Raw genomic sequence first — 57,671 nt, forward strand, 5'->3', positions numbered from 1 at the left:
AACCGCCAAGCAATATAACGAATAGAAAAATCTTCACGTAATAAGGCAAATATCTGATATCTTTCGTCTTGAGTAAGATGAGTATAGTTCATGATGCAACTTTGACTTTGGTCGGTCGGAAGCAAAATGCTAACTCATCTTACTTCCTTCCAAGAATTTAATCTCTGTTGCACTTCATTTAAGAATCTAAGAGCATAAAAAAACCCTGCTTGCGCAGGGTTTTTTTGAATCAATCGGGAGGATTAGCCACCGAATTGGTTCATAGTGTTTTTAGCATCGTCATGCGCTTTAAGAGCGTTGTCACCAGAGAAGATTTCTTTGTGATCATCACCGATGTCAGAACCCGCCATTGCTTGGTGTTTAACACAAGCGATTGTACCGCGGATTTCTTTACGTTGAACGCCAGCAACATAAGCCAACATACCTTCAGAACCGAAGTAACCTTGAGCAAGTTCGTGAGTAGAAAGCGCAGCTGTGTGGTAAGTCGGAAGTGTGATCAAGTGATGGAACACGCCCGCTTCACGAGAAGCATCTGCTTGGAATGTACGTACTTTCTCATCAGCATCAGCAGCTAATTCAGTGTTGTCGTACTCAGCGCTCATTAATTTAGCGCGGTCGTATGCAGATACGTCTTTACCTTCAGCAACCCAACGGTCGTAAGCTTGTTGACGGAAGTTTAAAGTCCAGTTGAACGATGGCGAGTTGTTATAAACAAGTTTCGCATTTGGAACTGTTTCTTTAACACGGTTAACCATGTGAGCGATTTCGTCAACGTTTGGAGTCGCTGTTTCGATCCAAAGAAGGTCAGCACCGTTTTGTAAGCTAGTTACACAGTCAAGTACAACGCGGTCAATTTGAGTGCCTTCACGGAACTGATACAAACCAGAAGCTAAACGTTTAGGACGGTGAAGTTTACCATCACGCTTGATCAGGATTTCGTCTTCTTGCGCTTCTGAAATGTCAATTTCAGTTGTGTCTAAGTAGCTGATGTATTGAGAAGCGATGTCGCCTGGCTCTTTAACCACTGGGATTTTTTGAGTCAAGTCAGCGCCTTCAGAGTCAGTACGTGCAACGATAATACCGTCGTCAAGACCCATTTCTAAGAATGCATAACGAAGAGCGTGGATTTTCGCGATGAAGTCTTCGTGTGGAACTGTTACTTTACCAGCTTGGTGACCACATTGTTTCGCGTCAGATACTTGGTTTTCGATTTGTAGCGCACAAGCACCAGCTTCGATCATTTTCTTAGCAAGTAAGTAAGTCGCTTCTTCGTTACCGAAACCAGCGTCGATGTCCGCAATAATTGGCACAACGTGAGTTTGGAAACCGTCGATTTGAGCAGTGATTTCAGCAGCTTTAGCAGTATCACCAGCGTCTTGAGCTTTTTTAAGCGCACGGAACAAGTCGTTAAGTTCTTTCGCGTCAGCTTGACGTAAGAAAGTGTAGATTTCTTCGATCAATGCAGGAACAGAAGTTTTTTCGTGCATAGATTGGTCAGGAAGAGGACCAAATTCTGAACGAAGAGCAGCAACCATCCAACCAGAAAGGTAGATGTAGCGACGTTCAGTCGTACCGAAGTATTTTTTGTTCGCAATCATTTTTTGTTGCGCGATAAAACCGTGCCAGCAACCTAATGATTGAGTGTATTTGCTAGAGTCAGCATCATAAGCAGCCATATCACGACGCATAATCGCAGCTGTGTATTTCGCAATGTCTAAACCAGTTTTGAAACGGTTTTGCATTTGCATACGTGCAGCATCTTCAGCACTGATGTCTGCCCAAGTGTTGCCGAATTTCGCTTTTAATTCGCGGATTGCATCAATCGCTGTTTGGTATGTAGTCATGATATTCTACCCTGTATATAATTTTAGGATTTCATCAATCAAAGGACTAAATCTGCAAGATATTGATTTGTTCAGATTTAGAGCGCTTCGTTGCTATGGACACAGCTTAGATTGACTGAAAAAATTAATCCAATATCCTCCAGTAATTCTCAGTATTTATTTAAAAAATATGTAGATCAAAGTCGTATTATATTTATGTGTCAAAATTTTAAATTATTGTTTTAATTTAATTTATTTAAAATTAACAAAATAGCATTTCGCTTACAAAACATTCATTTTGCTGTTATTTTTTTCATTAGACTTAAGTCTTGCCTCGCAACAAAAATGCTTGACCCGTTATTTTTAAGCTTATTTTTGTACATTTTTATCCCGTATTTTCAAAATACATTTGTATTTTATTTCGGCTATTTTTGCTTTTGACAGATTCTTACAACTGTACTTTTGCAGCATATTGAAAAACCTGACCAATTTTCTCAGATTTATTGGACTTAACTGCAATCATCCCTACCCAAAGCCGTTCATTGAGTGGTTTTTCTATAATAATCTCGGCATTATCCCGTTTCTTTTTTCATCAATATTCCTACACAAGCCTTGTCGCTTATGGCATAATCGAAATAATTTCATGAGTTTATTTTCGGTATTTCTTTTATGAATCTGGAGCGGGTCGATCTCAATCTATTAATATATCTTGATGTACTCCTTCGTGAAAAAAATGTAACGCGTGCGGCAGAACAATTGGGTGTGACTCAACCTGCCATGAGTAACATTCTGCGTCGTTTACGTAATTTATTTAATGATCCGCTATTAATCCGTTCTTCTGAAGGGATGACACCCACAGAACGTGCTTTGGAATTACAACCGCGTATTCGCGATGCTCTTTCTGACCTGTCGATGATTCTGGAACCGCGTACCGAATTCCGTCCTTATACCTCGAATCGCGTATTCCGAATTATGACTTCGGATTATGCGGAAGCGACTTTAGTACCGCGTTTGGTCAAAGCGTTACGCTCAGAAGCACCGAATGTGGTTCTCGACTTCCTAACTCCAAGTGATGTGTCCTACCGCGACATGGAACAGGGTAAAGTTGATCTGGCTATTAACCGCTTCAATGAAATTCCGCAAAGTTTCCACCAGGTTTTGGTATGGCGTGACAGCTTTTCCTGCTTACTCAACAATAAGCATCCTGCCAGCGCCAATCTCAACTTGAAAAGTTACCTCGATGCACAGCATATTTGGGTTTCTAAAACAGGTATGGGGGTCGGTTTTGGGGTCAATCCTGAAAAACAAGCCGGTCTGGGCTGGATTGATCAGGCTTTGGAACGTATCGGACAAAAACGCAAGATTTCGGTCTTTACCCGTCATTATCAAATGCCAGGGCTATTGGCTGCCAATGTTGATCTGGTTGCGACTTTACCCACACGTATTGCACGTTTGCAGGCTAAAAACCAGAACTTGCTGATTAAAGACCCACCGTTCTATATTCCCGAGTTTGAATTGAAAATGGCCTGGTGTCCTTTATTACACCACCATCCTGCACATCGCTGGTTACGTCAGCTGATTCTGTATGTGGCGCGTCAGATGATTGAAGAAGAAAATCGTGAGTTTTTAATGAATAATTCTCAATTTTCACACTATTAAGAATAAATTTTCTTAAATTCTTCTTTTTTAAGCTTATACTGTAACTTGAGGCAATAATTGACTTATTCCCTCAAGTTTTTTTGTGTTAAAAATATTCATAATAATGATGATCCACAGGTGGATTTGTGAGCCTCTTTCAAAATATCGTCATCATCGTCATCCTTATTGTCGGGGCAGGTTTTTTATCTTTAACTGAAATTGCCCTCGCAGGTGCACGCAAAGTTAAACTTAAAATACTTGCTGAATCGGGCGAAGAACGCGCTCAGAAAGTGTTAGATTTACAGGAAAATTCAGCAGACTTTTTCGCAGCATCGCAAATCGGCTTAAATGCCGTTGCCATTCTGGGCGGTATTCTGGGTGAAGGTGCCTTTCGTCCTTATTTCCTTGAACTTGTATCCGGCTTCTATCAAGGTCCTTGGTCTGAAACAATTAGCTTTACCCTTTCCTTCACCTTAGTCACTTCACTGTTTATTTTATTTGCCGATTTAATGCCAAAACGTTTGGCCATGATTGCACCTGAAAAAATTGCAGTATCGGTGATTAACCCGATTCAGATCTTTATTACCGTCTGCAAGCCTTTAGCCTGGTTTATCAATACGATTGCCAACCTGTTATTTCGCTTATTCAAGGTCAATACCACACGTGAAGACAATATCACCTTTGCTGATATCTCTGCCGTGATGGATGCTGGTGCACAAGCCGGCGTATTACAAAAACAGGAACATCACTTCATTGAAAACGTGTTTGAGCTTGAAGAACGTAATGTTCCTTCGAGTATGACCACACGTGAAAATGTGGTGTTCTTTACTTTAAAAGAATCTGAAGCCAGTATTCGCCAAAAACTGGCTGAATATCCTTATTCCAAGTTCCTGGTGTGTAGCGAAAACATTGATGATGTGATTGGCTATGTGGATGCTAAAGATATTCTGGTGCGTATTCTGAATAACCAGTCTTTACTGCAACTCAATGAAAACACCATTCGTAATGTACTCACTATCCCCGATACTTTAACTTTATCCGAATTGCTGGATCGCTTTCGTTCTACCAAAGAAAAGTTTGCAGTAGTGATCAATGAATATGCCTTGGTGGTGGGTGTTATTACTTTATCTGACATCATGATTACCGTGATGGGCGACTGGGTCACCCCGATTGAGGCGGATCAGCAAATTATTAAACGTGATAACAACTCTTGGCTGATTGATGGCAGCACTCCGATTGAGGACCTGAAACACGCCCTTGAAATCGATGAAATGCCGGATGAAGAAAATTATGAAACACTGGCAGGTTTTATGATGTATCGTCTACGCAAGATTCCACGTCCAGCCGATACCGTCATTTATGGCAACTATAAATTTGAAGTGGTCGATGTCGATCATTTTAAAATTGACCAGCTCTTGGTCACACGACTCCTAAAGGAAGTTGAAAACAATCATCCTGAAGAATCAGAGTAATCTGATTCTTTTCACCTTAACTTAAAATAAAAATTAAAATAGATAAAACCATGAACTTTTCAGTGACTGCCCTGCTTGCCTGCCTGAGTTTCTATTCAGGCCTTTACATGATCTATTATTTTTTTGCCCGGCAAACCCAGCCTTTAATTTTGATTCTTGCAATCGTATTGCTCATTTTGGCGTACTGGATTACGCCCTATAGTTATGAACGAAAAAGAAAAAATTATGACTCAACCATGCGAATCGGTGAGTTATTCTGGTATCCATTGATCAGTTGGTGGCGACTTTTTATTTGGCCCATCTCTGTATTATTGGCATGGCTGTATCCATAAAGAATCGAATTAAGCGCCAAAAAAAGCACCCAAAGGTGCTTTTTAATTGTCTTTTTAAGACTAAGCGATTAAAGCATCTAAGACAGCTTGATAGTGAATGCTAATGTCTTCTTCCAGAATTTTGTAAGCATTATCAAACTGCACCATAGGCCAGCCTTCTTTCCAGAAAGGAAAAATATTATGCAGGTCATGGGTGACTACAGCATCTTCACGTACAATGGCTTGTGCAACTTGCGATAAAACCTGTGCCGTTTCTGCACCATCTATAGCCAAATAATCAATACCACGTGCTTTTAAAATACGGATACGGTCTTTTTTATAACGAATTTTTTTGCTTTGCGCTTCGTTTAAATTCAGTGCCAAAGTCACAGCTTCAACAAACTTGTCTTCAAAGCTGTTATTTAAAGCCACCAATGCCTGTTTATGTGCCTCTTGACGACCAGCCTTACCGCCATTACGGATAATCTCTTTCGCTTCAGTATCCAGCTCATCGTCTTTCATGGACTGTAAAATGTCTAAAATTTCGATATCGCTTAAAGATTCAGGAGATTGATCAGTCATGAACTGTCCTTGGACAAAAATAAGAAAGGGCTATTTTCGCATAATTCCAGATTGAATACAGGAATAAAATTAAGCTCCCGATACTGTTACTTACTTGATGACTTAAAATATTGCTGAAAGTCTGATTATTGAGTGTAATGCCTCCCTCTCATTCTAGAGACATCAAATACCCCTTGTCTTCATGTGAAATAAGTAAAGACAAAATTTAAATCTATGTAGCGAACTAAAAATTTAGTTCAATTCAAACAACCAAATAAAGATTTATTTTAAGATGAAGCAATCAGTGAGTTGCAGATATTTCTCTGTTAAATGCTGTCAAATCCTTTATATTAGCCTTACTTTTTATGTTTCTTTAATTCTTATGATCAGCAATAAACAAACCGCACTTTTTTTAAAACAACTTCGGGAACAATATCCGATAGCGTTTAAAAGAAATTATTTGTTTTATAGCATGATCAAAACCAAGGGAATTTTAGACGAACTGAAAGAACTGATTCCCTGGGTTCTAGCCGCAATGATTTTTATCTCTCTTTCAATGAGTTTAAGCCCTTATATTGCTAGCCAATTTCCCCAATTTAATGCTTTTCGCGCACAAGGAATTGCCGTTCTAGCCATTATGTTGCTGTTTATGCTCTACACCCCAATAGTCATTAAACAAATTAAACATAGCTCGACTTCTTTATATCAGCAACTTCGCCATACTCCGGTTAAACTGGCGCTACTGATTGTGCTACAAACACTGAATATCGCCTATATTGAAAGTACCGTTTTACAAATCATTCTATTTTTCTTTGCCTTAAGTTTTGGCTTTGTTCGTTTTTACAAAGAAAATATGTTTCGTGAAGGGACTCAAAACGAGCAATATTTTTATTTGCAAGAAACCCGCCGCATCTGCTTTTGGGCCTATAAACAAGTTTTAAAAATTCAGTTTAAAAGCCTATTTACCAGCAAGAACTCAACTGCGCGTCATACACTGCGACAACAAGAAAAAAAGTTTATCGATCTGCATATACAGCTGATTCGTTATGAAAATGAACTGTGTAAAATACATAAACATGTCGATGTCGAAACCTATCTGGATAGTTTGATGTAGATTTTAAAAATAGCCTTGCTCATCTTTCAAATAAGATTCTAACCACAAAAATTCGGTCAAAGCCCTATTTTACTGCGATAAGCACATGAATTGATTGAAAAGAAAGCAAATGCACGGAAAGACACTTGCCAAGTTTTATTTCGTCCACTATTATTGCGCACATGCCCGAGTGGTGAAATCGGTAGACACAGGGGATTTAAAATCCCCCGCCCACAAAGCGTGCCAGTTCGAGTCTGGCCTCGGGCACCATTTTAATACTGATTAAAATGGTGCAATAAAAGACCCAGCGATAAGCTGGTTTTTTTATGCCTGAATGATTAAGATAAATAGATTAAAAATATTCAAAAATAAAAAAAGAATAAAAATGAAACGAATTAAAATATATACCCTGCTCCTGTTTATATTGATCAGTACAAACTTGACTCATGCACTAGATGCTATTGAAAAACCACAAACCCAAAAGGTTTATGATTTATTTTCTGGCACCATCAGCGAAAAACAAGGGCAACTCATTTTAAAGCACTGCACTATAGCGAAATATCCTTACCCACTGCATTTTAATCACCCTGAAGATGAAAAGAGAATTAGAAATTTGCTGCAACAAGACCCGCACTTTTGGCTTAATCTAAGAGCAAGTGCTTATTCTGAAAATAAGGAATATCACTTAATCGTAGATGGGATAGCAGAAATTCATCCTCAGGCAAGTTGCCATCTCACCGAACTATTGTCTAATCTGGATAAGCTTTAAATATATATACTAACCAATACAGAGTGACTTACCACTCTCTATTTGATACCAATTCTTCCATTTCAATATCCATATAGCCCTGATCTTGCACCACCATCATCATGGCTTCAGCAATATAATCTGCAGCAGTATCATCCAGAGAAGAATCCAAATCCTCAAACTGAGGTTTCATCTTATTCATAAAACCGAGCGTTTCAGCAGCAAATTGATAAATCTCAGTTTCAGATAAATCAGTTTTAGCTACTTTCTTCGCGAACTGTTGAATAAGCTGCTTAACTTCAGCCACCAGAATATCGGGATAATATTCATCATCAAACATAGGGAGAAGTAAATCTTCAAACATACAACACTCAAAAAAGACACGCATTAAAGCGAGCCTATATAACACAAAGCAACAAAATTACCAAACTCAACTATAAATACCAGAGATACTCTCCTTCATTTAATGCATTTGAACTTTGATATTCAGCATGATTCCTGGCCCCGCAAAGTAATGACATTACTCATCTTGTCAACATCATGTGCCTACACAATTCAAGCATAACCTAAATCCTAAATGGATTATTTTCATACTAGCTTTTACTTTCTGTATTTATGGCGCACTACACGATCATTAGAATCATTAAATCTGTAATTCCTATCACTTTATAAAATAAATTACTAATTTAATTGAAAATTTATTTCATGTAGCGGTTTAGTTGAGTTTTCGATACATACGATAGAATGGCTAGGATTTAAATAAAATCTACCTTATAAAATAAAAACCTAATTTCTATAGAGAAATGTTATGAAAGCCATTTTAGTTACATTTCTTGGAATAACCTTAGCAGCATGCTCTACAACCCCAACACACGATACTCAAAAAAATATTATTTCTGAACCTGAAGTCATAGCTGCACAGCAAGCTTGGTGTAAAGCATTACTTGATATCAGTTCAACCTATGATAAAAGCGGAAAACAGGCAGCAACTGATCTCGCAAGCAAGGTAATTGATAGTGCATATTTTTATCAAGATGGTCCAGTTTTGTTTAAACCCACATTAACCACAAATCCACAAACATTCAGAACGACAAAAGAAGGTGCTTTGTCTTATTTCGTCGGAGGAAATTCAAATTATCCTAATGACAAAGGCTTTGCCCTTGCTGGATGGCAAAAATGCGAAGTTGATAATGCAGCTATAAAGATATGGGGTAACAGTGCAACCACTTTAGGTAAAGTCTACTTCACCAATAAGAAGGGTGAAGTAACGACTGTAGATAAAACCTGGCAATTTGTAAAAGATAACGCAGGAAAATTACGAATAGTTACTCACCATTCCTCACTTGAGTATAAAGGCAAATAATTACCTCTTAAAGCAAAAAAGCTCGATACCTTATCGAGCTTTTTCTTGTTTATACTGCTAGATGATTCATTGCATTCCAAACTTTAATTGCATCACTCATTTCTTTAACATCATGCGCGCGTACCATACAAGCACCTTGCTGAATACTGACCAAATGCGCCGCTACTGAACCAACCGCTCGATGCTGTGCATCTGCCCCACCCAATGCTTCACCGATAAAACGTTTCCGAGAAAGTGCAGATAAAATGGGATAACCCAAGTCATTTAATTTATGAAACTCTTGTAACAGTTTTAAATTTTGTTGTGCATTTTTGGCAAAACCAAAACCCGGATCAATCATGATATTTTCAGGCTTGACCCCTATCTCCAGAGCATCCCGAACCCGTTGCGACAGTTCACGGATAACATCCAGCGTTACATCCGCATATTGATCCAAATTATTCATGGTCGTCGGTTCACCACGCATATGCATAATAATCACAGGGATATTCAGCTGAGCTGCTGTTGCCAAGGCATGCGGACGTGTCAATGCACGGACATCATTCCAGATATGGGCACCTGCTTGCACAGCAGCTTGAATAACTTCGGGTTCCGAAGTATCAACTGAAATAATCACCTCATGTTTTGCCAATTCCTGCACCACTGGCACGACCCGACGAATTTCTTCCTCAACTGACACTGCTGAAGCTCCCGGCCGTGTGGATTCACCGCCCACATCAATCACCGTTGCACCATCTGCAATCATCTGCAAGGCATGAGCCACAGCAGTATCTTTAGCATTATGCTTGCCACCATCACTAAAAGAGTCTGGAGTCACATTTAGAATTCCCATCACATGCGGCGTAGACAAATCCAGCTGCATTTCCCCACATTTCAGCACTCGATTGGGTAATGGTATTAGTCGCATCATGTTTCTCCTTCAAACAGTTGGACTATTCTAGCAAGTCTGAATTTATACAGACTGAAATCTTTTCATTCCGATCATAATCCCCCATAAAAAAAGAGCCTCAGTTGAGACTCTTTTTTTAAACATTCAGCTTAGCTGGCCGGTAATGGTGGAGGTGTTGCAGGACCATCGGTCGGAGTTACATCAATCACAGGATTTTCAGCAACATAAACTTTAGGTGGTTGTGGTTCACGACCTTCCATGATGTCACGGATTTGGTCACGATCAATGGTTTCCCATTCCATCAACGCTTTCACCATTGCATGCGCGATATCTTTGTTATTTTCCAAGATATGCCGAGCAACCTTATATTGTTCATCCAAAATACGACGAACTTCAGCATCCACTTGTTGTTGGGTCGCTTCAGAAATAGTACGGCTACCTACGTTTCCGAAGAAACCATTCTGATTTTCATCTTCGTAGACCATCACGCCCATTTTGTCTGACATACCGTATTTGGTCACCATTGCACGCGCCATTTTGGTTGCACGTTCAAAGTCGTTGGAAGCACCAGTCGACATCTGGTTAATAAACACTTCTTCAGCAATACGGCCACCGAATAAAATTGAAATTTCATTCAGCATTTTGTCTTTGTAATGGCTGGTCTGGTCGTGTTCTGGCAACTGCCAAGTCACACCCAATGCCCAACCACGCGGCATAATAGTCACTTTATGTACTGGGTCTGTACCCGGTAAAATTTCAGCAACAATGGCATGACCTGCTTCATGGTAAGCGGTAGCACGACGTTCTTCTTCACGAATCACCATCGATTTACGCTCAGGACCCATATAGATCTTGTCTTTGGCATCTTCAAAGTCATGCATATCGACAGTATTCTTGTTACGACGTGCAGCGAATAATGCTGCTTCGTTTACAAGGTTTGCCAATTGTGCACCAGAGAAGCCAGGAGTACCACGAGCAAGAATTTTCACGTCCACACCGGTGTGTGAAGGCAATTTTTTCAAATGCACGTTAAGAATCTGTTCACGACCTTTAATGTCTGGTAAACCGACCATCACTTGACGGTCAAAACGGCCTGGACGAAGCAAGGCTTTATCAAGTACATCTGCACGGTTAGTTGCAGCGATCACGATAATCCCTTCATTGCCTTCGAAACCATCCATTTCTACCAGCATCTGGTTCAAGGTCTGTTCACGTTCATCGTGACCACCACCTGTACCCGAACCACGGTGACGACCGACTGCATCAATCTCATCAATGAAGATGATACAAGGCGCATGACGTTTCGCCTGTTCGAACATGTCCCGGACACGGGACGCACCCACACCGACAAACATTTCTACAAAGTCAGAACCAGAGATACTGAAAAACGGAACTTTGGCTTCACCGGCAATAGCTTTAGCCAGCAATGTCTTACCAGTACCCGGAGGACCAACCATCAACACGCCTTTAGGAATACTTGCACCCAGACGTTTGAATTTTGAAGGATCTTTTAAGAAGTCAACGATTTCAACAACTTCTTGTTTTGCTTCATCACAGCCGGCAACATCGGTAAAAGTAACTTTAATTTGGTCTTCAGAAAGCATTTTTGCTTTTGATTTACCAAAACTCATTGGACCGCTTTTACCGCCTGCACCACCACCCATGTTGCGCATAAAGAACATGAATAACAAAATGATTAAAAGTACAGGGAAACTAGCGATAAGAAGTTGCATCAACAAACCTTGACGTGCAGGAGCAGTGCCCTCTACGACAACATTATGTTTAATGAGGCTTGGCATTAGTTCCGGGTCTTGAACCGCAGGACGAATACTTTCAAACTCTGAACCGTTTGTTTTTTCACCACGAATTCTTTCGCCATCAATGGTGACTTGCTTAATTTGACCAGCATTCACCGCTGAAACAAACTCTGAATAATTCATTGCAGTCGGTTGATTGCGGTCACTGATGTTACTGAAAATCAGAATCAGCACACCCAGTATCACCAGCCACAATACGGCATTCTTGAAGAGATCGCTCAAAGCTTTATTCCCATATCAATCTAATTTGATCACGCCCAGAAATGGATGACCTTAATTTAAGCTGAAGATCAGCTTTGCAATATTTTAAAAATGTACAAAATGCACAATTTTTAACGTCTTGGCAAGTAAACTTTATCTAGAAGCCTTCTTACGACCTTGCCCGATTAAAAATACTTCTTTAGAACGGGCACGTGAAGCAGCAGGTTTTGCTGTCTTCAATACATCAAAGCTATCTACAACTTGTTTACGGAATTCGTCAAATCCAGTGCCTTGGAAAACCTTGACTACAAATTGGCCTTTAGGTCCTAAAACCTTGTTGGCAAAATCTAAAGCCAGTTCACACAGATAAATTTGACGCGGTTGATCTACAGCCTTATTACCTGATGTATTGGGGGCCATATCCGAAATTACAACGTCTACAGTCCGTCCGTTTAAAATATTTAACAATTTTTCAAAAACTTCTTCCTCACGGAAGTCGCCTTGCAGGAAGGTCACATCAGGCAATGCATCCATAGGCAAAATATCGGATGCAATCAATAGGCCTTTATCACCGACTAACTTACCGGCAATTTGCGACCAGCTGCCGGGTGCTGCGCCCAGGTCAACCACAGTCATGCCCGGTTTAATAATTTTGTATTTTTCTTGAATTTCAAGAAGCTTATAAGCAGCACGCGCACGATAACCTTCCTTTTGGGCTTTCTTTACAAAAGGATCATCCAAATGCTCGCGCATCCACTCTCGACTACTTTTTGACAACTTCTGGTTGGTAATGCGTGTCGCCATAACTCTCTAAATAATAAAAAACTTCTAATATATGATTGTACGTGAAAAACACCACTGTTGCAGTATACATCTGTATCTAAATCTGATCTTTGCCAGGTTTTTTTCAATAATTGAAATCGATTATTTCAACAGAATATAAAGCGTTTAAACTTGGCATTTGTTATACTAGGCCGTTTTTAAAATTAGGTTATCTTTATGGCGGCTTTATCTATTCAGGAACGTAAACGTTTACGTCAAATCGGACATGCATTAAACCCGGTGGTTATGCTGGGCGATAAAGGTTTGACTGAAGCTGTGGTTGAAGAACTCAACCGTGCTTTAAACGATCACGAATTGATTAAAGTGAAAATTGTGGCTGAAGATCGTGAAGAACGCGCATCTTTAATTGAAGACCTTTCAGCTCAAACTGGCGCTGAAGTTGTTCAAAAAATTGGTAAAATTGCGCTGATTTATAAAAAAGCAGCAAAACAAAATGCCAAATTATCTAACTTGGTTCGTCACGCACATTTATCGAATTAAGCAGATTTCATGGCCAGTTACGAACTTAGCGCCTTTGATCGTCGCTTTCAATCGATCTCCCTGGTTGCTGCGATTGAACAACAAAGCCCATATAGCTTAAATGTGGGCTACTGGTTACGTGATCCCAATCAGCTCATGCAATGGCCTGAAATGGTTCAAGACCATCCTCGTCAGGATTTCTTGTGGGAACACACCTGTTTTGAAATTTTTATTGGGGTACAGGGTGAAGATTTCTATCGAGAAATCAATCTCTCCCCTTCCCAGGCATGGCAGGCATATCAGTTTGAAGAATATCGTTATCCTGAAGATATGCCGCCGCAAGCTGCCCATGATATTGAACTCAACCAGCTCAAACGCACACATTACGGTTTAAATGTGAGCCTGGACTTAACCGAGTTTATGTTAAAGCACAAATTACAGTGGTCGGATCTATTCTTGGGCTTAACGGCTGTACTCCAGACCTCGCAAGGCGAGCAATACTTTGCGATGCAACACAGCAGTCCAAATGCAGACTTTCATAACAAACGTGATTGGCTACATCAGTTTTAAGGCATAGCAGCAATATTCAAACCATAAAAAAGTGAGGCAAAGTACCTCACTTTTTTATGTCTGCATTGCGTAGACCTGCAATGTTGACCGAAGGAAAACCAGCATAGCGACCTTCCTCGCCAGTATATAAGTAGATTTCTCTACCTATCTATCAGCTTTTTAAAGTAGGTTCATCATCCGATTTCACCGATACCTTTTTCCACGCATCTAAAGTATGCTCCTTAGAACGTTTTAAAGTTTCAGCCAGATGGTCTTTATGTTTTACGGAAATTTGGCTGACATCCTCTTTTAACTCTTTGCCAAGTTTCGATAAATCTTCAATCACAGCATTAAATTCAGATTTGATGAACTCCTTCAATTCACTTAAATCTTTTTGTGAAAAATTCAATTGCTTCTTAATTGTCTCGATACGTTGCAAAAGATCCTGTTTCAGATTTTGAACCTGATCCTGTACATTGGCATGTAGCTCTTTCGCTTCCACTTTTACATTTTCAGTGGATTCAGTCACCGCTTCAGTGACTTTTTGCTGAGCATCTTTAGATGCTTGTTCCAATTTATCAGCACCTTCTGCGACCACTTCTTTTAAAGTGGTTTTTGCTTTCACTGTCTTTTGTTCTACTGTCATGATCTTGTTCCTATAGTTATTGCATGAGAGCCCTAGCGTAGTCGGTTTTGATAAAATTTAAGTTTTGATTTGTTAGACAATTCTAATTTGCTTACATTTTATATACACAGCAGCACAAACAGACTTTTCAACAAAACACAAGGCATTTATCTTACATATTCATGGTAAATAGAATGGACTTCAAAGGGCTTTCTGCGTATAATGCCGTGTTAAGTTCAAGCGAGCAGACATAGGGAGGGTAGGTTTTTAAGCAGCCTTCCTTTTTTTTCGTCTTCTCGCTTTTTTACAGCCTAAATTTCAGGAGCTTTGGTTTGAGCACTCCCGCCATTTTAGCCCTCGCAGATGGAACGATCTTTAAAGGTACGTCTATCGGTGCATCGGGTAGTACGACTGGTGAAGTCGTTTTCAATACTGCCATGACTGGCTATCAAGAAATTTTGACTGACCCAAGTTATGCACAGCAACTTGTAACGCTGACTTACCCGCATATCGGTAATACAGGCTGCAACGATGAAGACGCTGAGTCAGGTCGAATTCATAAAGTATGGGCCAACGGATTGATCATTCGTGACCTGCCTTTATTGCATAGCAACTTCCGTGCTGAGCAATCACTTGGTGATTACCTTAAACAACACAATGTTGTTGCTATCGCAGATATTGATACCCGTAAATTAACGCGTATTCTGCGATCAAAAGGTGCACAAAACGGTTGTATCCTTGCAGGCGAAAACATCACTGAAGAAGAAGCTCTAGCCAAAGCGCGCGCATTCGGCGGTTTGAATGGTTTAGATCTTGCGAAAGAATGCTGTGACCCTGAAGGTTATGAGTGGACTGAAGGCTCTTGGGCTCTTGGTAAAGGTTTCGCTCAACCAGAACTTAAATTCCATGTTGTTGCATACGATTATGGTGTCAAAACCAACATCTTACGTATGCTCGCAGACCGCGGTTGCAAATTGACTGTAGTGCCTGCGCAAACTCCTGCTGCTGACGTTCTTGCACTTAATCCAGATGGCGTGTTCCTGTCGAACGGCCCCGGCGATCCAGCTGCATGTGACTACGCAATTGAAGCTGTAAAAACAATTGTAGAAACCACAGAAATTCCGGTATTTGGTATTTGTTTAGGTCACCAAATTCTTGCACTTGCATCAGGTGCAAAAACTGTGAAAATGCCTCACGGTCACCACGGTGCCAACCATCCTGTACAAAATCTTGAAGATGGTACAGTGATGATTACTTCTCAAAACCACGGCTTCGCAGTAGATACAGACACGCTACCGGCTAACTTGAAAGCTACGCATAAATCATTGTTCGACCAAACCTTACAAGGTATGCATCGCACTGATAAACCTGCGTTCAGCTTCCAGGGTCACCCTGAAGCAAGCCCTGGTCCACATGACTGCGCACCACTGTTCGATCATTTCATCGAACTTATCGAAGCATCTAAGAAGTAATTAAGGAAGCATCATGGCTAAACGTACAGACATTAAAAGCATCTTAATTATCGGTGCTGGTCCAATTGTGATTGGTCAGGCTTGTGAGTTTGACTATTCTGGCGCGCAAGCGTGTAAAGCACTTCGTGAAGAAGGTTACCGCGTTATTTTGGTCAACTCTAACCCAGCGACCATTATGACTGACCCTGCTATGGCAGATGCGACGTATATCGAACCGATTACCTGGCAGACTGTTGCAGCAATCATTGAGAAAGAACGCCCAGATGCTGTTCTTCCTACAATGGGTGGTCAAACAGCATTGAACTGTGCCCTTGCCCTAGACGAGCACGGCATTTTAAAGAAATACAATGTTGAATTGATTGGCGCGACCAAAGAAGCGATCGAAAAAGCGGAAGACCGTAAACTTTTCGATATCGCAATGCGCAAAATCGGTTTGGAATGTCCACGCGCTGACGTTGCAGAAGACATGGAACATGCACTTGAAATTCAAGCGCGTTTCGGTTTCCCTGTGATCATTCGTCCATCATTCACGATGGGTGGTTCAGGCGGCGGTATTGCATACAATCGTGAAGAATTCATCGAAATCTGTGAACGCGGTTTCGATCTCTCTCCGACTAAACAATTATTGATCGATGAATCTTTAATTGGTTGGAAAGAATACGAGATGGAAGTTGTTCGTGACAAAAACGACAACTGTATCATTGTATGTACCATTGAAAACTTTGATCCAATGGGCGTGCATACAGGTGACTCAATCACTGTTGCGCCTGCGCAAACATTGACAGATAAAGAATTCCAACTTTTACGTAATGCATCTTTAGCTGTACTTCGTGAAATTGGTGTAGAAACTGGCGGTTCAAACGTTCAGTTCGGTATTAACCCGAAAGACGGCCGTATGGTTGTGATCGAGATGAACCCACGTGTTTCTCGTTCATCTGCATTGGCGTCTAAAGCAACTGGTTTCCCAATTGCAAAAATCGCTGCGAAATTAGCGGTTGGTTATACTCTTGATGAATTGAAAAATGACATCACTGGCGGTACGACTCCTGCATCATTCGAACCTGCAATTGACTACGTTGTGACCAAGATTCCTCGCTTTAACTTCGAGAAATTCCCACAAGCTGATGCAACTTTAACTACACAGATGAAATCTGTGGGTGAAGTGATGGCGATTGGCCGTAACTTCCAGGAGTCTGTATCTAAAGCTCTTCGTGGCTTAGAAGTTGGCGCATGTGGCTTTGATGAAAAAATCGAAGTGGGTACTGCCGGCGCGAAAGAAAAAATCCTGCAAGAACTTAAAGTTCCAGGTCCTGAGCGTATCTGGTACGTGGGCGATGCATTCCGTCACGGTTTCACATTAGACGAAGTGTTTGCTGCAACCAACATCGACAAGTGGTTCTTGATCCAAATCGAAGACATCATCAAAACTGAAAACCAAATCAAAACTTTAGGTTTTGGTGATTTGAATGCGGACAATATCCGTGCATTTAAACGTAAAGGTTTATCAGATCTTCGTATCGCTGGTTTGATGGGTATTTCACAAAAACAATTCCGTAAACACCGTTGGAACTTGGGCGTAACCCCAGTTTATAAACGTGTGGATACATGTGCTGCAGAGTTCGAATCTGACACAGCGTACATGTACTCAACTTACGATGATGAATGTGAAGCAAATCCATCTAACCGTGACAAAATTATGGTGATCGGTGGTGGTCCTAACCGTATTGGTCAAGGTATCGAGTTCGATTACTGCTGTGTACACGCTGCCCTAGCAATGCGTGATGACGGTTATGAAACAATCATGGTGAACTGTAACCCTGAAACTGTTTCAACCGACTATGACACTTCAGATCGTTTGTACTTCGAACCGATCACTTTGGAAGATGTACTTGAAATCGTGCGTATCGAGAAGCCTAAAGGCATTATCGTACAGTACGGTGGTCAAACACCTTTGAAATTGGCTCGTGCTTTGGAAGAAGCAGGTGCGCCAATTATCGGTACATCGCCTGACGCAATTGACCGTGCAGAAGACCGTGAACGTTTCCAACAAATGATTCAACGTCTACAACTTCGTCAACCAAACAACAGCATCGTAAAATCTGCTGAAGAAGGTATGGCTGAAGCTGCGAAAGTTGGCTATCCACTCGTAGTACGTCCTTCTTACGTACTTGGTGGTCGTGCGATGGAAATCGTATACAACGATGACGAATTGAAACGCTACTTGCGTGATGCGGTTCAGGCATCCAATGAAGCGCCAGTTCTTCTTGACCACTTCCTTGATGACGCGATCGAAGTTGACGTAGACTGCGTATCTGACGGTAAAGACGTTGTAATCGGCGGTATCATGCAGCACATCGAACAAGCGGGCATTCACTCAGGTGACTCTGCATGTTCTATTCCTCCTTATTCTTTATCTAAAGAAGTTCAGGACGAAATGCGTCGTCAAACTGTTGCCATGGCGAAAGAGCTTGGCGTAATCGGTTTGATGAACGTACAGTTTGCTGTTAAAGGTACTGACGTATACATTCTGGAAGTGAACCCGCGTGCATCACGTACTGTTCCGTTCGTTTCTAAATGTATCGGCGAGTCTTTAGCGAAAGTAGCTGCGCGTTGTATGGCTGGTCAATCTCTTGTGTCGCAAGGCTTCACTTCAGAGATTATTCCTGAACACTTCTCTGTAAAAGAAGCAGTGTTCCCATTCAACAAGTTCCCTGGCGTTGACCCAATTCTTGGCCCTGAAATGAAATCTACAGGCGAAGTGATGGGCGTTGGTAAAACATTTGGTGAAGCGTTCTATAAAGCTGTGTTAGGCTCTAACGATCGTTTACCTGGTCTTCCAACCGAAGGTGAAGTGAAACACGCATTCTTGTCTGTACGTCACTCAGATAAACCTCGTGCAGTGGGGATTGCTAAACAGTTAACTGATCTTGGCTTCAAAGTGATCGCTACTGGCGGTACTTATGATGTCATTAAAGAAGCTGGTATTGCATGTGAACGTGTGAACAAAGTCACAGAAGGCCGTCCTAATATCGTGGACCGCTTGAAAAATGGCGAAGTTCAGCTCATTATCAATACGACTGAAGGCAAACAGGCTCAAGAAGATTCATTCTCGATCCGTCGCTCTGCACTTCAAGGTAAAGTGTATTACACAACTACCTTGAACGGTGCCGATGCTGTATGCCAAGCCTTAGCAATTAAATTGCCAATGGACGTATACCGCTTGCAAGACCTTACTAAAGGTTAATTAAGTTACCGAGAAGTCCCGTCACCTCTCGGTGGCGGGCTTTTTTTATTTATAAATCAGTACTTTTACTGATTTTTACTTTTTACAAATATGAGGGACAACAATGCAACGTTATCCTATGACTCCCGAAGGCAAAATTGCCCTAGAGAAAGAATTACAGCAACTTAAAAGTGTTGACCGTCCACGTATCATTGCAGCAATTGCTGAAGCACGTGAACATGGGGATTTGAAAGAAAATGCTGAATATCATGCTGCGCGTGAGCAGCAAGGTTTCTGTGAAGGTCGTATTCAAGACATCGAAGGCAAATTGGGTGCAGCTCAAGAAATCGATGTAAAAACACTTGAGCAAAATGGCCGTGTGGTTTTTGGTGTAACGGTAACGATTGAAAATATCGACACTGAAGAACAAAAGACCTATAAAATTGTTGGTGATGACGAAGCAGACTTTAAGATCAACAAGATCTCTGTGAACTCTCCGATCGCGCGCGGCCTGTTAGGTAAAAATGAAGGCGACGAAGTGAAAATCGTTACTCCTCAAGGCGAAGTTGAATACGAAATTGTGAAAGTTGAATATCTCTAAGTTTTAAACAGATATTTTAGGCTGTAAGAACCCCTCAATGGAGGGGTTTTTTATATTCAGGCAATTGATTATATCAGCCTGCTCTATCCTTCTTTTAACAATCCTGACGCAAAGAGTTGAAAGGCATGTAATGCTTCTGGTAATACCTGCTCAGGATGTTCGCTGGAAGCTATCCATAATGCAGCATTCATGGCGGCACCATTTAAAAATATCGCCGCAGCATCGGGATCTACAGTTTTGATCCGGTCTGATGCCAATAATTTTTCAACGCATTCACGCGTGGACTGCAAACATTTGTTTTGACTGGGCCAATGTGCAGGATCACCCAGTACCGCAGGTCCATCACGCAGCACAATACGCTGAAATTCAGGGTTCAAGGCATTTTCAATATAAGTTCGCCCTTCAAGCATCAACCCTTCCCAAAGATCTTCAGGCTGATCGAGATACTTCTGGGCAGATGAAGCCATCTCTGAATCAATTTGATCGACCACCGCAGCAAATAAGCCTCTTTTATCTCCAAAATGGTGATACAGCGCGCCACGAGTCAGTCCCGCTTCTGCCGTAAGTTTATCCATTGAAGTGTCCGCATAGCCATATTCCCCAAATGCACGGCGTGCCACTTGAATCAGTTTTTTACGGGTCTCGGCCATTTTTAATTCACGAATAGACATTTCTATTCCCAGTTCAGCATTGTAAAAATTTTAATTGACATACGAACCGTATGTCAATTATGTTTACATACGAGGTGTATGTGAAAACTTACACCATTTCTAAATTGAACATGAATTGAGAATAGTCATGACCAGAATTGCGATATTTCCCCAAGACCGCCATGCACTTTATGAACAGCACGGTTACTCTGCCGCCATCAAATCGGAAGATTTACTCTTCGTATCAGGTCAGGTCGGTAGCCGTGAGGATGGTTCTGCTGAACCAGATTTCGAGAAACAGGTAGAACGGGCTTTTAAAAACCTAGCTGCAACATTGGCAGCTGCTGGTTGTACCTTTGATGATATTGTCGATGTCACCACTTTTCACACCGATCCTGAACAGCAATTTGAAACGATTATGAAAGTTAAAAATCAGGTGTTTACACAAAAACCTTATCCAAACTGGACCGCTGTTGGGGTGACATGGCTGGCGGGCTTTGATTTTGAAATTAAAGTGATTGCGCGTATTCCTCGCAATGCTTAGGTCATATCAATACATGCTTTTGCATCCGGTTCACTGGCTGATTTGAGATTGTTGATTCAGCTTGAATCGCAATTCGGTATAATGGTGCATTCCTTGTCGTTCTAACTCCCTTATGTCTGAAAAATTAATTAACTCCCCTGTAAACCATTGGTGCGAGTTCGAATTCATCTCAAAAACAGTGAAGAATCCGAATATTCACATCAAGGGGAATTATTCTTACTATTCAGCATATTGGGATCAGGGGTTTGAACGCTGTGTCGTACGTTATTTGCATGATAAGCCTGCAACATTAGAGAAACCCATCGATCAGCTCTATATTGGCAATTTCGTCTGTTTTGGCGCTGAATGCGTGATTATGATGGGCGGTAATCAATTGCACCGTACCGACTGGATATCAGCCTTTCCGTTCGATACGCGCAGTTTTGTGCCTGCTGGCGATACGGTTATTGGCGATGGCTGCTGGATTGGCTCTCGTGCCATGATTATGCAGGGTGTAAAGCTTGGTGAAGGTGCGGTAGTCGCAACAGGTGCGGTAGTCACAAAAGATGTTCCGCCTTATGCTGTCGTTGGCGGTGTACCTGCAAAAATTATTAAATACCGTTTTCCTGAAGAAGATATAAAAAAACTGCTTTCCCTCAAACTTTATGACATAGATGAAAAGCTGTTTTTAAAGATGAGGGAAAAGTTGCAGACGGATGATGTTACATCGCTACTGCATACCTTTAATGCGCTTGAATAAAAGGGATTAGCGTCAAACTCCGCTGTTTATATTCATCGATTTTATTATTTTTAAGCCAGTTTATATTCAAATAACTTAAACGCCATTCATAATAAGTCAATCCTACATCTCTATAGCTGATCTTAAGTATGGTCGCCTTCTGATCTTCACAATAGTTATTCTTTTCATCTTTCATATCTCGGTAGCAGGAGAGTCGATTCTGGTATTCGTAAAAAGGTAAATGCTCAAAGACCAGTTTTGTTTTTCCTTTTGGAAGTAATTGAATAAAGTCCACATTTTGCTCACCACTATCATCCCCCAGAGAGTTTGAAATCCCGCCATAAACCAAGGCAACGGCATAACTATGCTTATTTAAAGGGTAAAGTGCGGGATGGAGATAAATGATCGACTCATGATCTTCCTGAATTGCAAACACAGGTTGATGCTGATCCAAATCCCACTGCTCCATAATTCGATATTGTCCACGCTGCTTTAAAAGCTGTGTGATTCGTAGTTTGTCTTCTATCAAATAATAATATTTATTTTTTGCAATATTTACTGACCAGAGTTGAGCATTTATTTCTTGACATTCGGATTCTAATTGTTGGCAAATTTTCCTTATTTCAGTTACAGAAATATCTTCTTTTTGAAAAGGCAACGATTGAATTGAATTTTCAGCAGAAACAGGCAAAGTAATAAATAAAATCCAAGTTGATAGCATTAATTTTTTAATCATCATAAATATTCTTGTCATTTTTTTATTTTAGCTATTTTATTACTTTTCAGGATTTTAACCAACACTCCCCCCCTCTAACATGAAACATAAAACCTCCCCTCAATCAGAGTGGGTTTTTTCAGAATATAGTGGCTATGATGAGACTTGAACCTGTGACCCCAGCATTATGAATACTACGCTCTAATCAACAGAGCTAAACTTTGAGTAATTAACATAATTGCTAGGTTGAATACTCAAACATTTTCGATTCCGTAATTCTTACTGCTATGCTTTTTCAAAATTATCACGTTGCCAATTCAATTGATTCTGTTCAGTCATTTCTATTTCATTATTAATAAGTTAACAAACTTATGATAAGACAATTTAACAGTACAGTTCACAGGTATTTTTACACATAGTTGCAAATTAAAAATATGCTTACAATTTCATCAGACTTTAGTTTTAAACCCACTAATTTTCCATCCAATCCATGTTAGATTAAATTACAAAAAAATTTTAGCAGATTTAATTATCCCTATGAAATTACTAGGTTTTGTTTTATTTAAAAAACGGCTAGTATCAAATTTCAAACGGTTCCATTCACAGAAATTCATAGGGTTAAAGCATCTGTTTCTAGTAAGGATTATAAGGAGAAATACACATGGCTTATCAAAATATTTTAGTACCCGTTGACGGTTCAGAAACAGCTTATGCAGCTGTATCAAAAGCAATTGAATTTGCTAAAGCATTCGGCAGTAAAGTCACCGTAGTTCAAGTGTTAGCGCTGGATCCCTATATTGCAGCAGAATACATTTCTGCCAATCAAACTAATGACTTGATTGAACGTGCTCGTACGGCGATTGTAGAATCTCTTGAGGCAGCTAAAGCAAAATTCCATGAACAAGGTCTTGAAGTTGAAACCAAACTTATTGAAGGACAAGTGATTCATCGTGAAATTGTCAATGCAGCTAACGAAACCCATGCCGATCTGATTGTTATTGGTTCACATGGCCGTACAGGTCTGAAAAAACTGTTCCTGGGCAGTGTTGCACAAAGTCTGCTCAGTGAATCGCATGTTCCGGTACTGATTGTCCGTCAATAATAGGCCATACCCTTTCCCATCTTTTGCTAAAGGTGGGAAAAGCTTGATTCACGCACATTTTTTATAAAGCATTCATCCACTGATATTGTTTTAAATTAATTTTATCTCCAATCACCATTACCCCTTCTGCCAACAACTTTAATCGCTGGATATTTTCTCCCTGATCATTCAATTTGCTTAGGCTAATTTTTCCTTGAGCATTGATGACCCTGTGCCAGGGAATTTCCGCTTCTGAATCCAGATATTTTAAAACATACCCCACTAAACGTGCATGTTTGGGTAAGCCCGCCATCTTGGCAATCTGTCCATAGCAAGCGACTTTGCCGTAGGGAATGAAAGCCACTACTTGCAGGATTTGCCGTGCCAATTCATCACTGGAGCTATTGGAATGTTGAGGCATATAGTGTCCCTAAATCATTGGTATTAAACTTTAAGATTTCGTGATTTTTGCATTCAAACTGGTCGCTTTAAAAAAACTTCCAACTCATCATCAAGATGGCTCATCTGTAAGAATATCCCGTAGATCATTGATATCTATTTACTCTAGAAAACACATAAAACAATATATAAAAAAGCCCACTCAGGGGCTTTTTTTAGTTAGGATGATTAGAAATTATCTGGGCTTTCCAGACGTTTCACCACCTGTACCTTCTCTGGGTTATGCATCACTGCTACACCATCTTCGGCTTTTTCATCAATTAACGCATCCGGGTTATAAACGGTAATGGTTTCATTGCCGTTGGCATCTTCACCGATAATGTACTGGAAGCCTTTCTTATTCATTTTATGGCACATGCGTTGATACCAGCCTTTAAAACCCGTGGTTTCTTCATTTGGGTTGTAATAAAAGGCATTCATGACCGCAGGTAAACCGAGTCCGCAGACCAAGCCTGAAAGCAGTACCGAAATAAAGGTATAGCCAATTAAAATACTGCTGTATTCAGTTAGTCGTGGAACATTCGCCACGGCAAGTATTAATGCCAGCGAGATACCGCCACGCACCCCGCCCCATGACAGAATTGCCAGACTCCCGTTATAGCTTTTATTTCTAAAGCTCGGGAAAAATGCGAATGACAAATAGTTTGCGGCAAAGCGTGAAGCATGCAGAATAAAAAATGCGACGATACCACCTAGAATCAAGCTAATGCTTAAATCCAGAATAAAGAGTTCAAGGCCAATCAGGGTAAATAAGAATGAATTGATAATGCCTTCAACGGTATGCCAGAAATGATTGACCTCGCGAATTTCACGTTCCTGTAAAATCTCTTTCCATTTGTTGCCAACAACCAAGCCACCAATGACACAGGCAATAGGTGCAGATGCATGAGCAAACAAGGCCACCAAGTATGAACCGCAGGCCAGCAATGCCGTGGTTAAAATCAAAGATTCCATTTCGTGTTTGCCACGAAGCAATCTTAAAATGCCCAGACCAAAGCCCCAGCCAATAATAACGGCAACCACAATCTCGTAAAGCAAGGTTTGCAAAGTACCCATAATGGTAAAGTGTTCACCCTGCAATACATTTAATAAAGTCATGAATACGGCGATACACATGGCATCATTAAACAGTGATTCACCTTCCAGTTTTACCATCAGGTGATGCGGTGCACGTACAGAACTGAGGACTCCTTTAATTCCAATCGGGTCGGTCGCACCCAGTGCAGCCCCTAACAGTAACAGCACCAATAAATCGACATGCTTGCCAATCAGGAATTGATAGCCATACAAAGTGACACCAAAAAACACGGCACACAGCACCAGTGCAATACTGGCCAAAATACTGATTGGTTTCCAATGGCTTTTTAAATCGGACACTTTAAATTTTAAAGCGGAAGATGTCAGGATAAAACAGATCACCCCATTAATTAGAAAGTCATAAAAATCAATATGACGTACCGCTTCCTCAATATTATGAATATTAATGGTAATAAACTGGTTACCACTGAGCAGGCTGGCACCCCACTGTAAAATAAAGACAAAAATTGCCGAAACAATGGGTACCCCAATCGCCTGAGGGAAACCTAAAATACGCTTATTAAAAATAGTCGTTGCAATTGAAAGCGCAAAAATAACTGTAAAGACTTGAAGAAAAAAGAAATTTCCCATTAAAGTTCCAATTCGAGCGATTCATTGGAATAAAGCGAATGCATCCCAACATTTCCAGATAAATATTTAATTAAATAACATTTATTAACCGAATCAGTTTAACCATTTTTTGCTTTGTCATACAAAATAGTTAAGTTTTTTTACATATTTTTGGCAATCATTTAACATAGTCTGAGATCCGCACATTTCGTGTAGCCAGCCTTTCCTTAATTTTTACCTTAAGTTGAATTTATTCATGCATCAAACAGTTAAAACCCTATTTCGGCTTTTTTTTGCAGGAGTAATTTTTCTGATTACATTGGCTTTATTTTTGAGTATTTTTTCAAAAGGCCAAGAAATTTTAAATGCAGATCAACAGTTCCAGCAAGCCAAACAGCTTTCACTCAAATCGACACCTGGCGAGCAATTGGTTCTGGTTTCCAACAATAAACGACCAGATCAGGCGATTTATATTCTCATCGCGAATAATGGTTATATTGCCAAACTCAGCTGTGAGCATTATCTGCAAGATATTTGTACCGATACCTATAACCAGCAGCATACCCGGCAAATCAAACAATTAGAGTTATTAAAAATTGGTCAGCAGCATTATATTCAGCTGGTCAGTTATCAAGATAGCCGCACTCAAAAGCCACAACAATGGTCTTATTCGAAAGCACAAATTCAGCAATTCTATCAGGCTGATATTTCAAGTTTAAAATACAGCCTGTTGAGCATTGCATTGTTTGCATGCGCAGCACTTTATGTGTCGATTCGAATTATTCGAAACTTTAAAAAATTTATCCATGGTTAATAAAAAAGAGGACTTTAAATCCTCTTTTTTAATCTTAGACTGACATTTTCAGCTGTTCAAATGGCTTGGTTAAAAGTATCGCAATCGTTGATATTCCCCGATTTCAAACCGGTTTGAAACCATTTCATGCGCTGCTGACTGCTGCCATGGGTAAAGCTGTCAGGAACCACCTGTCCAGTCGCACGTTTCTGCAAATAGTCGTCACCAATTTTATGCGCTGCATCCATGGCTTCTTCAATATCCCCCTGCTCCAGGAACTGGGTACGTTGCTGGTTATGGTGGGCCCAAATTCCAGCAAAGCAGTCCGCCTGCAATTCCTGACGTACAGAAAGTTGATTGCCTTGTACTTCACTAGATTGTGCCCGGGCTTTTTGTACTTGTGCCGAAATGCCCAACAAAGTTTGAAGATGATGTCCGACTTCGTGTGCGACCACGTAGGCTTGGGCAAAATCACCGGCTTGGTCCTGGCGTGACAATTCAGTGCTGTTCTGCTCACCCGAAATACCCATTTGCTGGCGCATATCTTTAAAGAAGGCAGTATCGATATACACTTTCTGATCGGATGGGCAATAAAAAGGCCCCATGGCAGATTGTGCGGTACCGCAGCCCGAATCCACGATACCATTAAACATCACCAGTTTAGGCGCGACGTACTGGGCATTCAATTGCTGCTGGAACACTTGGGTCCAGGTATCTTCTGTATCCGCCAATACGGTACCGACAAAATCCATCGCCTCTTGCTGCTCAGGGGTTGGATTATCCAGCCCCTTGGTTTCAGCTGGTTGCGATTGTGAGGTTACCTGTTTGGTGGCCTGATAAGCTTGCTGCGGATCTACCCCAAAAAACTTCCAGGCCACAAATGCAACCACCAGCCCTAAAATACTAATACCACCTGCTTTAGCTCCGGCTCCACCTCGACGGTCTTCCACATTGGTACTGATTCGACGACCTTTCCAGCGCATAGTGATATTCCTTCTAGTTTGCTTTTAGCTAATTTTAGCCAGCTTTTGAATTATGCCTGTTTTGATTTCGGCTTCATCTTCTGAATCATTGCAATCACGATTAAAACCAATAATCCGGCAACAAAACCAATCGCCAGATTAATTAAAGTCGGGGTAACTGCACCTATAATACTGCCCATTGTAGGAATGTGCTGCACATAATCTACCGAATCTTCGGTGAAATGATGAAACCATGGAATGGTATGAGTGATAATCCCGCCACCAACTAAGAACATGGCAATAGTTCCAACAATGGTCAAAGTTTTCATCAGTTTGGGTGCAAAAGCCAGTAAACCACGTCCCACAGTTTGTTTGAAACTCGATGCCTGCTCGGTTAAATACAATCCCAGATCATCAATTTTGACAATCATGGCGACAAAGCCATAAACCCCAACCGTCATGACGATGGCAATAGCTGAAAGCACCATGACTTTAGTCGCAAAAGCAGCAGTCGCCACTGTACCCAGTGAAATCACCACAATTTCAGCAGATAAAATAAAGTCGGTACGAATTGCACCTTTAATTTTTTCTTTTTCAAATGTGGCTAAATCAGTTTCGATTGCTGTTAACTCGGCTTCAGCCGCTTCTTCAGTCGTGGCTTTTTTATGCTTCAGACTATGCAGAACCTTTTCCACGCCTTCATAACATAGGAACAAACCGCCAATCATCAATAAGGGATTGATTAACCAAGGCGCGACCACACTAATCAACAGGGCCAAAGGCACAAGAATGAGCTTATTAACAAAAGAGCCTTTGGCAACACCCCAAACTACAGGAAGTTCACGCTCAGAACGCACGCCACTAACTTGTTGGGCATTGAGTGCCAAATCATCGCCCAATACCCCTGCGGTTTTTTTTGCAGCCATTTTGCTCATCACAGCAACGTCGTCTAAAACAGTCGCAATATCATCTAATAATATTAATAAGCTACTCGCCATTCTTGTTATCCCTAAAGTTTCTATTCTGTATTTTAAAGATAAATATTTAAAAAAACTGTATCAACATCATTAAATTGTTCTTATTTTTTCTATGATCTGTTTTTATAGTGCCTGCCATTCAAAAACATTATGCCGTACAATAAGGCCATTCATCAGCATATACGTGTAGTGCTAACAACTACTTTGGAATAGAGAGATAATGAGTAATCAAGACAATCGTCCTGTTATTTTGACTGGCGACCGCCCAACCGGACAACTTCACTTAGGTCATTTTGTAGGTTCTTTACGTTCACGTGTAGGATTACAGGATTCTCATCATCAACATCTTCTTCTTGCTGATGCCCAAGCTTTAACCGATAACGCCGATAACTTTGAAAAAGTACGCCGCAATATTATTGAAGTGGCAACGGATTATTTGGCCGTGGGTATTGACCCAACCAAAACCACGATTTGTGTTCAGTCATGCTTGCCAGCTTTGAATGAACTGACCATGCTGTATTTAAACTTTGTGACTGTGTCCCGTTTAGAGCGTAACCCGACCATTAAATCTGAAATTCAGATGCGCGGTTTTGAACGTGATATTCCCGCAGGTTTCCTTTGCTACCCTGTGGCACAGGCAGCAGATATTACTGCTTTTAAAGCAACTGTAGTGCCGGTAGGCGAAGACCAGATTCCAATGATCGAACAGACCAATGAGATTGTTCGCCGTTTGAACCGTCAGATTGGTCACGAGATTTTGCCTGAATGTAAAGCCCTGCTTTCCAATGTCGGCCGTTTACCTGGTTTTGATGGCAAGGCCAAAATGTCTAAATCGCTAGGCAATACCATTGTGCTGGATGCTTCAGATAAAGATATCAAAAAAGCAGTCAATGCCATGTATACCGACCCGAACCATCTTCGTATCGAAGATCCGGGTCAGGTTGAAGGCAACGTGGTATTTACTTACTTAGATGCGTTCGATACCAACAAAGAAGAGCTGGAAGAGTTAAAAGCACATTATCGTCGTGGCGGTTTAGGCGATGGGACAGTAAAAAAACGTCTTGAAGGCATTTTAAAAGAAATGATCGGCCCGATTCGTGAACGTCGTATGGAATTACAGAAAGATCCAGACTACATCATGGACATTCTGAAAACCGGTACCGATAAATGCCGTGACATTACCCAACAAACCCTGGATGAAATCAAATCAGGTTTAGGTGTGTTCCATTTTTAAACCCTTATAAATAAAAAAGCCCTTGTTTCATCAGGGGCTTTTTTATAGTCAAAAAATGAGCAATCAATCACACTAACCTATGGTTATTAACCTGAATTAACACAACTTAACGGAAAGCCTCATGAAATGACTGACCATTCATTTTATGATGTCTCCAATGCTTAGAGCTACCCCTAGTTCTAACATTCTCCTTAACCGAACTGTGCAAACAGATTCGTTGTTCTACGCGATGATCACCCCAATCATTGCGTATTTTTTTGCCTGTTTTTCTAGCAATAATACGTTTCAAGCAATAAAAAAAACCCGCACTTGGCGGGTTTTTTTGGGTTCACCACTTATGCATGTTTGTGACGCATATGCGGGAATAAAATCACGTCACGGATACTTGGTGCATTAGCAAATAACATCACCAAACGGTCAATACCAATACCTTGACCTGCTGTTGGAGGAAGACCATATTCAAGTGCTTCAATGAAGTCAGCATCAAAATGCATCGCTTCATCATCACCCGCGTCTTTTTCAGCAACCTGTGCCTGGAAACGTTCAGCCTGGTCAATCGGGTCATTCAATTCCGAGAAACCATTGGCCAGCTCACGACCACCAATGAAGAATTCAAAACGGTCAGTGATATGTGGATTGGTATCATTACGACGCGCCAGTGGAGAAGTTTCCGCTGGATATTCGGTAATGAAGGTTGGTTGACGAAGCTTGGTTTCAACCGTTTCTTCAAATACGATGGTTTGAAGTTTACCCAAACCAAAACCAGGTTTCACTTGTTCTTTCAGTTCTTCCTGAATGAATTTCGCCAGGAATTCACGGTCAGATACATTTTCTGGAGTGAATTGCGGGTTATGTTCAAGAATGGCATCAAACATTGAAATTTTCTTGAATGGACCTTTGAAGCTATATACTTCTTCACCATAAGGAACATCGGTAGAACCCAAAATGTCGATGGCCAATTTCTCAAGCATTTTTTCAGTGAGTTCCATCAAGTCTTTATAGTCTGCATAAGCTTGATAGAATTCAATCATGGTGAATTCCGGGTTATGACGTGTTGAAACACCTTCATTACGGAAGTTACGGTTAATTTCGAATACACGTTCAAAACCACCTACAACCAGGCGTTTCAAGTAAAGCTCAGGTGCAATACGCAAGAACAATGGCATATCCAGAGCATTGTGATGGGTTTCAAATGGACGCGCAGATGCACCCCCTGGAATCACATGCATCATCGGTGTTTCCACTTCCATGAAGCGCTCATTGATTAAATAGTTACGGATACCAGCAACGACTTTGGCACGAATTTCAAAAGTTTTACGTGTTTCTTCATTTACGATCAAGTCTAAATAACGTTTACGGTATTTAACTTCGGTATCGTTTAAACCGTGGAATTTGTCTGGAAGTGGACGTAAAGATTTAGTTAACAGTTCAAAATGTTCAATATGAACATAGAGATCACCCTTACCTGAACGACCGATATAACCTTCAACGGCAATAATATCACCCAGATCTAAAGCTTTAATGGTTGCAAGTACTTCTGGATCTAGTTCTTTACGAGCAACATAAAGCTGAATACGTCCAGTCATGTCTTGAATCACGATGAATGAACCACGGTTCAACATCACGCGACCCGCTACTTTGACATGAACCTGCTCGCCAGCTTCAATTTCTTCTTTAGATTTGTCAGCAAATTGTACTTGTAAATCTTGAGCGTAATCTTCGCGCTTAAAGGTGTTTGGCCAAGGGCTAGTTCCCTTTTCCTGAGCATGTTCTTCAATATGCTTTAACTTGGCATGACGCTGTGCAATTAAATCGTTTTCGGAAATGTGTTGTTCAGAAGTCGATTGAGCGTTATGTTGCGTCATCTCTGCCTCGAATATGTGTAAAAAACGGAAGTTGCATAGCATAGCAGATTTAGTATAAATTTCGAATGACTTATTGCCACTCAAAAGCATTGATTTGCTAAAAACACTTCCTTTCACTTATATTTTGAAGCACATTTTTAAGCTTCTGCCAATTGTTTAACAATCTCAAAGCCCTTCTTAAATCCGTTATCCATCATTTCCCTATATTCTTTAGGACTTTCCAGTTCCACCCACAGTCTGGTTTTTCCGTGTAAATCTTCCAGAAAATACTTTTCCAAACTACCGCTCCATTTTTTTAGTTCTTCACTGTCTAAATCTTCAACACCCTTTCGTACGACACCTAAATGTTTAAAGATCAATATCTTAAATTCCTCCATCTGCTCAATGGTAGACACCATGCCATTCCGCTCAGCATCCAGAAATAGCGTTTTACCATTCACCTTCCAATCCGAATGAATGCTGGAACTGGGCGAAAAATAATAGGTCCATTGGCTATAGCTATCTGGGTTCCATAGCACCTGCCATACTTTTTGTGGTGTGGCTTCAATTAAAATTTCATAATTTAGTTTTTCCATAACCGGCTCAGCTCGGAGATATCTTGATGCTCAAGTTAGCCAAATCTACTTTTAGCGCCTAGCAGCATTTTGTTATTCAGTCCTGATCTGGGATTTTAACTAGAATAAAAGGCTGTTTTTTATTCATAATTTTTTTGTAAATATATTTGGTCTGTTATCTGTAATGGGCTTGTTAGACCAATAGCTAACTGCGCTGTTAGGCAAAGTTACATACAATGAATTTAAGAAAAAATAGTTGAAAAGTAATCTATTTAACTGTGTCTATCTTTGTGAATAAAGAAAGTATGAACTAAAACAATGACCACATGCCCTTTAAAAATCCTGTTTTTACATGGACTCGATTCTTCGCGTGAATCGACCAGATTCCATGCTATTGATGCCGATCATAAATATTGTATCGACGTAGATTATCGTAACCTGAATTTTCAAACCGTCGCTAATTTTTATCGGGAAACCATTACCAAAATTAAACCTGAAATCCTGGTTGGCCATAGCTTGGGCGCTTACTGGGCGCTTAAAATGTCAGCTCTATATAAAATTCCAGCAATTATCGCCAATCCCAACTTAAGCCCAGATTTTCGTGCAGATTATCCGCCTATTAATGAAGATGATCTGGAACACGATATTGCGCAAATTGCCTATCTGGAACTAGGGGATGAAGAACTGGATATGTATGCTGTACAACAGCAACTCGAACCGTATATGCAGGTTCAGGCGGTCGAAGGTGGACACCACCGCTTAGCCAGTCCAGAAAATATCAATGACCTGCTTCAGCATATGCAGACACATTTTCTGAAAAAATAAAAAAGCCCTGGTTATTCCCAAGGCCTTTTTTACATCCGCTTAATTAAGCAACATCTTGCTCTGGCTGTGACTTGTCATCGAGTACTGACCAAACCTCTAAGCCTAAGTCACCATGCAAATCTGGTAAATCAAGGAAAATACTTGCACCCAAAACTTGGTGCTGGCATTTATTCACCAGCTGTTTCACGGCTTTCAAGGTACCGCCAGTGGCTAATACATCATCCACAATAATAATTTTTTGCGGTTGAACCTCTGCCGACATTTCCAGACGGTCCATACCATATTCCAGGCTATAACCGACACCTACCACCGGTGGTGGTAACTTACCTGCTTTACGAACCAGCAATAAGCCTTTACCTAAACGTTGTGCCAACAAACTTGCCAGCACAAAACCACGTGCTTCAACCGCAACAAAACTTTCTACTTGTTCCAGTTTCTCAGCAGGAATGCTGGCAATTAAAGCCTCAGTTAATAACTCAATATTTCCCATAAATAATGGAGTCAGGTCAAAAAAACAAATACCTGGTTTCGGGAAATCTTGGACAGTACGAATGTTAGACCACAAAGTTGTAGACAAATTGCTCATGGGGAGAAAGGTATTAAAAAAGGAATATGTGAATTTTAACGCTTTATCAGAACAATGACCAGTAAGCGATCAGTTTTAAAGCACAACAAGAACAGTTAAAACAACATAAATTATTGATTTTATTATGTTCATTTTTTAAATAAATAATAGCTATAGATTTAGCTAATTTTAGATTAACAAATCCCGTTATTTTTTTCTGCACGACCTTAGTCTAAAAAGTCTAATCTCCAATCTTGAACAGAAGCTGCCTCAACACTCTAATTAAGCAATTAATTGATCTGGATGAGTGACTTATATTGTTAAACTCACGCTTATTTCCTTATTTTAAAGACAAGTTTTGTCCTCCTAAGCAATTCTGCTTTCAAATTCTGCCCTTAAACTCCGATATTCGCTTTACATTAGCAATAGAACTGCGTAAAAATTTGCTTGAATATGTACATCGAAAGTCATATCAATCGGTTCATGCTGTATATAAAATTTTACTGACGGCATATTTTTGAAAAGTCAGTGTTTTGGAGAGTCAAATGAAGAAATATCAATGCATCGTTTGTGGATGGATTTATGACGAAGCGGAAGGTTGGCCACAAGATGGCATTGTCGCAGGTACCAAATGGGAAGATATTCCAGATGACTGGACTTGCCCAGACTGTGGTGTATCAAAAGTTGATTTTGAAATGGTAGAAATCTAATTATTGATCGCAAAGACCATAGTGAATGGTCTTTTTTTACGTCTTATAGAAAACAGTTTGGAGAAAACTATGCATCCTATCGTCATCATTGGTTCAGGTATGGCCGGTTATACCGCAGCACGTGAATTTCGCAAGCTTAATCCCGAGCATGAGCTGGTCATGATCTGTGCAGATGATGCGGTAAACTATGCCAAACCGACGCTTTCAAATGCCTTAGTCGGCAACAAGGCACCTGAACAAATTGCCTTGGGCGATGCAGCTAAAATGGCAACGCAACTGAATATGCGTATTGAAGCTAATACCTGGGTGAAAGAGATCCAACCGGCACAACATCAGCTTATTTTAGAAAAAGATGGCCAACAAAGTACTCAGCCTTATGCCAAACTGGTTCTTGCAGTGGGTGCTCATCCGGTTCGCGTAGCCATTGCAGGTGATGGCAGTGATGACATTCATGTGGTTAACAACTTAGATGATTACAAGGCTTTCCGTAAAAACCTGGCGCAAAATCAAGATAAACGCGTGGTGATTCTGGGTGCCGGTCTGATTGGCTGTGAATTTGCCAATGACCTGCAAAATACCGACCACAAAGTAATCGTGATTGATTTGGCACCCCTGCCATTGGGTCGTTTATTGCCAGGCCATGTTGCAACATCCTTCCAGGAAAAACTTGAAGATATTGGTATTCACTTTGAACTGGGTACTACCGTTGAAAAAGTACTGAAAGTGGAAAATGGCGATTATCAAATCACATTAGCCAATGGTCATTCGGTGGTTGCCGACATTGTGCTTTCTGCGATTGGTTTACACCCAAGTCTGGAATTAGCGAAAACTGCGGATATTCATTGCAGCCGCGGCATTTTGACCAATAGTCATCTGGAAACCAGTCAGCCTGATATCTACGCGATTGGCGACTGTGCTGAAGTGAATGGTTTGTTGTTGCCCTATGTTATGCCCATTATGCAACAAGCACGCGCTTTAGCGAAAACCCTGAACGGTGAGAAAACCCATGTGCATTACCCAGCAATGCCTGTTGCGGTAAAAACACCTGCTGCACCCCTGACTGTACTTCCTGCACCTGTAGACGTTGATGTCACCTGGGAAACTGAAGAACTTGAAGATGGCATGATTGCAAAAGCCTTGGACAGTCAAAACACCTTGCGTGGTTTTGTTTTATTAGGTGCTACTGCAGCAAAACAGCGTTTAAGTCTAACTAAACTGGTACCAGACTTGATTCCTGCTGCGGTTTAAGGTTTTAATACCAAGGACATTTTTTCAACAAAATGTCCTCTTTTAGGAAAAACAATAATGAATAGCGCACTCAATTTTACCGGCTCTCCCTATACTTCATTTATGCATGAAACCAGAGTCAATTTGGGCAATGGTGTTGAACTGCATGTTGAAATGGGTGGAAATCCTGAACATCCGGCAATTATGCTGATTATGGGTTTAGGTGCGCAAATGTTGTTTTGGCCTGATTTTTTCTGCAAATCGCTGATTGACCAGGGTTATCGGGTAATTCGTTATGACAACCGCGATATTGGTTTATCCTCTAAAATCCGCAATTCAGGCCCACGACTCAACACCTTGAAATTAATGGGTCGTTTTGTCCTAGGTCTGGAAAATCAGGGTGCACCTTATAACTTATATGATATGGCAGAAGATGCTGCGCTACTGATTGATCGTTTGGGACTGGAACAAGTCTCTGTGATTGGCGCTTCCATGGGCGGTATGATTGCACAGATTCTGGCAGCCAAACACCCGCAGAAAGTCAGCAACTTGGGCTTAATGTTTACCAGTAACAACCAACCGCTGTTACCGCCGCCTTTTCCCAAGCAGCTGTTTAGCCTGATTGGCAGACCTGAATCGACTGACGAAGAAGGCATTGTGAATCATAGCGTAAAAGTATTTAATATTATTGGTTCCCCTGGATATATCAACCAACTGGAAATTATTCAGACTGCGCGCAAATTATATCAACGAAGTTATTATCCAGCGGGTGTACTTCAACAGTTTTTAGCAATATTATGTACAGGTTCTTTGCTACAATTGAGTAAGCAAATTCAGCAACCTACCCTCGTGGTACATGGCTCTCGTGATCGTTTACTGCCACCGAGTCATGGCAAAGCAGTTGCAAAGGCAATTACTGATGCGAAATTTGAATTAATTGATGGAATGGGGCATGATATCCCACCACATTTTATTCCCTATCTTAGCGGATTATTTGCTGATCACTTTAAATCAAAACATTAGGACACTATGGCTGCATTACCATCTTTAAGACAGCTGTCATACCTCGTTACACTGTCTGAAACGCTGCATTTTACTGAAGCTGCGCGCCGTTCATTTGTGACCCAATCGACTTTGTCAGGCGGGATCATGGAATTAGAGCGTTTGTTAGGTGGAGTCCTCGTTGAACGCGACCGCCAAAATGTACGTTTAACTCCGCTTGGCGAACAGGTTGTTGCCCGAGCCCGTGTTCTATTGGCAGATGCACAAGACCTGATGCGTTTAAGTCGTGAAATGAGCGAACCTTTAACGGGTGATTTACATTTAGGGATTATTCCTACAATTGCACCTTTTATTTTGTCGCAACTTCTAGATGAAGTGCATAAGCAGCTTCCTAAAATTCAACTGCATTTGCACGAAGCACAAAGTGAAAAAATTGTCGAAAAACTAGAACACGGCAATTTAGACATGATCGTGTTGGCCTTGCCTTTTGACACGCGTGGTTTAAAAGTTGCCGAAATTTCAAAAGAAAGCTTGTATTTGGTTTACCATAAAGCTGACCAGAATGCCCAGAATGCCCGCAGTTTAGATGATCTGGATTTATCCCGCTTAGTATTACTTGAAGAAGGCCATTGCTTACGCAACCATGTATTAAGTGCCTGCCCAATTGGTGAGCGTAAAAATGATCATCGCTTAAAAGCAAGTTCATTACCCACACTGGTAGAAATGGTTTCTTCAGACTTGGGCTTTACCCTGCTTCCTGAAATTGCACTTCATACTAATATGATTAAAGCCAATCCAGATCTAGTGGTCAAACCAATAGAAGCAGCGCCAAGTCGTACCCTCGCCTTGGTAACACGTAAAAGTACGCCGCTGCAAAGCGAGTTCGATGTACTGCTGCAGATTTTGCAAAAAATCACGCAAAATTCTCATTAAAAGATTCAGTCGATTAAAAGGAGCAACCGCTCCTTTTTTTATGCGCTAATGGAAATATTCAGCTTCATTTTCCAATGTAATATCTTATTTTTTTTCATAAAAAAAAGGTTTACCACGCGGATAAACCTTATTTGAAGCAAATCCACAACCTCTCATACATGGATGAAATGAGAAATCTCTCTTCAACAAATTGCATACTTCTTTACTAAGGAACTTGCAAGAAGTGAACTTATTTTAAGTCACTCTTTATGTGCTTTATATCCCTAATAATAGGTATTTTTAGCCTAAAAATAGAAAAAAAAGTCAAAAAAATGGCTTATCCCAATGAATAAGCCATGAAAGGTAAAATATTTCTATTACTTAGATTGTAATAAAAATATGATATTCCTTAGCGTTGGAATAGCATTTGTTAATAGAACTCATAAAAAAGTGCCATTAGACTAAACAGTTAAAATCACTTTTAGTATCACTATAATTAGGGATTTTTTTAGTTTTTATATAAAACGAATTTATTTTGAACAAAAAACAACTCGATAACAACCAGATCATAATAAAAGTAATTTTTATGTAAATATTATTTATTGTACAGATACTTAAATTTACTTTAATTGTATAAATTCACTAGTTTTGGGGATAGTCATTGCATTGATTTTATAGCAAAGTGACCAGATAAAATCCAAAACAGTGTGAGTACAATCTTGTGGGTGAACTAACATTACCCGTTCCCATCATGATGATCGAGGATCAACCTGCTTTTAAGCATCGATTAGAAACGATTCTAATGGGATTGGGCTATCCGACAGAATTAATGATTAGCACTCAAAATCTTGCCGAAGCTGAAGCACTGTTGCAACAGCATTTGCCCAACCTGATTTTTATTGATGTGGAACTGAACACCACAGCAAAGCTATGCTTTATAAAAAAGCTGAAACACATCCATCCAGATAGCCATGTAATTGCAATATTAACTGAACAGCACACTGCATTACTCTTCGATGCCATTCAGTCGGGTGCACAAGGATATGTTTTTCATCATCATACTGAAGCAGAAATGATCAATAATATTAAAAGCATTCTACGTGGAGGTGCTCCTCTTCATCACAATTTGGCCCAATATATTTTGTTTCGTCAGACTCAATGTAGTGAAAAAAAATCCGCGCTTGAAGAAAAGACCGTACTCGCCTTAACCAGCATTGAATATGAAATTTTAAATCTGATATCAAAAGGCCTAAATTCACAGCAAGTAGCAGATCAAACAAATACTCCACTGTATAAAATTGAAGGCAATATTAAAAACACCTACAGAAAAATTGCCAGCCTGGAACATTGATTTTTTAAATTGATGAAAATTTGTCCGTAGATTAAAAAAATCAGGAAATCCGAAAACCCCCTGATTTGATGTGATTAAGACTGATCCAGATTATTTGATCATCTCTAATAATATACGCTGTGCATTATGTGCTTCTTCGCCTTCGGCAACTTGGGCACGTAACCAGGTGCCATCACTTTGCAGCAACCATGCTTGCTGATTATCTTTTAAATAATTCAGTAAGCCTTGTTGGTAAATGCGTTTTTTCAATGCTGAATCTTCAACCGGGAAACATGCTTCCACTCGGTTGAACAGGTTACGGTCCATCCAGTCCGCACTTGAACAGTAAATCCGGCTATCACCACCATTTAAGAAGTAATAGACACGAGTATGTTCAAGGAAACGTCCGACAATGGAACGTACCCGGATATTTTCCGACAAGCCTGCCAAACCGGGACGTAAACAACAGATGGAACGAATAATGAGATCAATTTTCACCCCGGCTTGAGAGGCTTCGTATAATTTATTAATCAGCTGCATTTCCGTTAAGGCATTGACCTTGACAATAATTTGCGCAGGTTTACCGGCTTTGGCATTGGCAATTTCATCATCAATAAAATTAACCAGCTGTGCGTGCAGGGTAAAAGGCGCATGCAATAACTTTTTCAGTTTTGCCATTTTCCCCATACCGGTCAGTTCCTGAAAAATGCGGTGTACATCTTCACACAGTTCTTTATCTGTGGTTAATAAACCGTAGTCGGTATAGATACGGGCATTACCGGCATGGTAGTTACCGGTACCCAAATGCACATAGCGCACCAGCTTATTGTTTTCACGGCGTACCACCAGAATCATTTTGGCATGGGTTTTATAACCGACAATGCCATATACCACCACTGCTCCTGCTTCTTGCAGTACATTGGCCACTTCAATATTGGACTCTTCATCAAAACGGGCACGCAATTCAATCACGGCCGTCACTTCCTTGCCATTACGCGCTGCTTCTGCCAAGACCTGTACAATTTCAGAATCTGCTCCACTACGGTACAAAGTTTGCTTGATCGCGAGCACTTGCGGATCACGTGCAGCTTCACGCAGCAAATTAATCACTGGGGCAAAAGATTCAAATGGATGATGGAGTAAAATATCCTGCTTCTGCATGGCAGAAAAAATATTCTCAGATTTTTTCAGGACTTTAGGAATAATAGGCGTATGCGAGTCATAACGTAAATGTGGACGTTTAAAATTCGACAATAAACGGGCAAGGTTTACCGGACCTGCTACCTTGTAAAGCTGCTCTTTGTCGAGGTCGAATTCATCCAGCAAATATTCGTAGATATGTTCAGGACAATTTTGAGTCACTTCCAAGCGTACTGCACGGCCAAAACGGCGCGAGTTCAACTCCCCTTTTAAGGCTTTGGCTAAATCTTCGACATCTTCATTTAAAGCTAAATCGGCATTTCGGGTGACACGGAACTGATAACATCCGGTCGCCGTCATACCCGGGAATAAATCTGAAACATGCTCATGAATAATGGCGGATAACATGACATGATGCTCTTTGCCATCAGTGAGTTCATCCGGTAAGCGTACTACACGGGGTAATGAGCGCGGTGCAGGCACCACGGCCAGATCAATCTGACGGCCAAAAGCATCTTTACCTTCCAACGTGACAATAAAGTTGAGGCTTTTGTTCACCAGGCGCGGGAAAGGATGGGCCGGATCAAGGCTGATTGGGGTGAGTACTGGGGCCACCTGTTCCTGAAAATATTTTTTCACCCAAGCTGATTGGGCAGGTGTGAGTTCACCACGGCGCAAGAAACAGATATCTTCTTCACGCAGTTTAGGCAGAATTTCTTCATTTAAAATACGGTATTGGCGCTCAATCGCATCATGGGCAGTTTTGGAAATACTGTCCATCACCTGCTTAGGCGTTAGACCGTCCGGGGTATGGCTCTCATTGCCTAAATCCAGTTGCTCCATCATCCCGGCAACACGAATTTCAAAAAATTCATCCAGATTACGGGAAAAAATAAGCAGGAAATTCATCCGCTCAAGCAAAGGATGCAAAGGATCGACCGCTTGTTCCAATACCCGCAAATGGAAGTCGAGAATAGAAAGCTCACGATTAATGTAGCGATCATTATATGTGTATTCTATTTGCGCCGGAGTCGTATTAGCAGCCGTATTCATACCTAACCTGTGATTGTTCGAAAGTAGTCCGTATCTTCATAAGTATGCTTCAAAATTATGACAATTTCATAAAAAAAAGCCCAAATAACTGGGCTTTTTGAAAATAAATTATCAATCAGGAATATGGCTGTAGCGCATATATTTTTGAATCATGCGTTTACGATATTGCAGTTTTCTATCATTACGATGGTCTTGATAATATTTGGGATTAGGTAAAATAGCGGCTATAAATGCTGCCTGTTCACGCGATAAATTTTTAGAGCTCTTGCCAAAATAATGCTGGGTTGCCGCTTCTATCCCATAAATATTGTCACCGAACTCGACCGAGTTCAGATACACTTCCAAAATCCGCTGTTTTGACCACATTCGTTCCATCATCCAGGTTGCAACTGCTTCCTGTCCCTTACGCAAGAATGAACGCTTATTGTATAAAAACAGGTTTTTGGCTAATTGCTGGGAAATAGTTGAACCGCCCGCAACCACTTTACCCTTATCTTTATTGCGTTCTAGGGCAAATTGCATGCCCTCCCAGTCAAAACCTTTGTGCTGCAAAAATTTCCCGTCTTCCGCAGCAACTACGGCATGTTTCATATAATCACTGATCTGATCATAATCACGCCATTGGTGTTGAATCGGTTTCGAAGAGTCGGACCAGTAATCCAGACGCATCATCATGGTGGTATCGACCGGATGGGTTCGCCACCACATTAAACTTGCAAAAATCCAAAGTTGAACCAAAAGCACCAAACTGACAAGTATTAACAAACTACGAACAATAAAAGCTTTCATGTCAGTGAGTTACTCCAAAAATCTGTTTTTTTCGTGCTAAGCTGGATGCTGAATATAGCAAAGATTATAAAAGAATAGCATGGACAAACTTTCTCCTCCTCCCATTCAAAGCAAACCCGAGGTTCATCTTTGGTGGTTGACGGCAGTTTTTATTGCCATCAATGTCGGTTTGTTTCTCTGGCAAGTCCTGAGCGGAGTCAATATTACTGCTCCCAGTCTGGTGGATGCTATTCATTGGGGTGCTGATTATGCACCTTTAACCTTTTTAGAGGAACCCACCCGCCTGTTTAGCAGCATGTTTTTTCATTTTGGTTTAATTCATTTAATGTTGAATATGTGGGCGCTGTATGTTTTTGGCAGCGTGGCAGAACAGCTTTTAGGCCGGTTCTATTATCTGGGTCTTTATATTCTTGCCGGCCTGATGGGCAGTTTACTCAGCGGGTTCATCGATATTCAGAATACCATTGAACTGCTGCGCAGCAATGATGCCAGCCTGCTTCCCACCGTGAGTGCCGGTGCATCGGGTGCCGTGATGGGTATTGGTAGTGCATTGACGGTTTTATCCCTACTCCCCCTGTTACCCAAGCAGCGCTTTATTTTAGATAAGAAAACCTTGCTGATGATTATGGGTATCAATTTATTGATTGGCTTTACCATGACCGGAATTAACAATGCCGCACATATAGGCGGCATGCTGATGGGTGCCGTGCTGACAATGATCTGGTATATGGGACAAAGAATATATAAACCGAATTTGGCCTTTGTAGTAGGCATGGCGGTGGGCATCATCAGCTGCTATCTGCTTTATGCCTACTGCATGCAACAAGTGCAGATTTTGGAACCGGTCTGGCGGCAAATATTGGCCGCCATGCGGGCACAACTGCATTTTTAGAATTTTTCCTGTTGAAGATGAATCAGCTATTGATTCATCTCGCGCAAGCTTTGTAGTGGCGGAATATCACAGAGATAACTTAAGCGATAACGCCCAATCAGGGCACACAATAGCGTCATGAGTATGGGTAAAATAATCCAGATTTGCCCATGTGCCTGAATCAGCAAATTCATTTTATAACTGGCAATCGCACTGATCACTTCTGCAAACAGGCAGGATACGATTCCGGCCATGAATCCCATAAAGCCAATCTCTAAGGTCATCATCTGTTTCAGCTTCTGTTTGGAGCTGCCGAATGAACGCAACAAAGCTACTTCACGTTTACGTTCATCCATCAACAGGTTTAAGCAGGCAATTAACACCAGAATCCCGGAAACACTGACCAACAGCGCCAGGATGCTGACAATTTGCACCAGCACATTCACCAGACGTTTGACCTCATCCAGAATTAAGCTGACATCAATAAAAACCGTGGTAGAAAATTGCTGAATCACCGCGGCCATCTGGTTCTTATCCCGTTCCGGCACATAAAAACTGCCTAAATAGCTGCCGGCATTTTCATCCATGGTTTTAGGTGCAAAAATAAAGAAAAAATTCGGACTAAAACTTTCCCATTCCACGCTGCGCAAGTTCACCACTTTGGCTTGAATCTGGCCTTCAGGCAGACTAAAGGTTAGACGATCGCCAATTTTAATGCCCAGCTCTGCCGCGGTTTTGGCTTCAACCGACACCTCACCGGGATATTTCAATGCTGCTGTGCCCTGCACGATGATATTGTCGGCAGGATATTCTGTGGTCTGGGTCAAGTTGAGTTCACGGCGTAAAGAATTATTGCTTTTGACCAGATCTGCTGCAAAGGGCTGATCATTTTTGGCCACCAGGCGACCACGAATATTGGGATATAAAGGCGTACTTGGCCATCCGTGTTGTTTAATCTGGGCTTTAAATGCAGGCATATCAAAGGGTGGCAGGCCATACACAAACTGGTTGGGAGTACCTTCAGGCAATTGTTGTTGCCAGCGCTCCAGCAAGTCTGTTCTTAACACAGTCAACACCGTCATCAGACTCAGGCCGAGTGCCAAGGCTGTAATTTGAAAAGCGGTTTGATACGGCACCCGCACATAGGCTGAAATCGCCCCTTTCAGGCCTTTGATGAACTTTAAACAACCCCAGATTAATAAATAAAGTAACGTACACAGCAGTACAATCGCCCCCATCACCCAGGCGGTCAGCACGATATTTTCTGTCAGTACAATACTGAATAGTGCCAGGCTGGCTGTGCCCATCACCAACATCCAGAGCATCGACTGCACTGATTTTTCCTGCTGGCGAATGACACGAATCGGCGGGGTATTGAGTAATTGCCATAAACTGGGAACAATAAATCCCAGTAACACCACAGCACTGGTCAGCATGGCCACCGGTAATGGCCCCAGCAGCATCGCCCATACAGAAAATTCCATTTGCAAATTGGGAATCAGTTGTAGCATCAGTTGCAACAAACCATAGCCTAGCGCCACCCCAGCCAAACTACCAATCAACATCGCCACCATGAGTACCACAGCCAGTAAGGCCAGATAGGCATTGAGAATCTGCCCGCGCGTCGCGCCAATGCAACGCATCAATGCAATATTGTCCTGATTTTGCTGCACATAGCGCTGACTGGTCAAAGCAATGGCGATCCCGCACAGCAAAATGGTCAAAATATTGCTCAGTTGCAGGAAGGTATCCAAATTGGCAATCGGCTTCATTAACCGGGTATTGCTTTCGCTGGCATTGCGCAATCTTAAGCTATTTTGTTCATCCAGCATTTGCGCATCTTGTGCTGTTTTCGGCAAAGTGGCGTGCTGCTGTCGCTTAAAGTCCTGTTCAAACAGCTTGGTTTGCTGTGCATCTCCCGCCATTAATAAACGATATTCGGCACGGCTGCCGACTTGAATGGCATGGGTTTTCGCCACATCAACCTGAGAAATCATCACCGTTGGCGAAAAGCCGGAAAAACCAAGTTCCTGATTGGAGTCATGCGCAATTTTTGCCGTGATCTTAAACTGAGCATCTGCAATATTGACTGTATCTCCCACTTTTGCATGTAATAAATCCATGGCCCGTGGACTCATCCAGACCTCACCAGACTGGATGGTTTTGGCCGCTGGCAACACCCGAAGTTCCCCGCGCAAGGGAAATGCCTGGTCGATGGCTTTGACATTGACCATCACAAACTGATCCCGGGTATGTGCCATTGAACTGAATGCAGTGACTTGGGATTGTCGTAGTTTTAATTGCCTGGCTTGATCGTGCCACTTTTTTTCCAGCGGCTGATTGTCTGTAAGCACCAGATCCGCTGCCAGCATTTCTGCGGCCTGTAGCGCCACGGCATTCTGAATCTGTTCATTGCTAAATTTCAGCGCCGTGGTTGCACTAATCGCCAGTGTCAAAGCAATCATTAGCAAATAAATACCGGTGCTTTTAAAGCTTTGGCTCAGTAAGGGCCGAAACAATGGATTCATTTCAGCCCTCTCCCGAAGCATGTTCGATCAAATGACCATCACGCAACTCAAAATGACGCTGGCATTGCTGGGCCAAGGTTGAATCATGGGTAACCAGTACCAGCGTGGTGCCAAACTCACGATTCAGCTGAAACAGCAGTTGCTCGATTTCCTTGGCCGTTTGAGCATCCAGATTACCGGTAGGCTCATCGGCAAAAATAATTTGTGGATCGCTGATTAAGGCACGGGCAATCGCCACCCGTTGCTGTTCCCCACCAGAAAGCACTTTAGGCGTTTGCATGGCCTGACGTTCCAAGCCGACTTTCTTCAGCAAGGCCAAGGCCTTTTTTTCAGCCGCAGCAAAGTTAAAACCCGGTTGTAAACGTAGCGGTAACATCACGTTTTCGACCGCGGTTAAATGCGCTAACAGCTGAAAAGATTGAAATACAAAACCAATATTTTTTAAACGCACCAGTGCACGTTGTTCTTCGTTTAACGCTGCAATTGATTCACCACATACGACCAATTTGCCTGAACTGGCCTGATCCAGTGTGGCCAGAATACCCAGCAAGGTCGATTTACCTGAACCCGAACGACCGGTAATCGCCACCTGTTCGCCGCTATGGATATCAAAGCTTAGATTTTCAAAAATACTCAGCTCTTTTTGTGCAAATTTTATCTTTTGGCTAAGCTGCTGTGCAGAAATAATCACTTGTGGCATGATGGAATAGTCGCTATTAACTTGGGTCATAAAATCCCTATATGCAAAATCGCAATCTTAAAACTTTTGTATTTGCTTGCTTGGCCATGCTCGGTCTGGGTGTTACTCCAGTCATAGCGTCTGCTAAAACCATTATGATTGTGGGTGACAGTATTAGTGCGGGTTATGGCATACAGGCACAGCAAGGCTGGGTATCATTATTACAGAAACGTCTAGACCAACAGTATCCGAAACAGCATAAAGTGGTCAATGCCAGTGTCAGCGGGGAAACCACCAGTGGTGCTGTGGCACGCTTACCCAAATTACTGCAAACCTATAAACCGCATATTGTGGTGATTGAACTGGGCGGAAATGATGGTTTGCGCGGTCAGCCACCACTGTTGATTCAAAAAAATCTGGCGACCTTAATCCAGCAAAGTCAGAAAACTAAAGCCAAGGTGGTTGTTTTGGGCATGAAAATTCCGCCCAATTACGGAACCGCTTATAGTAAGGCCTTTGAAAAAAATTATAAGATTGTCAGTCAGCAGCATCATGTACCATTGCTGCCATTCTTTTTAGAAGGCGTAGCCGGCAAGAAAAACCTGATGCAGGCCGATCTGGTTCATCCCAATACATCTGCACAAAGTATCTTATTGAACAATGCTTATCCCTATATAAAAGGCGCTTTATAAAGCTAATGCTAGTCAGTTAAGAAATTGACTGACATTTTCTTTTTAAATTCATGACTGTATTTGATATGTAGGAAAGTCATCCGCAACTGTTTGAGGCAGGACTACATTAAAAAATGATTGTTTCTGCGACAAATTTGCTAGTTGATAGTGGCTAACGAGTTTTGCGGATGACAAATGCCTTTGGTTACTTTGGGCGAAACCAAAGTAACAAATGAGCTGCAAGGGTTTGATTTAAAATGGTAAGACTCCGCCATGAATCACTAAAAAATTAAGGAGTTTATTTCTAAACTCCTTAACTGATGAGCATTACACTTTATAAAGCGCCTTTTATAAATCCTGACTTTTGATTTTTAACTTAAAAATCAAAGAAAGTTACTTCACCTGTTTCAAGCGAATACTCTGCCCCAACTACTTTTAATTTACCTTTGGCAATCAGGTTTTCCAATACCGCAGAACCGTGACGCAGCTGATTCACCGACGCAAAAACATTGGAACGTACCGCATGTTTAGACAGTTTATCCAAATCATCTTTCAGTTCGGTCTGCATTAAAATTTCAACCGAAGGACGGACACGGTTCACAATTGACATCAAGTTTGCAGATGGCGGAGTCGCTGGATTGGTTAATGCCTCAATAGTTGAGTGAATGGCACCACAATGGGTATGGCCCAGAACGATCACGACTGGACAGCCAAAACTGTCTGCGGCAAATTCAACACTACCTACCTGTGATGGCGCAACAATATTGCCTGCAACACGAATAACAAATAAGTCACCTAGCCCCTGATCAAAAACCATTTCAGCCGGTACACGTGAATCTGAACAGCCTAATACAATTGCAAACGGCTCTTGGTTATCTGCCATTTCAGCACGTTGCTGATGAGTCATAAGTGTAGAGTGCGTCGTTTCACCATTTACAAAACGCTGGTTCCCTTTTTTTAAACGGTCTAAAGCTTCTTCTGCTGTTAGCATGCTGGTCTTCCAATGTTTTAAGTTACAATATTTTAATGCCATAAAAACTGAAAGTCACTTGCAAAAAGAATAGCTGTTTAATTTATATCTAAGGTTACAAAATATTTTATTTACCCTAAAAATAGTACTTGGCTCACAGTTTTGAAGCTCCCAGCTACTTACTTCAAGAAACAATTCAGTGACATTTATTTAATAATATTTACAATAAACAACAGACATTTTAAAAAAATTAAATGCTGTCTGAAATTAGATATTTTTTGCCTAAAAATATCATCGTCATGAGTCTTCAAGGATGATCGTCAATGACACAGTCTGGTTCAAATTTTGCCCAATGTGTACGCAAGCTCTGTTTTATTACAGCCTGTTGTTTGAGCAGTATTACGCTGGCGCAAAGCAATAAACCCAATACTGAACAAATAAATTTGCAAAATTATCTGCTTCAGCAACGCAATGCAGCAGGTTTAAAGGCTAAAACCATTAAAGTGGGCGAGATTAACTGGGCATATAATGAGGGCGGCTCAAGGCAGAAACCCACTATTCTACTCATTCATGGCTTAGCCGGAAATCGCGATAACTGGAATCGGGTTGCTCATTTTTTAACACCCTACTATCATGTCGTCATTCCCGACTTACCCAACAATGGTGAAACCCAAACTCCGCAAGATTTTGATGATTCTGTACCCAATGTGACAGAAAGCTTGCGCCGCTTTGTCGAAGCCATTGATGTAGAAGATAAACTGAATGTTGCAGGACATTCTGTGGGCGGATCTATTGCCACAGTCTATGCATCACAATATCCTTTTGATACGCAAAGTTTATTTTTGCTGAATAGTGCAGGTATTTATACCAAGGCCAATACCCGTTATTCCAAAGACCCTGTAAACCTTAAACAGCTGATTGTGTCTAAACCTGGTGATCTGGAACAGGTGATGCATCGGGTCATGCAAAATCCGCCCACCCTGCCCAAGGCCTTAAGGTCAGCACAAGAAAAATATCTGATTACCCAGGCAGCAAATAACAGCAAACTGATTGATCAACTGGTGACCCTGAACCGTATTTATACGCCTGAATCCTTTGCCCGGCTGACACGAACAATTGAAGCACCGACACTAATTCTTTGGGGAAAGCAGGATAAAATCATTAATGTTGAAGTGGCAAATGAATTAAAATCGTTATTGAAACGTGCTGAGGCTCCTGTCATTCTCAACAATGTCGGACACATGCCCATTTTGGAAGCAGAGCAGGAAGTGGCAGCCTATTATTTACCCTTTCTTGCCAAAACCCAAAAAATGAAAAATCCGCTTGCGGATAAACTTATTCCACTCAATTAATTTTTTTCGGGACAGTATGCAAAAACATCCAATGATTGAGCAGTTAATTGAAGCTCATCTTGACTTTTTAGAACAAGAGTTTTCCCATACTGCGACTATTGAAACTGAATTTCTAAATTTCTATCAATGGTTTAGAAAACAGACACTGCAACAGATCTGGTCATTTGAGCAAATCAATGCACTGCTACAAAAGCAGATCTTAGCCACTCCAGCGAGCAGCTTTTTAATTGAACAAATTACCGAACATGTGCGCTTTGCCCTGGTTCATCCGCTCAATGACAGCACTAAAATAGCGGATGTCATTCCGGTTTTAACCATCGACAAGATTGCTCAATATGTGGCAAGCAAAAGTGCTCACCGTCAGCGTTTAATTAAAACCGTGGTCAATAATCCTGCTTTTTCTGCGATGATTACCCAGCTAATCCAGCATTCCATTCAAGACTATGTGGATAATTCAGTCATGGCAAAACGGGTGCCTGTCGTGTCCCGTTTTATGAAAATGGGCAAATCGGTTTTAGAAACCGTGACCGATTCAAATCTGGATGAAACGATTGCGCATTATCTGCAAAAGAATATTTTAAAACTGAGTCAAATGAGTGAGCATGTTTTAAATCAGCACTTTGATGATGAAAAGCTCTATCATTTTCAAGCAAATCTTTGGCATAAAATTAAGGATATGCCTTTAAATGTTTTAAAGAATTATATTGAAGTTCAGGACCTGTCCAATACCGTGAGTTTGGGCCATGAAATTTGGGATCACATCCGTCAGACTGACTATTTAAAACAGCAAGTTCATGATGGTGTCTATGCCTGGTACATCCGTAATCAGGAACGTCCGTTTGATTTGTTATTACGTGACCTGAATATTGATGAAGCCTTAATACAGAATGAATTGCAGCAATTGTTAGCCCCTGTTGTGCAAAAACTGGTTTCATCTGCATATTTACGTGAACGTGCCCGAACATATTTAGAGAAATTCTATTATGCTGAAACGGCACAGAAAATTTTAAATCTGGATGCTTAATTTCCAGTGATAAAAAAGCCGCTTAAAGCGGCTTTTTTATGACCTTATAGAATTAGAAACGTGTCGTTAAACCAACGAAATACGTCCGCCCTTGAATTGAGTAATAATCTTCTGAACTATCTGTGGTTTCCATTGATTCATCAAACAAGTTCGATACACCAGCACGAACAGTGACATTGTCATTTAAAGTGTAATTCGCATTCACACCATACAATGTATACGCTTTCGCCCATGCATTTGCATCCGATGTTTCTGTTGTATATTGCTTGCCAATGTATTGCAGGTTCATTTGTAAAGCGAGTGCATCAGAGGCTTGTAAATCAAGTGCTGAATGAACTGAAAGCTCAGGTGTGCTAATTAAGGCAGCACCCGTATCCAGATTTTTCGATTCAAGGAAATAAGTTGCATTCGTTGACCAGCGTGCATAGTCGGTCAGATTCATTGCAAATGTCCCTTCTAGGCCACGAATACGTGCTTTTTCAGCATTATCAGGTGCGATATACCATACACCCTTCGGATAACGTGGGTCATTAATTTGTCCAGCAGCAATATGCTTAACCGGCGTATTCACCAATTTGTTATCAAAATCTGTATGGAAATAAGTTAAACCGCCTGAATATTTTTCATCGTCATACTGGAAACCTAACTCGTAGTTTGTTGATTCTTCTGCTTCCAGATTAGGATTACCGGTGTTATAGCAGTTTACAAACGGATTTGTCGTTGCATTATAGGTACTTTGGAAACCGTTAGGATTCGTTACAGCATCGTATGTTCCAAATTGAGAGGTACAACCTTTACCACGTGATCCCGTACTGAAACCTGGCGCAGTTTGAACCAGATCCGGTGCACGGAAAGCGGTAGAAACACCACCTTTAAATGTTAATGCATCATTGAAATGATATACACCGTATACACGTGGACTAAAGTTTGCATCATAGCGCTCATCTTTATCCAGACGGCCGCCAATCGTCACATCAAAATTAGGCGTAATGCTTAAGATATCTTCAAAGAATAGTGCCCAGACATCTGCAGCTACTGTGGAATCACCTGTATAGTCCTTACCATCAATTGAAGGTGCACCATTTGAATCAATCCCCAAAGTACGGTCGTTGGTCAACTCTTCAGAACGGAATTGCCCCCCTACTGTTAATTTGTGAGGAACAACCCATTCAAAAGGTAAATTTACTTTAGCATCAACAACGGTTAACTCTGTCTTTTGAACAGTTGGACTAAATACGCCATTAACCTCAGTCGTTGTACTGCGATCATATTCATTTTGGTAAACACTTAGGTTGGAACTACCCCAGGCATAAGTACCATCCCATGCAAGACCAAGACGCTGGGATTCTGTCTCATTTTTATCTCCAGCCGAACCCAGCCAGAACTCACCATCAGCAACATTGGGTGCATAGGTCGGGTTTGTATTGGTTTGACTACCATAGCTACCAAAAAGCTCAAATTGGTGATGATCATTTGGACGGTAAACAAGGCTTCCTTCAACCGTATCATTACGCATACCCGTGGTTGAACTTTCAAGATCTGTCACATTCTGATCGGCTTCACGTTCAGTACGGCCTGCTGTAATACGTGTACTCAGGGTATCTGTGAGGGCACCGCTTGCCGTTGCCGACATTTGAAGCGTATCGCCTTCAGTGCTGTCTGCCGGTTTTTCTAGATTAATGGTCGCAGAACCGCCCCACTCTTGAGCTGTTTTTTTGGTAATAATGTTAATTACGCCGCCCATGGCATCTGAGCCATATAAGGATGACATTGTACCTTTTACCACTTCAATTCGTTCAATATTTTCTGGATTAATCCAGTTTAAATCCTGACGTTGCAGATCTGTACGATACGCTGTACGTGATGAATTACCAATACGACGTCCATCAACCAGAATCAAAGAATATTCAGAAGGCAGGCCACGAAGTTTAATTTTCGCACCTTCGCCATTTAAGCCTGTCCCCCCTGATACACCAGGTACTTTCGATAACAATTCAGAAATACTTTTTACCGGTTGTTTTGCAATTTCTTCTGCTGTGAGGACTGTAATAGAAGCGGGCGCATCTTTAACATTTACTTCAGAACCACTCGCCGTTACAACAATTGTCTGCAATTTAGTCACTTCAGACTTTACTGCTGCTTTTTGTTCTTCAACTAACTGATTTTGTGCTTGTACTGAAACAGCCAACGCTGAAAGTACAGCAAAAGCTAAAGTCGATTTCATAAACGGCTTGGTCATTCAAGTTTCCCCAAGTAGCAAATAGTGGATAAGTAATGTAATTTACGTTGCACAGTGTAACAAAAATTAAACTTAATGCAATTAATTATAAGAATCATTATCATTTATTGTGGTATTTTAGATAAAAAATAACCTCCATATTGGAGGTTATTTTTGCCAACTTTAGGTCTCTTATTTAAAATAAGCACCTTCAGTGTTGCTGTGGTCAGTTTGGTCAACCACACGTGCCAATTCAGGAACATGCTGTTTTAAGGTGGTTTCAACGCCCTGCTTCAACGTTAAATCAATAGATGAACAGCCTTGGCAGCCGCCACCAAACTTAAGCACCGCAGTTAAACCGTGTTCTTCATCTTCAACCACTTCAACCAGCGCACAGTTACCACCATGGCCTGCAAGTCCCGGGTTAATTTCAGACTGAAGCACATAGGTAATACGCTCTTCGACTGAGGCATCCGGACCCACACGTGGCACTTTAGAATTTGGCGCACGGAAAGTTAACTGACCACCAAAACGGTCTTTATTGTAGTCAATCACTGCATCTAATAAATATGGAATAGACGGCGTATCAATAAATGCAGGAAAATCAGGATAGTCCTGTTTATAGTCAGTTGGGGCAACTTCATCAGGTGCACTATATGCCATACAACATTCAGCTCGTGGCGTACCAGGATTTTCCACAAACACACGCACCCCAATGCCTGGTGTATTTTGCTTTTCTAACAAATCCTTTAAATACTCTTGAGCAGTCGGAGTAATCAATAAGTTTGGAATCTCTTCTGCAACTGCAGTGCTGGTGTTCTCAGTCGACATCACAATATTTCCTCAAGCTGAAGTTGCCATTTTAACTGAAGATGTGGGGTAATTTCAGAAATTCAACTAAAATTGTCGGATTTATTGTGAAAGTTCCACTTAAGCTGTCATTTAATGGCATTATGAGCAATAGATTTTGAAATGTAGAACTTGCTTTTATGTTGGATTTACCTTTTAACCACACCGTTACCCTGATTCTTATTACCGTTATTATCTCGCTGATTGCCTTTTCAAACCAGAATGTTATGAACCGGTTAATTTTCTGGCCTCCTGCCATGCAGCGTGGACAATATGATCGTTTTATTACCCATGGTTTTGTGCATGCAGATGGGGCTCACCTGTTATTCAACATGATTACCCTGTTCTTTTTTGGCAGCGTAATTGAAAGTTTTTATCGGCAATATATGTACGATTTAGGCTTTGTGCTGTTTTATTTGGGCGGGTTGATTGCAGCGATTATTCCAAGTTACTTAAAACATAAAAATGATCATCGCTGGGCAAGTTTGGGGGCTTCTGGTGCAGTATCTGCAGTACTGTTTGCCTATATTTTGTTTGAACCGTGGAAATTGATCTTTGTGTTTTTTATTCCTGTACCAGCCATTATTTTTGCTGTGCTTTATGTAGCTTATAGCATCTGGTCAGGCAAACGTGGCAACTCCAACATCAACCATAGTGCGCATTTATGGGGCGCAGCTTATGGGGTAATCATGACGATTATTATTGAACCTCGTGTTATTCCGCACTTTTTGAATAAACTGGCTCAATTACCTTTTTAAATTTCATTGCTTTTCTATAAATATTTTCAAGACGCTGAATTTGCAGCGTCTTTTTTTATGATAAAACTAAAATAATTCCTATTTGCTAATGATTATTATTTAATATTTCTTCATTCTTTGTTACCCTGCTGCACAAATTTAAGCGTAGATGACTTGCGAATGAACACTAAAGTATTATTTTTAAGCGCGATTTTGGCTTCCGTGGGGTTGAACAGTTTGGCTCATAGTGCAAGTTTCAGACTGGCAACAGACAAGCAAAACATTGAACTCAAACAAACACCGAAAAAAATTGCAGTGTATGACCTTTCCATTTTAGATACTTTAAACGCCTTAAATATTCAGGCTCAAATTGTTCCTAAAAGCACATTTACCCGCAGTTTAATCCAATATAATCAAGCTCAGTTTGTTAAAGCAGGCAGTCTGTTTGAACCTGATTTGGCTCAATTAAAACAATTAAAACCCGATTTAATTTTCGTCGGTGGCCGTTCAGCAAAAACGCTTGAAAGCCTGCAACCGATTGCAGCAACGGTCGATCTTTCTCCCGATACGAACCATTATATGAGTGATTTGAAAAGCCGTACTTTCAGTCTTGCAAAAGCCTTTAAGCGTGAAGATATTGCCGCTAAAAAATTAAAAGATTTGGATCAGCTACAACAAAAAGTGCAGCAACAGACTACCAATAAATCAGCAGTGATGCTCTTTGCAGTTGGAGATCATTATATACCGCATGCAGCAAATGACCGTTTTGGTTTTATCTATGCGTTAACAGGTTTTAAATCTGTTCTTCCCCTAACTGAGAAAACCGATGCTGCCCGGCCTGAAGCTGGATCAGTGGAAGCTTTGGCAGCCCAAAAGAAAAATGCTGAACATTTAACTGCGGCTATTCAAAAAAATCCGGATTATTTGATTGTGCTAGATCGTGGCGCGGTGAATACCCAGAAATATGCCACTAAAGAAGGCATTAAAACCCATCCTATTTTGGGGCAGTCTCAGGCAGTAAAACAGAATCGGGTTATTTTTGTGAATGCTGATGCCTGGTATATCACCGGTGCAGGTCTGGACAATACTGCATTCATGCTGAAAGAAATTGCTGAAGGCATTTCCAAGTAAACTGAAATTATAAAATTTACCCATTCAGGAGCTTCGGCTCCTTTTTTATTCTCTATTTCTAAATGAATATTTACATAATTTTGTCATTAAATGCCAACCCGCAATTCATTTTGGCATAGATAATGTAGACATCTGTATATAAATGCGCAAGAAAAAGAGATCTTTTGCATGTCTACTTCATTAAATGGTCTTCAATTCCCGATCAATCCCAACAGCAAAAAAGCCAGTACCTCCCAAACAGGCAAAGAAATTATTGCTGAAGCCCTGTCTATTGTTGACAACAAGGCATCCATGAATGCACTTGCTGAAAAAAATTGGCGCAAACACTACCCGATCTACTTCAAAGCCCTGGTAGAACAAGGTATTCGCACCATCAACAACTCTATTACCATTGCCAAACAAGGCTTGCATAAAGCGCATCATAGCTTTGACTTTTACCGTGATGGTCAACGCTATTTACTCAAGGACATCATGAAAGATGTCGATACCTCAGCGCTATATACCATTCAGCTCAAAGGTGAAAGTGATGCTGCACCTGAATGGTATGTGCCCTATAAAGGACAAAAGTTACAAGGCCAGGCTTTACTGGATCAAATTCAGGCTTGGCAAGATGCAGGCATTATCGAATGCAGTCATGCAGATGCCTTGCGTACCGCACAGGCACATCCGGAATGGTTTGACCTTTCAGACCGTACCATGGTGTTATTTGGTGCAGGCTCTGAAGCTGGCCCGCTGACCTGGCTGGCGCGATGGAAAGCCAATATTGTGGCTGTAGATTTACCCAACACCCGGGTATGGGACAGAATCTTAAACACCATTCAACAAGGTAACGCCACTCTCTATGCACCGTGTACAGAAAGATTGGCTGAAGATATTTCAACGGCTGCGCTGAAAGAAAAGTTGGGCGCAGATTTACTGACCCAAACCCCTGAAATTGCACATTGGTTAAGCCAAAGTGAACGTCAGCTAGACCTTGCTGCCATTGCCTATCTGGATGGTGAAAAGCATGTCCGTGTGGCCATGGCTATGGATAGCATTATGGAATATGTCAGTGAGCAAAAATCTGATACCAGTTTAATGTTCATGTGTACGCCAACCGATGTTTATGCCATTCCGAAGGAAGTGGTAGAAGCATCTTATGATAAGTTCCAGTGTCGTTCCAAAGCCCGGCAGATTCTGAGTAAAGGCATTTCAACCATTACCGCACAGCATTTTTTCAAGCAGAATTCACATAACCTGATTGCTTCCGACAATGGTCAGGAATATGGCATTGCTGACTGTCTGGTGGTCGAGCAAGGTCCAAACTATGCTCTGGCAAAACGTATCCAGCAATGGCGCGCAACACTGGCACGTCATTATGGACAACGCGTCAGTATTAACATTGCGCCGTCTACCACGACCCATTCAGTGACTAAAAATCCGTTATTGAAAGCAGCATTTGAGGGTGCCAGTCTGTTTGATGTTGAATCCTTTAGCCCTGAAACCACCAATGCGCTGATGGCAGCCTTATGGATTTACGACCTGCGTCATCCGGAATCGGTAGCCAACCCTGAAACACCGTTGAGTCATCCATTAGAACTGATGATGAAAGGTGCTAACCATGGCGGATTGTGGCGTGTGGCTTATTTAGCACGTACTGCCCTGCCTTTTGCCGCACTCTATGGTTTTGCCAACGACAAATTGCCGATTAAGCAAGTGTTAGGTAAATTTAAGAAATAATCACGCTACTTGTCCCGCTTCTTCTAGGAGATGAGGATCCTCAGAATATATGCTGAGTACGCAAGGGAAAGGCGTGATCATATTTAATATTTAACTTTTTGCTACGCTCTTACCCCTCTCCTAAATCCTCTCTTGCACTTCACTTAAAACAGTGCTTTAAGCTGGTTCAGGGAGAGGACTTTATGAATGAGCATAAAAAACGCTGCAATTGCAGCGTTTTTTATTTCAAGCAGATGTCTTAAACGAACTGTAAGAATAACCAGTACAAACCACCAGATAAACAGATGGTCGCGGGTAAAGTGAAGATCCATGCCGATAAAATGGTACGCACCATTTGTAAATTTAAACCGGATTTATTGGCGACCATGGTACCTGCGACTGCACTGTTCAAAACGTGTGTTGTCGATACAGGCATACCTAAACCATCAGCAGCAGCAATCGTTGTCATAGCAACAAGTTCAGCGGACATGCCTTGACCATAAGTCATATGGTTTTTACCAATACGCTCACCTACAGTGACCACAATACGTTTCCAGCCCACCATAGTACCCAGACCTAATGCCAGGGCAACGGCAACTTTCACCCAGGTTGGAATGTATTGCAGGAATGAATCCAGGTTTTTACGATATTCTTTAACTAACTTACTTTGATCTTTTGACATTGCAGGAAGCTGCTCAGCTTTATCTAAACGCTTAAACGCAGTCGTGCTGAGATACATATCATTACGGATCGCAGAAACTTCAGCCTCTGGAATATTGTGAATATCACCATATTTGGCAACCCGCTCACCCAAATGATCTGTCAAGCCCGCTAAAGCAGGAACCACTTCAGGGTTCATTTCTTTGGTTTGAATATATTTGGTAATGACAGCACGTGCCTGATCATCCGTAATATTTTCATGCTGCGGATAAATGGCAGTAGCCGTTTGCTGAGACAATTGCTCAAAAGACTGAATATGTGCATTGTCTAAATTCTTATTTAAAGAATAAGCCAATGGTACACAACCAATCAAAATCAGCATAATCAAGCCCATGCCCTTCTGACCGTCATTTGAACCATGCGCGAAACTCACGCCAGTACAAGTGAAAATCAAAATTGCACGAATTAAAGGCGGCGGTGGCTTGTTACCTTCAGGCGGATGAAAGAGCTCCAACTGTTTACGGAAGATTTTTTTCACCAGTAAAAACAGTAACGCAGCAAAAGCAAAACCAATCAGCGGAGAAAACAGCAGTGCTTTACCCACTTTCATCACCTGCTCCATATCTACGCCGCTTGCGCCAGCGCCTGAATGAAGCAGATAGTTCATAATACCCACCCCTAAAATCGAACCGATTAGGGTATGTGAGCTCGATGCCGGAATACCCATAAACCAGGTACCCAAATTCCAGAGAATCGCAGCAATCAGCATGGCAAAAACCATGGCAAAGCCTGCGCCAGAACCGACATTCATAATCAGTTCTACAGGTAATAAAGCAATGATGC

54 protein-coding genes and 1 tRNA gene (1 of these 55 running past the window's edge) are annotated in these 57,671 nt (G+C 41.2%); 30 read left to right on the top strand and 25 right to left on the bottom strand.

The genetic code is table 11. The features are described 5' to 3' along the window. Together B9T26_RS15995 and B9T26_RS08095 are read right to left on the bottom strand one after the other, a co-directional pair. A partial coding sequence (locus tag B9T26_RS15995; RefSeq protein ID WP_143223004.1) for a helix-turn-helix domain-containing protein occupies positions 1-92 on the bottom strand: 92 nt, incomplete at its 3' end. Positions 93-242: 150 nt separating this feature from the next. After that, positions 243-1,844 carry an isocitrate lyase gene (locus tag B9T26_RS08095; protein WP_086199204.1) on the bottom strand — a complete coding sequence of 534 codons (1,602 nt, stop codon included), beginning with the start codon at positions 1,842-1,844 and terminating at the stop codon, positions 243-245. 648 nt (positions 1,845-2,492) lie between these two features. Here B9T26_RS08095 and B9T26_RS08100 point away from each other — a divergent pair. From B9T26_RS08100 to B9T26_RS08110, 3 genes are all read left to right on the top strand, one after another. Then, positions 2,493-3,482 carry a LysR family transcriptional regulator gene (locus tag B9T26_RS08100; protein ID WP_086176178.1) on the top strand — a complete coding sequence of 330 codons (990 nt, stop codon included), beginning with the start codon at positions 2,493-2,495 and terminating at the stop codon, positions 3,480-3,482. A gap of 125 nt (positions 3,483-3,607) precedes the next feature. Continuing rightward, positions 3,608-4,933, top strand: a complete 1,326-nt coding sequence (locus tag B9T26_RS08105) for a hemolysin family protein (RefSeq protein ID WP_086199205.1) — start codon at positions 3,608-3,610, stop codon at positions 4,931-4,933. A 50-nt stretch (positions 4,934-4,983) separates the two neighbouring features. After that, positions 4,984-5,265: a hypothetical protein gene (locus tag B9T26_RS08110; RefSeq protein WP_086199206.1), complete on the top strand. Its 282-nt coding sequence runs from the start codon at positions 4,984-4,986 to the stop codon at positions 5,263-5,265. Positions 5,266-5,325: 60 nt separating this feature from the next. Here B9T26_RS08110 and B9T26_RS08115 read toward each other — a convergent pair whose 3' ends face one another. After that, positions 5,326-5,826 (bottom strand): hypothetical protein, encoded by a 501-nt coding sequence (locus B9T26_RS08115; RefSeq protein WP_086199207.1) that lies wholly within the window; start codon positions 5,824-5,826, stop codon positions 5,326-5,328. A gap of 361 nt (positions 5,827-6,187) precedes the next feature. Here B9T26_RS08115 and B9T26_RS08120 point away from each other — a divergent pair, with 361 nt between their 5' ends. The 3 genes from B9T26_RS08120 to B9T26_RS08130 all read left to right on the top strand — a co-directional run bounded on the left by B9T26_RS08120 (position 6,188) and on the right by B9T26_RS08130 (position 7,667). Continuing rightward, positions 6,188-6,919: a hypothetical protein gene (locus B9T26_RS08120; protein WP_086199208.1), complete on the top strand. Its 732-nt coding sequence runs from the start codon at positions 6,188-6,190 to the stop codon at positions 6,917-6,919. Positions 6,920-7,082: 163 nt separating this feature from the next. Next, a tRNA-Leu gene (locus B9T26_RS08125) sits at positions 7,083-7,168 on the top strand. Positions 7,169-7,283: 115 nt separating this feature from the next. Further along, the gene (locus B9T26_RS08130) at positions 7,284-7,667 is read left to right on the top strand and encodes an SsrA-binding protein (RefSeq protein WP_143223006.1); all 384 of its coding nucleotides are present in this window, start codon (positions 7,284-7,286) and stop codon (positions 7,665-7,667) included. Between the two features lie 28 nt (positions 7,668-7,695). On the opposite strand, the gene B9T26_RS08135 is transcribed toward B9T26_RS08130, so the two are convergent. Continuing rightward, a complete protein-coding gene (locus tag B9T26_RS08135) occupies positions 7,696-8,010 on the bottom strand; it encodes a DUF5713 family protein (protein WP_086199210.1) in 315 nt (104 codons plus the stop codon). Between the two features lie 444 nt (positions 8,011-8,454). Here B9T26_RS08135 and B9T26_RS08140 point away from each other — a divergent pair, with 444 nt between their 5' ends. Beyond that, positions 8,455-9,009 (top strand): hypothetical protein, encoded by a 555-nt coding sequence (locus B9T26_RS08140; RefSeq protein WP_143223007.1) that lies wholly within the window; start codon positions 8,455-8,457, stop codon positions 9,007-9,009. Between the two features lie 49 nt (positions 9,010-9,058). Here B9T26_RS08140 and folP read toward each other — a convergent pair whose 3' ends face one another. The 3 genes from folP to rlmE all read right to left on the bottom strand — a co-directional run bounded on the left by folP (position 9,059) and on the right by rlmE (position 12,720). Then, a complete protein-coding gene (gene folP, locus B9T26_RS08145) occupies positions 9,059-9,916 on the bottom strand; it encodes a dihydropteroate synthase (RefSeq protein ID WP_086199211.1) in 858 nt (285 codons plus the stop codon). A gap of 131 nt (positions 9,917-10,047) precedes the next feature. Further along, on the bottom strand, positions 10,048-11,937 hold the full coding sequence (ftsH, locus tag B9T26_RS08150) for an ATP-dependent zinc metalloprotease FtsH (RefSeq protein ID WP_086199212.1): 1,890 nt from the start codon (positions 11,935-11,937) through the stop codon (positions 10,048-10,050). Between the two features lie 132 nt (positions 11,938-12,069). Next, positions 12,070-12,720 carry a 23S rRNA (uridine(2552)-2'-O)-methyltransferase RlmE gene (rlmE, locus tag B9T26_RS08155; protein ID WP_086199213.1) on the bottom strand — a complete coding sequence of 217 codons (651 nt, stop codon included), beginning with the start codon at positions 12,718-12,720 and terminating at the stop codon, positions 12,070-12,072. 195 nt (positions 12,721-12,915) lie between these two features. Here rlmE and yhbY point away from each other — a divergent pair, with 195 nt between their 5' ends. Both yhbY and B9T26_RS08165 read left to right on the top strand, forming a co-directional pair. After that, positions 12,916-13,239, top strand: a complete 324-nt coding sequence (gene yhbY / locus B9T26_RS08160) for a ribosome assembly RNA-binding protein YhbY (protein ID WP_086199214.1) — start codon at positions 12,916-12,918, stop codon at positions 13,237-13,239. Positions 13,240-13,248: 9 nt separating this feature from the next. Next, positions 13,249-13,788: a DOMON-like domain-containing protein gene (locus B9T26_RS08165; protein ID WP_086199215.1), complete on the top strand. Its 540-nt coding sequence runs from the start codon at positions 13,249-13,251 to the stop codon at positions 13,786-13,788. Positions 13,789-13,939: 151 nt separating this feature from the next. Here B9T26_RS08165 and B9T26_RS08170 read toward each other — a convergent pair whose 3' ends face one another. After that, on the bottom strand, positions 13,940-14,413 hold the full coding sequence (locus tag B9T26_RS08170; RefSeq protein ID WP_086199216.1) for a hypothetical protein: 474 nt from the start codon (positions 14,411-14,413) through the stop codon (positions 13,940-13,942). A gap of 311 nt (positions 14,414-14,724) precedes the next feature. Here B9T26_RS08170 and carA point away from each other — a divergent pair, with 311 nt between their 5' ends. The 3 genes from carA (at position 14,725) to greA (ending at position 19,688) form a co-directional block, all read left to right on the top strand. Continuing rightward, positions 14,725-15,864, top strand: a complete 1,140-nt coding sequence (gene carA, locus B9T26_RS08175; protein ID WP_086199217.1) for a glutamine-hydrolyzing carbamoyl-phosphate synthase small subunit — start codon at positions 14,725-14,727, stop codon at positions 15,862-15,864. A 13-nt stretch (positions 15,865-15,877) separates the two neighbouring features. Beyond that, positions 15,878-19,108 carry a carbamoyl-phosphate synthase large subunit gene (carB, locus tag B9T26_RS08180; protein WP_086199218.1) on the top strand — a complete coding sequence of 1,077 codons (3,231 nt, stop codon included), beginning with the start codon at positions 15,878-15,880 and terminating at the stop codon, positions 19,106-19,108. A 103-nt stretch (positions 19,109-19,211) separates the two neighbouring features. Beyond that, entirely contained in the window at positions 19,212-19,688 is a 477-nt protein-coding gene (gene greA, locus B9T26_RS08185) for a transcription elongation factor GreA (protein WP_086176194.1), read from the top strand. An 83-nt stretch (positions 19,689-19,771) separates the two neighbouring features. Here greA and B9T26_RS08190 read toward each other — a convergent pair whose 3' ends face one another. Further along, complete coding sequence (locus B9T26_RS08190; protein ID WP_086199219.1) at positions 19,772-20,359, bottom strand: TetR/AcrR family transcriptional regulator; 588 nt, start codon at positions 20,357-20,359, stop codon at positions 19,772-19,774. A 127-nt stretch (positions 20,360-20,486) separates the two neighbouring features. On the opposite strand from B9T26_RS08190, the gene B9T26_RS08195 reads away from it, so the two are divergent. Beyond that, positions 20,487-20,882, top strand: coding sequence for a RidA family protein (locus B9T26_RS08195; RefSeq protein WP_086199220.1), 396 nt, complete (start codon positions 20,487-20,489; stop codon positions 20,880-20,882). A gap of 112 nt (positions 20,883-20,994) precedes the next feature. Then, the gene (locus B9T26_RS08200; protein ID WP_086199221.1) at positions 20,995-21,621 is read left to right on the top strand and encodes a CatB-related O-acetyltransferase; all 627 of its coding nucleotides are present in this window, start codon (positions 20,995-20,997) and stop codon (positions 21,619-21,621) included. On the opposite strand, the gene B9T26_RS08205 is transcribed toward B9T26_RS08200, so the two are convergent. Then, the gene (locus B9T26_RS08205) at positions 21,605-22,339 is read right to left on the bottom strand and encodes a hypothetical protein (RefSeq protein WP_086199222.1); all 735 of its coding nucleotides are present in this window, start codon (positions 22,337-22,339) and stop codon (positions 21,605-21,607) included. The genes B9T26_RS08200 and B9T26_RS08205 overlap by 17 nt on opposite strands. Before the next feature lie 637 nt (positions 22,340-22,976). On the opposite strand from B9T26_RS08205, the gene B9T26_RS08210 reads away from it, so the two are divergent. Beyond that, positions 22,977-23,417, top strand: coding sequence for a universal stress protein (locus B9T26_RS08210; RefSeq protein ID WP_086199223.1), 441 nt, complete (start codon positions 22,977-22,979; stop codon positions 23,415-23,417). A gap of 61 nt (positions 23,418-23,478) precedes the next feature. Here the strand turns inward: B9T26_RS08210 and B9T26_RS08215 are convergent, their stop codons facing one another. Further along, positions 23,479-23,817 (bottom strand): MGMT family protein, encoded by a 339-nt coding sequence (locus tag B9T26_RS08215; RefSeq protein ID WP_086199224.1) that lies wholly within the window; start codon positions 23,815-23,817, stop codon positions 23,479-23,481. Between the two features lie 206 nt (positions 23,818-24,023). Next, positions 24,024-25,523: a cation:proton antiporter gene (locus B9T26_RS08220; RefSeq protein WP_086199225.1), complete on the bottom strand. Its 1,500-nt coding sequence runs from the start codon at positions 25,521-25,523 to the stop codon at positions 24,024-24,026. A 235-nt stretch (positions 25,524-25,758) separates the two neighbouring features. Here B9T26_RS08220 and B9T26_RS08225 point away from each other — a divergent pair, with 235 nt between their 5' ends. Continuing rightward, positions 25,759-26,316, top strand: a complete 558-nt coding sequence (locus B9T26_RS08225) for a hypothetical protein (protein WP_086199226.1) — start codon at positions 25,759-25,761, stop codon at positions 26,314-26,316. Positions 26,317-26,372: 56 nt separating this feature from the next. Here the strand turns inward: B9T26_RS08225 and B9T26_RS08230 are convergent, their stop codons facing one another. Together B9T26_RS08230 and B9T26_RS08235 are read right to left on the bottom strand one after the other, a co-directional pair. After that, complete coding sequence (locus B9T26_RS08230; RefSeq protein WP_086199227.1) at positions 26,373-27,278, bottom strand: neutral zinc metallopeptidase; 906 nt, start codon at positions 27,276-27,278, stop codon at positions 26,373-26,375. 50 nt (positions 27,279-27,328) lie between these two features. Beyond that, on the bottom strand, positions 27,329-28,255 hold the full coding sequence (locus B9T26_RS08235) for a DUF808 domain-containing protein (RefSeq protein ID WP_086199228.1): 927 nt from the start codon (positions 28,253-28,255) through the stop codon (positions 27,329-27,331). 199 nt (positions 28,256-28,454) lie between these two features. Here B9T26_RS08235 and trpS point away from each other — a divergent pair, with 199 nt between their 5' ends. Then, entirely contained in the window at positions 28,455-29,468 is a 1,014-nt protein-coding gene (gene trpS / locus B9T26_RS08240) for a tryptophan--tRNA ligase (protein ID WP_086199229.1), read from the top strand. A 335-nt stretch (positions 29,469-29,803) separates the two neighbouring features. On the opposite strand, the gene lysS is transcribed toward trpS, so the two are convergent. Continuing rightward, positions 29,804-31,333: a lysine--tRNA ligase gene (gene lysS, locus B9T26_RS08245; protein ID WP_086199324.1), complete on the bottom strand. Its 1,530-nt coding sequence runs from the start codon at positions 31,331-31,333 to the stop codon at positions 29,804-29,806. A gap of 137 nt (positions 31,334-31,470) precedes the next feature. Next, on the bottom strand, positions 31,471-31,908 hold the full coding sequence (locus B9T26_RS08250) for an SRPBCC family protein (protein ID WP_086199230.1): 438 nt from the start codon (positions 31,906-31,908) through the stop codon (positions 31,471-31,473). A 297-nt stretch (positions 31,909-32,205) separates the two neighbouring features. On the opposite strand from B9T26_RS08250, the gene B9T26_RS08255 reads away from it, so the two are divergent. Next, entirely contained in the window at positions 32,206-32,712 is a 507-nt protein-coding gene (locus tag B9T26_RS08255) for a YqiA/YcfP family alpha/beta fold hydrolase (protein WP_086199231.1), read from the top strand. A 43-nt stretch (positions 32,713-32,755) separates the two neighbouring features. On the opposite strand, the gene B9T26_RS08260 is transcribed toward B9T26_RS08255, so the two are convergent. Beyond that, complete coding sequence (locus B9T26_RS08260) at positions 32,756-33,298, bottom strand: adenine phosphoribosyltransferase (protein WP_086199232.1); 543 nt, start codon at positions 33,296-33,298, stop codon at positions 32,756-32,758. Positions 33,299-33,822: 524 nt separating this feature from the next. Here B9T26_RS08260 and rubA point away from each other — a divergent pair. The 5 genes from rubA (at position 33,823) to B9T26_RS08285 (ending at position 38,479) form a co-directional block, all read left to right on the top strand. After that, a complete protein-coding gene (gene rubA / locus B9T26_RS08265) occupies positions 33,823-33,987 on the top strand; it encodes a rubredoxin RubA (RefSeq protein ID WP_005179369.1) in 165 nt (54 codons plus the stop codon). Between the two features lie 69 nt (positions 33,988-34,056). Next, complete coding sequence (locus tag B9T26_RS08270) at positions 34,057-35,235, top strand: NAD(P)/FAD-dependent oxidoreductase (RefSeq protein ID WP_086199233.1); 1,179 nt, start codon at positions 34,057-34,059, stop codon at positions 35,233-35,235. Positions 35,236-35,292: 57 nt separating this feature from the next. Next, positions 35,293-36,237, top strand: a complete 945-nt coding sequence (gene estB, locus B9T26_RS08275) for an esterase EstB (RefSeq protein ID WP_086199234.1) — start codon at positions 35,293-35,295, stop codon at positions 36,235-36,237. Between the two features lie 6 nt (positions 36,238-36,243). Beyond that, the gene (oxyR, locus tag B9T26_RS08280; protein ID WP_086199235.1) at positions 36,244-37,149 is read left to right on the top strand and encodes a LysR family transcriptional regulator OxyR; all 906 of its coding nucleotides are present in this window, start codon (positions 36,244-36,246) and stop codon (positions 37,147-37,149) included. Between the two features lie 700 nt (positions 37,150-37,849). Beyond that, positions 37,850-38,479, top strand: a complete 630-nt coding sequence (locus B9T26_RS08285) for a response regulator transcription factor (protein ID WP_143223008.1) — start codon at positions 37,850-37,852, stop codon at positions 38,477-38,479. Positions 38,480-38,569: 90 nt separating this feature from the next. Here B9T26_RS08285 and ppk1 read toward each other — a convergent pair whose 3' ends face one another. Beyond that, a complete protein-coding gene (gene ppk1 / locus B9T26_RS08290) occupies positions 38,570-40,651 on the bottom strand; it encodes a polyphosphate kinase 1 (RefSeq protein WP_086199237.1) in 2,082 nt (693 codons plus the stop codon). A 111-nt stretch (positions 40,652-40,762) separates the two neighbouring features. Further along, a complete protein-coding gene (gene mtgA, locus B9T26_RS08295) occupies positions 40,763-41,440 on the bottom strand; it encodes a monofunctional biosynthetic peptidoglycan transglycosylase (protein ID WP_086199238.1) in 678 nt (225 codons plus the stop codon). A gap of 79 nt (positions 41,441-41,519) precedes the next feature. Here mtgA and B9T26_RS08300 point away from each other — a divergent pair, with 79 nt between their 5' ends. Continuing rightward, positions 41,520-42,332 carry a rhomboid family intramembrane serine protease gene (locus B9T26_RS08300; RefSeq protein ID WP_086199239.1) on the top strand — a complete coding sequence of 271 codons (813 nt, stop codon included), beginning with the start codon at positions 41,520-41,522 and terminating at the stop codon, positions 42,330-42,332. A gap of 26 nt (positions 42,333-42,358) precedes the next feature. Here B9T26_RS08300 and B9T26_RS08305 read toward each other — a convergent pair whose 3' ends face one another. Both B9T26_RS08305 and B9T26_RS08310 read right to left on the bottom strand, forming a co-directional pair. Then, positions 42,359-44,839, bottom strand: a complete 2,481-nt coding sequence (locus tag B9T26_RS08305; RefSeq protein WP_086199240.1) for an ABC transporter permease — start codon at positions 44,837-44,839, stop codon at positions 42,359-42,361. 1 nt (position 44,840) lies between these two features. Beyond that, complete coding sequence (locus B9T26_RS08310) at positions 44,841-45,569, bottom strand: ABC transporter ATP-binding protein (protein WP_086199241.1); 729 nt, start codon at positions 45,567-45,569, stop codon at positions 44,841-44,843. Positions 45,570-45,625: 56 nt separating this feature from the next. Between B9T26_RS08310 and B9T26_RS08315 the strand changes: the two genes are divergently transcribed. Beyond that, complete coding sequence (locus B9T26_RS08315; protein WP_413772763.1) at positions 45,626-46,210, top strand: arylesterase; 585 nt, start codon at positions 45,626-45,628, stop codon at positions 46,208-46,210. Positions 46,211-46,565: 355 nt separating this feature from the next. Here B9T26_RS08315 and B9T26_RS08320 read toward each other — a convergent pair whose 3' ends face one another. Beyond that, positions 46,566-47,180 carry a carbonic anhydrase gene (locus B9T26_RS08320; RefSeq protein WP_086199243.1) on the bottom strand — a complete coding sequence of 205 codons (615 nt, stop codon included), beginning with the start codon at positions 47,178-47,180 and terminating at the stop codon, positions 46,566-46,568. A gap of 302 nt (positions 47,181-47,482) precedes the next feature. On the opposite strand from B9T26_RS08320, the gene B9T26_RS08325 reads away from it, so the two are divergent. Then, complete coding sequence (locus tag B9T26_RS08325; protein WP_086199244.1) at positions 47,483-48,511, top strand: alpha/beta fold hydrolase; 1,029 nt, start codon at positions 47,483-47,485, stop codon at positions 48,509-48,511. 16 nt (positions 48,512-48,527) lie between these two features. After that, positions 48,528-49,535 carry a hypothetical protein gene (locus B9T26_RS08330; RefSeq protein WP_086199245.1) on the top strand — a complete coding sequence of 336 codons (1,008 nt, stop codon included), beginning with the start codon at positions 48,528-48,530 and terminating at the stop codon, positions 49,533-49,535. 52 nt (positions 49,536-49,587) lie between these two features. Here the strand turns inward: B9T26_RS08330 and B9T26_RS08335 are convergent, their stop codons facing one another. After that, positions 49,588-51,774, bottom strand: coding sequence for a TonB-dependent receptor domain-containing protein (locus B9T26_RS08335; RefSeq protein WP_086199246.1), 2,187 nt, complete (start codon positions 51,772-51,774; stop codon positions 49,588-49,590). A 171-nt stretch (positions 51,775-51,945) separates the two neighbouring features. After that, positions 51,946-52,584 (bottom strand): Fe-S biogenesis protein NfuA, encoded by a 639-nt coding sequence (gene nfuA / locus B9T26_RS08340; RefSeq protein ID WP_086199247.1) that lies wholly within the window; start codon positions 52,582-52,584, stop codon positions 51,946-51,948. Positions 52,585-52,742: 158 nt separating this feature from the next. Between nfuA and B9T26_RS08345 the strand changes: the two genes are divergently transcribed. The 3 genes from B9T26_RS08345 to B9T26_RS08355 all read left to right on the top strand — a co-directional run bounded on the left by B9T26_RS08345 (position 52,743) and on the right by B9T26_RS08355 (position 56,189). Next, a complete protein-coding gene (locus B9T26_RS08345) occupies positions 52,743-53,360 on the top strand; it encodes a rhomboid family intramembrane serine protease (RefSeq protein WP_086199248.1) in 618 nt (205 codons plus the stop codon). Between the two features lie 159 nt (positions 53,361-53,519). Then, positions 53,520-54,470 carry an ABC transporter substrate-binding protein gene (locus B9T26_RS08350; protein ID WP_086199249.1) on the top strand — a complete coding sequence of 317 codons (951 nt, stop codon included), beginning with the start codon at positions 53,520-53,522 and terminating at the stop codon, positions 54,468-54,470. A gap of 168 nt (positions 54,471-54,638) precedes the next feature. Continuing rightward, on the top strand, positions 54,639-56,189 hold the full coding sequence (locus B9T26_RS08355; RefSeq protein WP_086199250.1) for a hypothetical protein: 1,551 nt from the start codon (positions 54,639-54,641) through the stop codon (positions 56,187-56,189). A 238-nt stretch (positions 56,190-56,427) separates the two neighbouring features. On the opposite strand, the gene B9T26_RS08360 is transcribed toward B9T26_RS08355, so the two are convergent. Then, a protein-coding gene (locus B9T26_RS08360; protein ID WP_086199251.1) for an inorganic phosphate transporter crosses the window boundary here: on the bottom strand, positions 56,428-57,671 show its 3' portion. The gene runs 376 nt beyond the window's last position; only the last 1,244 of its 1,620 coding nucleotides appear in the window; the start codon falls outside the window, past its right edge; the stop codon is at positions 56,428-56,430.

This window comes from Acinetobacter sp. ANC 4169 (assembly GCF_002135355.1).
Lineage (GTDB): Bacteria > Pseudomonadota > Gammaproteobacteria > Pseudomonadales > Moraxellaceae > Acinetobacter.

Excerpts from the sequence above, each read along its gene's own strand:
- B9T26_RS08215 (WP_086199224.1), bottom strand. The coding sequence starts at position 23,817 with ATGCCTCAACATTCCAATAGCTCCAGTGATGAATTGGCACGGCAAATC.
- B9T26_RS08110 (WP_086199206.1), top strand. The coding sequence starts at position 4,984 with ATGAACTTTTCAGTGACTGCCCTGCTTGCCTGCCTGAGTTTCTATTCA.
- B9T26_RS08130 (WP_143223006.1), top strand. The coding sequence starts at position 7,284 with ATGAAACGAATTAAAATATATACCCTGCTCCTGTTTATATTGATCAGT.
- trpS (WP_086199229.1), top strand. The coding sequence starts at position 28,455 with ATGAGTAATCAAGACAATCGTCCTGTTATTTTGACTGGCGACCGCCCA.
- B9T26_RS08235 (WP_086199228.1), bottom strand. The coding sequence starts at position 28,255 with ATGGCGAGTAGCTTATTAATATTATTAGATGATATTGCGACTGTTTTA.
- B9T26_RS08260 (WP_086199232.1), bottom strand. The coding sequence starts at position 33,298 with ATGAGCAATTTGTCTACAACTTTGTGGTCTAACATTCGTACTGTCCAA.
- B9T26_RS08345 (WP_086199248.1), top strand. The coding sequence starts at position 52,743 with ATGTTGGATTTACCTTTTAACCACACCGTTACCCTGATTCTTATTACC.
- B9T26_RS08095 (WP_086199204.1), bottom strand. The coding sequence starts at position 1,844 with ATGACTACATACCAAACAGCGATTGATGCAATCCGCGAATTAAAAGCG.
- B9T26_RS08135 (WP_086199210.1), bottom strand. The coding sequence starts at position 8,010 with ATGTTTGAAGATTTACTTCTCCCTATGTTTGATGATGAATATTATCCC.
- B9T26_RS08220 (WP_086199225.1), bottom strand. The coding sequence starts at position 25,523 with ATGGGAAATTTCTTTTTTCTTCAAGTCTTTACAGTTATTTTTGCGCTT.
- B9T26_RS08200 (WP_086199221.1), top strand. The coding sequence starts at position 20,995 with ATGTCTGAAAAATTAATTAACTCCCCTGTAAACCATTGGTGCGAGTTC.
- carB (WP_086199218.1), top strand. The coding sequence starts at position 15,878 with ATGGCTAAACGTACAGACATTAAAAGCATCTTAATTATCGGTGCTGGT.
- rubA (WP_005179369.1), top strand. The coding sequence starts at position 33,823 with ATGAAGAAATATCAATGCATCGTTTGTGGATGGATTTATGACGAAGCG.
- B9T26_RS08305 (WP_086199240.1), bottom strand. The coding sequence starts at position 44,839 with ATGAATCCATTGTTTCGGCCCTTACTGAGCCAAAGCTTTAAAAGCACC.
- B9T26_RS08325 (WP_086199244.1), top strand. The coding sequence starts at position 47,483 with ATGACACAGTCTGGTTCAAATTTTGCCCAATGTGTACGCAAGCTCTGT.
- B9T26_RS08225 (WP_086199226.1), top strand. The coding sequence starts at position 25,759 with ATGCATCAAACAGTTAAAACCCTATTTCGGCTTTTTTTTGCAGGAGTA.
- B9T26_RS08355 (WP_086199250.1), top strand. The coding sequence starts at position 54,639 with ATGTCTACTTCATTAAATGGTCTTCAATTCCCGATCAATCCCAACAGC.
- B9T26_RS08120 (WP_086199208.1), top strand. The coding sequence starts at position 6,188 with ATGATCAGCAATAAACAAACCGCACTTTTTTTAAAACAACTTCGGGAA.
- folP (WP_086199211.1), bottom strand. The coding sequence starts at position 9,916 with ATGCGACTAATACCATTACCCAATCGAGTGCTGAAATGTGGGGAAATG.
- lysS (WP_086199324.1), bottom strand. The coding sequence starts at position 31,333 with ATGACGCAACATAACGCTCAATCGACTTCTGAACAACACATTTCCGAA.
- B9T26_RS08195 (WP_086199220.1), top strand. The coding sequence starts at position 20,487 with ATGACCAGAATTGCGATATTTCCCCAAGACCGCCATGCACTTTATGAA.
- B9T26_RS08170 (WP_086199216.1), bottom strand. The coding sequence starts at position 14,413 with ATGACAGTAGAACAAAAGACAGTGAAAGCAAAAACCACTTTAAAAGAA.
- B9T26_RS08250 (WP_086199230.1), bottom strand. The coding sequence starts at position 31,908 with ATGGAAAAACTAAATTATGAAATTTTAATTGAAGCCACACCACAAAAA.
- B9T26_RS08330 (WP_086199245.1), top strand. The coding sequence starts at position 48,528 with ATGCAAAAACATCCAATGATTGAGCAGTTAATTGAAGCTCATCTTGAC.
- B9T26_RS08165 (WP_086199215.1), top strand. The coding sequence starts at position 13,249 with ATGGCCAGTTACGAACTTAGCGCCTTTGATCGTCGCTTTCAATCGATC.
- yhbY (WP_086199214.1), top strand. The coding sequence starts at position 12,916 with ATGGCGGCTTTATCTATTCAGGAACGTAAACGTTTACGTCAAATCGGA.
- B9T26_RS08320 (WP_086199243.1), bottom strand. The coding sequence starts at position 47,180 with ATGCTAACAGCAGAAGAAGCTTTAGACCGTTTAAAAAAAGGGAACCAG.
- B9T26_RS08205 (WP_086199222.1), bottom strand. The coding sequence starts at position 22,339 with ATGATGATTAAAAAATTAATGCTATCAACTTGGATTTTATTTATTACT.
- ppk1 (WP_086199237.1), bottom strand. The coding sequence starts at position 40,651 with ATGAATACGGCTGCTAATACGACTCCGGCGCAAATAGAATACACATAT.
- B9T26_RS08230 (WP_086199227.1), bottom strand. The coding sequence starts at position 27,278 with ATGCGCTGGAAAGGTCGTCGAATCAGTACCAATGTGGAAGACCGTCGA.
- rlmE (WP_086199213.1), bottom strand. The coding sequence starts at position 12,720 with ATGGCGACACGCATTACCAACCAGAAGTTGTCAAAAAGTAGTCGAGAG.
- oxyR (WP_086199235.1), top strand. The coding sequence starts at position 36,244 with ATGGCTGCATTACCATCTTTAAGACAGCTGTCATACCTCGTTACACTG.
- estB (WP_086199234.1), top strand. The coding sequence starts at position 35,293 with ATGAATAGCGCACTCAATTTTACCGGCTCTCCCTATACTTCATTTATG.
- B9T26_RS08335 (WP_086199246.1), bottom strand. The coding sequence starts at position 51,774 with ATGACCAAGCCGTTTATGAAATCGACTTTAGCTTTTGCTGTACTTTCA.
- B9T26_RS08255 (WP_086199231.1), top strand. The coding sequence starts at position 32,206 with ATGACCACATGCCCTTTAAAAATCCTGTTTTTACATGGACTCGATTCT.
- nfuA (WP_086199247.1), bottom strand. The coding sequence starts at position 52,584 with ATGTCGACTGAGAACACCAGCACTGCAGTTGCAGAAGAGATTCCAAAC.
- B9T26_RS08115 (WP_086199207.1), bottom strand. The coding sequence starts at position 5,826 with ATGACTGATCAATCTCCTGAATCTTTAAGCGATATCGAAATTTTAGAC.
- B9T26_RS08190 (WP_086199219.1), bottom strand. The coding sequence starts at position 20,359 with ATGTCTATTCGTGAATTAAAAATGGCCGAGACCCGTAAAAAACTGATT.
- greA (WP_086176194.1), top strand. The coding sequence starts at position 19,212 with ATGCAACGTTATCCTATGACTCCCGAAGGCAAAATTGCCCTAGAGAAA.
- B9T26_RS08310 (WP_086199241.1), bottom strand. The coding sequence starts at position 45,569 with ATGACCCAAGTTAATAGCGACTATTCCATCATGCCACAAGTGATTATT.
- B9T26_RS08350 (WP_086199249.1), top strand. The coding sequence starts at position 53,520 with ATGAACACTAAAGTATTATTTTTAAGCGCGATTTTGGCTTCCGTGGGG.
- B9T26_RS08315 (WP_413772763.1), top strand. The coding sequence starts at position 45,626 with ATGCTCGGTCTGGGTGTTACTCCAGTCATAGCGTCTGCTAAAACCATT.
- B9T26_RS08270 (WP_086199233.1), top strand. The coding sequence starts at position 34,057 with ATGCATCCTATCGTCATCATTGGTTCAGGTATGGCCGGTTATACCGCA.
- B9T26_RS08140 (WP_143223007.1), top strand. The coding sequence starts at position 8,455 with ATGAAAGCCATTTTAGTTACATTTCTTGGAATAACCTTAGCAGCATGC.
- B9T26_RS08210 (WP_086199223.1), top strand. The coding sequence starts at position 22,977 with ATGGCTTATCAAAATATTTTAGTACCCGTTGACGGTTCAGAAACAGCT.
- B9T26_RS08300 (WP_086199239.1), top strand. The coding sequence starts at position 41,520 with ATGGACAAACTTTCTCCTCCTCCCATTCAAAGCAAACCCGAGGTTCAT.
- mtgA (WP_086199238.1), bottom strand. The coding sequence starts at position 41,440 with ATGAAAGCTTTTATTGTTCGTAGTTTGTTAATACTTGTCAGTTTGGTG.
- B9T26_RS08100 (WP_086176178.1), top strand. The coding sequence starts at position 2,493 with ATGAATCTGGAGCGGGTCGATCTCAATCTATTAATATATCTTGATGTA.